Genomic DNA, 55907 nt, shown 5'->3' with positions numbered 1-55907 from the left:
GGGCAGGTCCTTGGTGAAACGGTGGCAGACGGTGACGGTGCAGCCGGCCAGCAGCAGCTCCATGGCCATCGGTCGGCCGACGATGTTGGATGCGCCGACGATCACCGCGTTCATGCCGTACAGATCCTGTCCGGTGCTGTGCAGCAGGGTCATGATGCCTTTCGGGGTGCACGGACGCAGCAGCGGGATGCGCTGGGCCAGGCGGCCGATGTTGTAGGGGTGGAAACCGTCCACGTCCTTGTCCGGGCGGATGCGCTCGAGCAGCAGCGAGGCGTCCAGATGCTCCGGCAGCGGCAGTTGCAGGAGAATGCCGTCGACTGCCGGGTCGTCGTTGAGCCGGTCGATCAGATCGGCCAGGGCTTGCTGCGTGGTATCGCTGGGCAGGTCGAACGCCTGGGAAATGAAGCCGACCTCTTCACAGTCCTTGCGCTTGTGCGAGACATAGACTTGGGAGGCCGGGTCGCTGCCGACCAGGATCACCGCCAGGCCTGGCGTGCGCAGGCCCTGCTGGCGGCGCTCGGCGACACGTTGGGCGATCTGCTGGCGCAGGTTGGCGGCGATCGCCTTGCCATCGATAAGGTGTGCAGTCATAGACGCGTGATTAACCATCGAGAAGGGAACATATATAAGAAGGGCACATTCTCGCACGACATGGCCCAAGGGCAAAGGCGGGTGGTCGGGCAAATCCCCTAACCCCTTCAATAATTTAAATTTTTTTGCGAAAGGTGTTGACGCCCCTCAGGGTCGCCTATAAGATTCGCCGCACTTGTCGGGCACTGCCTGGCACGGGTTGGCAAAGTCGAGCAGGGCAAGTGGTTCGCTTGTTCGGTTTGGCTGGAAGCTTAAGCGCCCGTAGCTCAGCTGGATAGAGCATCCGCCTTCTAAGCGGATGGTCGCAGGTTCGAGTCCTGCCGGGTGCGCCATTTAGGCTCGGGCAAGTAAGCAGTAACGCGTTATGGTGGGCGTAGCTCAGTTGGTAGAGCGCCGGATTGTGATTCCGGTTGTCGTGGGTTCGATTCCCATCGTCCACCCCAGATTTTTCAGGGGCGCCTCGATTGAATGATCCGGCGCCCTTGTTCTAAGCGTTTCATGCGGACGTGGTGAAATTGGTAGACACACTGGATTTAGGTTCCAGCGGCGCAAGCTGTAAGAGTTCGAGTCTCTTCGTCCGCACCATGTTTCTGTAAGGCTGTACCGCAACACTGCATTATGGTGGGCGTAGCTCAGTTGGTAGAGCGCCGGATTGTGATTCCGGTTGTCGTGGGTTCGATTCCCATCGTCCACCCCATATTTTCAGAAGGCGCCCGGATCGAATGATCGGGCGCCTTTTTTGTTTCTGCCATCCGGTGCCTGTGGCTACTGGTGGTCAGGCGATAAAAGCTGTTAGATTTCAGCCGGTTGAATGCCTGGCTGAACAGACTGGCAGAGGAGTAGCGCAAATGATTGCAAAAGAGGCGCGCCAGGCCCTGGCGCTGCAGCGTTTTGCCGAGGCAAATCCGCAGTTGCTCGAAGAAATCCGTGAGCTGGATGCCCGTGAGCAGGCCCAGCAGATCGAATGGGCGTTCGAGGATGCAGCCCAGGAGCAGGGCGTCCAGCCTTGGGAGTACGCGTTGCAGTTGATCGCCGAGTCGCCGGAGCAGTTGCAGGCCATGCGCCTGGAAGTGCACCGCGAGGTGGCCGAGGCGTTGGGCCTGGCTTGGGAAGAATACTGCCAGTTCAACGAGATCGAGCCGCAATAAAACTGGCGATCGCCCAGGCTGTTGTTTGTTTGACAAGGTTTTACAACTGCGCGGCATTCGAGGTGGCGCGCGGTCGTTATATGAATAGGCTCGACGCCCCGTCGTGCGGGCCTTCCAGGGAAATCGACCGGTGTGTTTCGCCGACAATCCGGGTGGGGTGACTTCTGGTGCGCGAGTCACTAGAATGTTTGCCCTTGATTCTGGAGTCGGGTTATCGCCGGCTAACGTCTGTGCAACGAGGAATATCCATGCAAGTTTCTGTTGAAAACACTTCCGCTCTCGAGCGCCGCATGACCATCGCCGTTCCGGCCGAGCGCGTCGAGAACGAAGTCAACAAGCGTCTGCAGCAGACTGCCAAGCGCGCCAAGATCGCGGGCTTCCGCCCGGGCAAGGTGCCAATGAGCGTGATCCGCCAGCGTTTCGAGGCCGATGCCCGTCAGGAAGCCTTCGGTGACCTGGTCCAGGCTTCCTTCTACGAAGCCATCGTCGAGCAGAAGCTGAACCCGGCCGGCGCTCCTGCCGTCGAGCCAAAATCGTTCGAAAAAGGCAAGGACCTCGAGTTCGTCGCCATCTTCGAAGTCTTCCCTGAGTTCACCGTTGCCGGTTTCGACTCGATCGCTGTCGAGCGCCTGAGCGCCGAAGTGGCTGACGCCGACCTGGACAACATGCTGGAAGTCCTGCGCAAGCAGAACACCCGCTTCGAGGCTGTCGAGCGCGCCGCGCAGAACGACGACCAGGTCAACATCGACTTCGTCGGCAAGATCGACGGTGAAGCCTTCGCCGGTGGTTCGGCCAAGGGCACCCAGCTGGTACTGGGCTCCGGCCGCATGATCCCGGGCTTCGAAGAAGGTCTGGTTGGCGCCAAGGCTGGCGAAGAGCGCGTGGTCAACGTGACCTTCCCAGAGGACTACCAGAACCTGGACCTGGCAGGCAAGGCCGCCGAGTTCACCATTACCGTCAACAGCGTTTCGGCTCCTGTGCTGCCAGAACTGAACGAAGCCTTCTTCGCCCAGTTCGGCATCAAGGAATCGACCCTGGAAGGCTTCCGCGCCGAAGTTCGCAAGAACATGGAGCGTGAACTGCGCCAGGCCATCAAGACCAAGGTCAAGAACCAGGTCATGGACGGTCTGCTGGCCGCCAACCCGGTCGACGTGCCGAAAGCCCTGCTGGAAAACGAAGTCAACCGTCTGCGCGTGCAGGCCGTTCAGCAGTTCGGTGGCAACATCAAGCCTGAGCAGCTGCCAGCCGAGATGTTCGAAGAGCAGGCCAAGCGCCGCGTGGTCCTGGGCCTGATCGTTGCCGAAGTGGTCAAGCAGTTCGACCTGAAGCCGGACGAAACCAAGGTTCGCGAAGTCATCGAAGAGATGGCCTCGGCCTACCAGGAGCCTGAGCAGGTCATCGCCTGGTACTACAAGAACGACCAGCAACTGAACGAAGTGCGTTCGGTTGTACTGGAAGAACAAGTTGTAGATACTGTCCTGCAGAAAGCGACTGTGACCGACAAATCGGTCTCGTACGAAGAAGCTGTGAAGCCAGCCCAGGCAGCTGCCGACGCTGAGTAACAGGCTACTCTCGTAGGAAACCCCCACAAGCCAGCCTTCGCGCTGGCTTGTGCGTATTCAAGCCATGACTATTTGGGAGTGAGTGCAGGACATGTCCCGCAATTCTTATATTCAGCAGAGCTCTGACATCCAGGCCGCGGGCGGCCTGGTCCCGATGGTTATCGAGCAGTCCGCCCGTGGCGAACGCGCCTACGACATCTATTCGCGCCTCCTGAAGGAGCGCGTGATCTTCCTGGTCGGCCCTGTAGAGGACTACATGGCCAACCTGGTAGTGGCGCAACTGCTGTTCCTTGAGGCGGAAAACCCGGACAAGGATATCCATCTTTACATCAACTCCCCAGGCGGCTCCGTGACAGCTGGCATGTCGATCTACGACACCATGCAGTTCATCAAGCCGGACGTCTCGACCATCTGTATCGGCCAGGCCTGCAGCATGGGCGCCTTCCTGCTCGCGGCTGGTGCCGCCGGCAAGCGCCACTGCCTGCCCAACTCGCGGGTGATGATTCACCAGCCGCTGGGCGGCTTCCAGGGCCAGGCGACCGATATCGAGATCCACGCCCAGGAAATCCTCAACATCAAGGCGCGCCTGAACGAGCTGCTGGCCCATCACACCGGCCAGCCGCTGGAAACCATCAAGCGCGACACCGAGCGTGACAACTTCATGAGCGCTGCGCGCGCGGCCGAGTACGGCCTGATCGACTCGGTCTACGACAAGCGGCAACTGGCATCCTGAAGCAATGCGCCAGAGCGGGTGGGTGCAGATTGCGCCTACCCGCGGACTTGAAAAAGCCAGCGATTGCCTTCATCTTGTGTTTCAAGCCTACCGGATTGGATCGATCGAATGACTGACACCCGTAACGGCGAGGACAACGGCAAATTGCTCTATTGCTCCTTCTGCGGCAAAAGCCAGCACGAAGTGCGCAAGTTGATTGCCGGCCCCTCGGTATTTATCTGCGACGAGTGCGTCGACCTGTGCAACGACATCATCCGTGAGGAGGTGCAGGAAGCCCAGGCCGAGAGCAACGCGCACAAGCTACCCTCGCCGAAAGAAATCAGCGGTATCCTGGACCAGTACGTCATTGGTCAGGAACGCGCGAAAAAGGTGCTGGCGGTAGCGGTGTACAACCACTACAAGCGCCTGAACCAGCGTGACAAGAAGGGCGACGAAGTCGAACTGGGCAAGAGCAACATCCTGCTGATCGGGCCGACCGGCTCGGGCAAGACGCTGCTGGCCGAGACACTCGCGCGCCTGCTGAACGTACCGTTCACCATTGCCGACGCCACCACCCTGACCGAAGCCGGTTATGTCGGTGAGGACGTCGAGAACATCATTCAGAAACTGCTGCAGAAGTGCGACTACGACGTGGAAAAGGCCCAGATGGGCATTGTCTACATCGACGAGATCGACAAGATCTCGCGCAAGTCGGACAACCCGTCCATCACCCGTGACGTCTCGGGCGAGGGCGTGCAGCAGGCGCTGTTGAAGCTGATCGAGGGCACCGTTGCCTCGGTGCCGCCGCAAGGCGGTCGCAAGCACCCGCAACAGGAGTTCCTGCAGGTTGATACCCGCAACATCCTGTTCATCTGCGGTGGCGCGTTCTCTGGCCTGGAAAAGGTCATCCAGAACCGCTCCACCAAGGGCGGCATCGGCTTCAGTGCCGAAGTGCGCAGCAAGGAAGAGGGCAAGAAGGTCGGCGAGTCGCTGCGTGAGGTCGAGCCGGACGATCTGGTCAAGTTCGGCCTGATTCCGGAGTTCGTCGGCCGTCTGCCGGTTCTGGCGACGCTGGACGAGCTGGATGAGGCTGCGCTGATGCAGATCCTTACCGAGCCGAAGAACGCGCTGACCAAGCAATACGCCAAGCTGTTCGAGATGGAAAGCGTCGACCTCGAGTTCCGCAGCGATGCGCTCAAGGCCGTTGCCCGCAAGGCGCTGGAGCGCAAGACCGGCGCCCGTGGCCTGCGTTCGATCCTCGAGGGCGTGCTGCTCGACACCATGTACGAGATTCCTTCGCAGAAGGATGTCAGCAAGGTGGTGATCGACGAAAGCGTTATCGAAGGCTCTTCGCAGCCGCTGCTGATCTACGAGAACAGCGAGCCGCAAGCCAAGGCCGCTCCCGACGCCTGATCGGGAACGGGGTAGCAACAGGAAGGGGCCTTTTTGGCCCCTTTTTGCATTTCATGGCCTGGGCGCTTGTAATTTCCCAGGGCTGCCCCCACATTAGCCCCAAGCACCATTTCCAACGGTTTCCGGCCACATGGCCGCTGTAGAGGCGAAATCATGAAGACCACCCTCGACTTGCCTCTTTTGCCATTGCGCGACGTAGTCGTCTATCCGCACATGGTCATCCCACTGTTCGTGGGGCGTGAGAAGTCCATCGAGGCCCTCGAGGCCGCGATGACGGGCGAGAAGCAGATCCTCCTGCTGGCCCAGAAGAATCCTGCCGACGACGATCCGGGTGAAGACGCCCTGTATCGCGTGGGCACTGTCGCCACCGTGCTGCAACTGCTCAAGCTGCCCGATGGCACCGTCAAGGTGCTGGTCGAGGGTGAGCAGCGTGGTGCTGTCGAGCGCTTCAATGAAGTCGATGGCCATATCCGCGCCGAAGTCAGCCTGATCGACGAAGTCGAGACCGCCGAGCGCGAGTCCGAGGTCTTCGTGCGCACCCTGCTGTCTCAGTTCGAGCAATACGTGCAACTGGGCAAGAAAGTCCCGGCCGAAGTGTTGTCCTCGCTCAACAGCATCGAGGAGCCTGGGCGCCTGGTCGATACCATGGCCGCGCACATGGCGTTGAAGATCGAGCAGAAGCAGGAAATCCTCGAGATCGTCGACCTGCAGGCGCGTGTCGAACACGTGCTGGCGCTGCTCGATGCCGAGATCGACCTGCTGCAGGTCGAGAAACGCATTCGCGGTCGCGTGAAGAAGCAGATGGAGCGCAGCCAGCGCGAGTACTACCTGAATGAGCAGATGAAGGCCATTCAGAAGGAGCTTGGCGATGGCGACGAAGGCCACAACGAAGTCGAGGAGCTGAAGAAGCGCATCGACGCCGCAGGCTTGCCCAAGGACGCCCTGGCCAAGGCCCAGGCCGAGCTGAACAAGCTCAAGCAGATGTCGCCGATGTCGGCTGAAGCTACCGTGGTGCGCTCGTACCTCGACTGGCTGGTGCAGGTGCCATGGAAAGCCCAGAGCAAGGTGCGCCTGGACCTGACCAAGGCCGAGGAGATCCTCGACGCGGACCACTACGGTCTGGAAGAGGTCAAGGAACGCATCCTCGAGTACCTCGCCGTGCAGAAGCGGGTGAAGAAGATCCGTGGCCCGGTGCTGTGCCTGGTCGGGCCACCTGGCGTGGGCAAGACCTCGCTGGCCGAGTCGATCGCCGCCGCCACCAATCGCAAGTTCGTGCGCATGGCGTTGGGCGGCGTGCGTGACGAGGCCGAGATCCGTGGCCACCGTCGTACCTACATCGGCTCGATGCCCGGTCGTCTGATTCAGAAAATGACCAAGGTCGGTGTACGCAACCCGCTGTTCCTGCTCGACGAGATCGACAAGATGGGCAGCGACATGCGCGGTGACCCGGCCTCGGCGTTGCTGGAGGTGCTCGACCCCGAGCAGAACCACAACTTCAACGATCACTACCTGGAGGTCGACTACGACCTCTCGGACGTGATGTTCCTGTGCACCTCGAACTCGATGAACATCCCGCCGGCGCTGCTTGATCGCATGGAAGTCATCCGCCTGCCGGGCTACACCGAGGACGAAAAGATCAACATCGCGGTCAAGTACCTGGTGCCCAAGCAGGTCAAGGCCAACGGTTTGAAGAAGGATGAGCTGGAGGTCGACGTTTCGGCCATTCGCGACATCATTCGCTACTACACCCGCGAGGCCGGCGTGCGTGGCCTGGAGCGCCAGATCGCCAAGGTCTGCCGCAAAGTGGTCAAGGAGCACACCGGTGCCAAGCAGGTGAAGGTCAAGGTAACCGGCGAGCAGCTCGAGCAGTTGCTGGGCGTGCGCAAGTTCCGCTACGGCCTGGCCGAGCAGCAGGATCAAATCGGCCAGGTCACGGGCCTGGCCTGGACTCAGGTGGGTGGTGAGCTGCTGACCATCGAGGCGGTGGTTATTCCCGGCAAGGGGCAATTGATCAAGACCGGTTCGCTCGGCGACGTCATGGTCGAGTCGATCACCGCCGCGCAGACGGTGGTGCGCAGCCGCGCTCAAAGCCTGGGGATCGCTGCAGACTTCCACGAGAAGCGCGACGTTCACATCCACATGCCCGAAGGTGCCACGCCCAAGGATGGCCCTAGCGCCGGTATCGGCATGTGCACTGCGCTGGTGTCGGCCCTGACCCAGATCCCGGTTCGCGCCGATGTGGCGATGACCGGTGAGATCACCTTGCGTGGCCAGGTCCTGGCCATTGGCGGGCTCAAGGAAAAACTCCTGGCGGCACACCGTGGCGGGATCAAGACGGTGATCATTCCGGAAGAGAATGTTCGCGACTTGAAGGAGATTCCGGAAAACATCAAACAGGATCTTCAGATCAAACCGGTCAAATGGATTGACGAAGTCCTCCAAATTGCGCTGCAATACGCCCCGGAGCCCTTGCCAGATGTGGCTCCGGAGATTGTCGCGAAAGATGAGAAGCGCGACGGCGATGCTAAGGAAAGAATCAGCACGCACTAGTACGTATTTCGCTGGGGGGCTTTGGTTGACAGCATTTTCGGCCCCTTGCTATAAAGCGGCACGCCAGTGTCAACAGGCCACCCAGCGCTCGTTTCATAAGCTTTTCATTACATACTTAGAAACAAACTCAATAGAGAAATAAGGGGACTTAGAGTGAACAAGTCGGAACTGATTGACGCTATCGCCGCATCCGCTGACATCCCGAAAGCTGTAGCCGGCCGTGCGCTGGACGCAGTGATCGAATCCGTTCAAGGCGCCCTGAAAGCCGGTGACGATGTTGTCCTGGTTGGCTTCGGCACCTTCTCGGTCAAGGAGCGCGCTGAGCGCACCGGCCGTAACCCGCAAACCGGCAAGGCGATCAAGATCGCTGCCGCCAAGGTTCCTGGCTTCAAAGCTGGCAAGGGCCTGAAAGACGCCGTCAACTAAGTCGTCTTTCAGCCGGCCCGGGCGTCGCCAGGGCCGACCGCGTGACGGCGGGTCGCAAACGTTCCCGCTGGCACGCTCGCTTCGAAAAGGCGCATCCACTGGATGCGCCTTTCTTCTATCAGGATTCTACCCACGCTCCGCGGTTGTCGACGCAGTGGTACAGCCGTTTCTGGGGGACGCATGCTGCAGAATATCAGGGACAATTCACAAGGTTGGATTGCCAAGACCATCATCGGCCTCATCGTCGTACTGATGGCGTTGACCGGTTTCGAGGCCATTTTCCAGGCCGCCAGCCATAGCCAGGACGCCGCCAAGGTGAACGGCCAGACCATCAGCCAGAACGAGCTGAGCCAGGCCGTGGACATGCAGCGCCGCCAGCTGATGCAACAGTTGGGCAAGGATTTCGACCCTGCGCTGCTGGACGAGAAGATGCTGCGCGAAGCCGCGCTCAAGGGGCTGATCGATCGCAAGCTGCTGTTGCAGGGTGCCGAAGATGCCAAGTTCGCTTTTTCCGAGGCCGCGCTGGATCAGCTGATCCTGCAGACGCCTGAATTCCAGGTCGATGGCAAGTTCAGCGCCGAGCGCTTTGATTCGGTCATCCGCCAGATGGGCTATGGCCGCATGCAGTTCCGCGAGATGCTCGCCCAGGAAATGCTCATCGGCCAACTGCGCACCGGCCTTGCCGGCAGCAGCTTCGTCACCGACAAGCAGGTCGAGGCCTTCGCCCGCCTCGAGAAGCAGACCCGTGATTTCGCTTCGCAGACCTTCAAGGCCGATCCGGCTGCGGTCAAGGTGAGCGATGACGAGGTCAAGGCGCACTACGACCAGCACGCCAAGGAATTCATGACCCCGGATCAAGTGGTCATCGATTACCTCGAGCTGAAGAAGTCGGCCTTCTTCGATCAGGTCAAGGTCGACGAGGGCGAGCTCAAGGCCCTTGTACGAGAAGGAAATCGCCAATCTGGGCGAGCAGCGCCATGCCGCGCACATTCTGATCGAGGTCAACGACAAGACCGACGATGCCAAGGCCAAGGCCCGCATCGAAGAGATCCAGCAGCGCCTGGGCAATGGCGAGGACTTCGCCAAACTGGCCAAGGAATTCTCCCAGGATCCAGGCTCGGCCAGCACCGGTGGTGACCTCGGCTTCGCCGGCCCTGGTGTGTACGACCCGGCCTTCGAGGACGCGCTGTACAAGCTGAACAAGGACCAGGTATCGGTACCCGTGCGCACAGAGTTCGGCTACCACCTGATCAAGCTGCTGGGCGTGCAGGCGCCGGACGTACCGAGCTTCGCCAGCCTGAAGGACAAACTGACCCACGAGCTGAAGACCCAGCAGGTGGAGCAGCGCTTCGTCGAGGCCACCAAGCAGCTCGAAGACACCGCCTTCGAAGCTTCCGACCTGGCCCAGCCGGCCCAGGACCTGGGCCTGAAGGTACACACCTCTGCCGCCTTCGGTCGCGAGGGTGGTGAAGGCATCACTGCCAACCGTGCGGTGATCCAGGCCGCGTTCAGCGAGCAGGTGCTCGAAGAGGGCGCCAACAGCAACGCCATCGAACTCGACCCGGAAACCGTGGTGGTTGTGCGCGTCAAGGAGCACCGCAAGCCCGAGCAGCTGCCGTTGGAGGCCGTGGCCAAGAACATCAACGAGCACCTGGCCAAGGAGAAGGCGATTGCCGAACTCAAGGCCAAGGCCGACAAACTGATCGCCGGCCTGCGGGATGGCTCGGTCAAGGCCGAAGGTCAGGGCTGGAAGCTCCATGAAGCGGTCACCCGTGGCCAGGATGGCATCGACCCGGCCGAGCTGCAGGCGGTGTTCCGCCTCGGCAAGCCAGCGGCCAAGGACAAGCCAGTCTACGGCAGCGTGGTGCTGGGCGATGGCAGCCTGGTGGTCCTGCAACTGAAGGGCGTCAACGAAGGTGCTGCCGCCACCGATGACGAGAAGGCGCAGATCCGTCGCTATCTCGCATCGCGTGCCGGTTCGCAGGACTTCGCGGCCTATCGCAAGCTGCTTGAAGGCAGTGCCGACATCACCCGCTACTGAGTCGTGTGCTGATCGCGAAACAGGCCGCTTATGCGGCCTGTTTCGTTTCTGGCTTTGGTTCATCGCGGGGCAAGCCCGCTCCTGCATGACGACCTGCGGCAGGTGTGCACGGACTTGTTTCAGGGGCGCCGGATTCCCTCATGGTTGTCCAGCGTGTCCCGGGCGATCTCCCGCCCCAGGGCGATCAGCTCCGGCGCCTTGTAGAACTCGAAGAACCGGCACACCCGCTTGGGTACGTTGATCAGTACATCCGGCGGATACCCGGCGATCTTGTACTGCGCCAACGACGTCTGCATCACTTCGAAACTCTGGTTGATCAGGTCCAGCAAGGACGCGGGGCCGACGTTGTCGACGATGAACGAGCCAGTGGCCGACTTGGGCGCGCCTTCGCTCTGTGGCGCCGCCGCCGGCTGCTGGCCCTGCGGTTCGGCGCTCTCGCCCAGCCAGGGGTTGGATGAGGCCAGCCCTTCGGCGACGATCTCCTGCTCCAGGCGGATCAGCTGTTCGGCCGGCTTGCGCCGGAACGGCAGGCGCGACCCCAGCGAGCTGATCAAGGCGTCGAAACGCATCTTGAACGCCGCCGGGCGCTCGATCACCGGCAACTGATACTGCTTCTGGTTGGTGGCGTTGAGGTTGACGGCGATGATCAGGTCGCAGTGGCTGGACACCACCGGGACGATCGGCAACGGATTGAGAATACCGCCATCGACCAGCATGCGATTACCTTGCACCACCGGGGTGAACAGGCTGGGAATGGCCGCCGAGGCGCGCATGGCCTGGTGCAAGCAGCCCTCCTGGAACCATATTTCCTGCTGGTTGGTCAGGTCGGTGGCGACCGCTGTGTAGGGAATGCGCAATTGCTCGATGTTGATTTCACCGACGATCTTGCGGATCTGCCCGAACACCTTGTCGCCACGAATGGCGCCCAGGCGAAAGCTGACATCGACCAGGCGCAGCACGTCGAGGTAGTCCAGGCTCTCGATCCAGCTGCGGTACTCGTCGAGCTTGCCGGCGGCGTAGATGCCGCCGATCACCGCGCCCATGGAGCAACCGGCGATGCACGCGATCTCGTAGCCGCGGCGTTCGATCTCCTCGATCACACCGATGTGCGCGTACCCTCGGGCCCCGCCGGAGCCCAGCACCAACGCCACGCGTTTGCCCATGATTTTTCCCCCCGTGCCTGTGCAACCATGGTCCAACAATGCACCCATGCCGCCTGTGCTTCAATGTAGTCCGTGCTGGACTACGCTGAGCAGGGCACTTTTTGTTTGCTTTGCCGTCGAACGGCCACTTCAGTTTCCACCCTCGAGGTATTACCGATGAAAGCCTGGATCACCCTTCCTCTGATTGCCCTGGCCTTGGCCGGCTGCGCGGGCAAGACGGCCTACCGTGACAGTTGCGCGACCCAGCTCGATGCCGCCTGGAAGGAACTTGACCTGGCCAAGGCCGAAGGCTTTGCCGGCACCGTGAGCTATTCCAAGGCGTTGTCGCTGCTGACCGGTGCCAAGACCCAGCAGCAGTTCGAAGGCTTTGAAGGTTGTACCCACAAGGCCGAGAAAGCGCGTTTCTACATTCGTGAGTCCCGCGCCGGGCGTTGAGTGAGGAGCGTCACATGCCGAGCATGATCGACCATGTGGTTTCCAGGGTCCTGGCCCTGCAGGTGGGAATGCTGGCCTGTCGCGAGCGCCTCGCCGCCGATACCGACAGCGAGGCGCTGCACGACCTGCGCACCACCCTACGGCGGCTGCGCAGTTTGTTGCGGCCTTTGCGTGGCTTGCCGGGTGTCGAGCAGTTGGAGGAAGCGGCGGGGGCACTGGGCACGCTCACCACACCGTTGCGTGACCGTGAAGTGCTGGCCGCGCAACTGGTCGGGCGCGGTCATGTGCAGGCCGGCGAGCGCCGCCAGGAGGGGAGGGCACGGACCTTTGCCGGCGTCGCGTCCAGTGCCCAGCTTACTCGGGTGCTGGCAATCCTCGACGCCTTTCCGCTGTTTTTGCGTGCTGCCGACCGCGAAGGCTTGACGCAAGGCATGCGCAGGCGCATCGACAAGCGCCTCGAGAAGCAATGGCGCAAGCTGGCCAGGGCGCTGGACGACCCGGCCCATGATCGGCATCGTCTGCGCCTGCTGATCAAGCGCGTTCGCTATGGGGACGAGGCCTACCCCCAACTCGAGCATGCCGGCAAGGGGCTGCAGCGGCTGTTGAAAAAGGCGCAAGGCGATCTTGGCGACTGGCATGACCGCGTGCAGTGGTTGCTGCAGGTACATGAGCACAGCGACCTGGCGGGCTGCAAGGTGGCCTGGGAGCATGAGCTGCATGCTGCCGAGGGGCGCTCGGATCTGACCCTCGAGGCATTGCAAAAAGCCCTGGCGCGCCGTTAGTCCCGGCAAATGACCGAAATGCGGGCTGTGGCTGGCGTGATCGCTGGTTACTATCGGTTCTTTTCGCGCAGGAGCCCTGGCACATGAACTTCACAGAATTGCTGACAGCCGCACGCGCTCACCCCGAGGCGGTCAGCGTGCCGGCTGGCTGGGCCCAGGGCCGCGCGGTGTTCGGCGGCCTGATGGCGGCGATGGTGCACGAAGCGATGCGCCAGAAGCTCGGCGACAACCGCCCGGTGCGTTCGCTGGCCATCACCTTCGTCGGCCCGGCGGCGCCGGATGTGCCGATCAGCCTGGAGGTTGAGGTGCTGCGCGAGGGCAAGGCGGTCAGCACCTTGCTGGGACGCGCCGTGCAGGATGGCCAGGTGGTGACCCTGGTGCAGGGCAGTTTCGGTGCCGGTCGTCCTTCCGTGGTGGCGGTCGACGCGCCAGCCGCGATGCCGATGAAGCCGCTGCAGGAGGCGGCACCGGAGCTGCCCTTCATCAAGGGCATTACACCGGAATTCATGCAGCACGTGGCGTTTCGCTGGGCGGTGGGCGGCCTGCCGTTCAGTGGCAATGACTCACGGCATATGGGCGGTTGGGTACGCCTGCGTGATGTCGCCGAGGAGCCGGTCGGGGTGGCGCACCTGCTGGCGCTGGTCGATGCCTGGCCGCCCAGCCTGCTGCCATATCTCAAGCAGCCCGCCGCCGGTAGCACGCTGACCTGGACCATCGAGTTCGTGCAGCCAACGCCGCGGCTGTCGACCCTCGACTGGTGCCGCTATGTGGTCGAGACCGAGTATGCCCGTGATGGTTATGGGCATGCGGCCGCTGCGTTGTGGACGGCCGAAGGGGAGTTGCTGGCGTCGAGCCGGCAGACGGTGACCGTGTTCGCCTGAGCCATCTTCATCAAGTCAATCGCGGGGCAAGCCCGCTCCCACGGCGCTCAATGGCGCTTGTGGGAGCGGGCTTGCCCCGCGATGTTTTCGGTCAGTGGCGATGCTTGTGCCGCTCGCGCCAGGCCCGCCACCAGGCGCCGCTAAGCACGAAGCGCGGGAAGGTGATGAACTGCTCGGTGAGCAGCCGCTGCAGGGCATCCTGGCGATTGGCGAAAGGCTCGGGCTGCTCGGCTTCCAGGCGATGCCCATGGCGTTGCAGGCCCAACCCGGCGACCAACGCAATGACGCCCACGGCGATCTGCGACAGGTCCAGCGCGAACAGCCCCGACAGCACCAGCAGCGCGCCCAGGATGAACAGCGGCACTGCGATCAGATGCAGCACCAGGTTGGTGGGGTGGCGGTGATTGTGGTGGTAGCCGCGCCATTGCCAGGCGGGCAGGTTGGGCAGTCGTTTGCTCATGGACGGATCCTCAGGGGTCTGTCCAAAGCTTAGTGCGGCCCCCGCAGGGGGGCCAATCGAGGCTGGCTATGGTGACCATAGCCAGTGCTGGTCAAAGCTTGAGCTGGCCGATGGCCTTGTTCAGTTCGCCGGCGAGGGTCGCCAGTTCGCTGCTGGTGGTGGCCGAGCCCACGGTCTGCTGCACGGTCTCTTCGGTCACGTCGCGGATGCTGACGACGGCGCGGTTCATTTCCTCGGCCACTTGGCTCTGCTGCTCGGCGGCCACGGCGATCTGGGTGTTGCTTTCGCGCATCTGTGCCACCGCGCTGGTGATCTCGGCCAGGGCCTCGCCGGCTTCGCGCGCCTGCTTGACGCAATCGTCGGCCTTATACGAGCTTTCCTGCATGAAATCCACCGCGTCGCGGGTGCCGGCCTGCAGGTCGGCGACCATGCTGGTGATCTCGTCGGTGGAGGTCTGCACGCGCTTGGCCAGGTTGCGCACCTCGTCGGCGACCACGGCGAAGCCCCGGCCCAGGTCGCCGGCCCGGGCGGCCTCGATGGCGGCGTTGAGGGCAAGCAGGTTGGTCTGTTCGGCGATGCTGTGGATGACCCCCACCACGCCATTGATCTTCTGGCTGTCGTCGGCCAGCTGGCGGATCATTTCGGCGGTCTGCTGCACGCCACTGGACAGCCCGGCAATCGAATCCTGCACGCGGCTGACCACGGCCTGGCCGCTGCCGGCCAGGGTGTCGGCGGTCTGCGACAGGTCGCGGGTGGCGCCGGCGTGCTGGGCGATATGGTGCACCGTGGCGGTCATCTCGTTGATTGCGGTGGCCGCCTGGTCGGTCTCGCTCTGCTGGCCGATCATGCCGTGGCGCACCTCGTCCATGCTGCCGGCCAGGCGCGCGGCCCCCGAATCCAGCTGCGCGGCGGTGCGCGCGACGGTGCTGACCACGCGGTGGTAAGTGGTCTGCATGGCGTTGAAGGCACCGGCCATCTGCCCGACCTCGTCGCCGCAGGCCAGCGGCACCCGGGCCGAGAGGTCGCCAGTCTTCTCCACATGCAGCATCACATCCTTGAGGGTGTTGAGCTGGCTGAGCAGGAAGCGGATCAGCAACTGCGAGGCGCACAGCATCGCCAGCATCAGGATCAGCACGCACACGGCATAGTTGCTGAAGCGGTCGAAATAGACCTGACGCAGGCTAGGGGACTGGGCAAGCACGGCGATGTGCTGCTCGTCCCGGCGCAATACCTGGGCGCCGCGCAGCGGGTTGTCGCCGAGGATCCAGGCCCCGGGCAGATCGACCCAGCCTTGGGCATCGCGCAGGGCTTCGAGTGGTTCGCCGGCAAATTGCGGCGTCTGGCCGTTGCGCCAGGTGATCAGGTTGGCCTGCGTGGGCAGTGCCTGTCCGGCGGGCCAGGCTGCCAGCAGTTCGGCCTGGGCCTGCGCTTGCGCCCGGGCGCCGCTGGCGCGGGCTTGTTGCTCCAGGTGCACCGCGTAGAGCACCAGCATCAGCGTGGTGACGAAGGCCACTGCGTTGACGGCCCAGAACTTGTATTTGAGGGAAACGTTGCTAAGCCAGGCACCCATGGTAGGTCTTCTCTGAGTTGGCGGAAACATTATTGGCAAGGTGCCATCATTGTGCCCGCCAAGGCCAGAAGCCTCGTTGATATGCGTCAAGAAACCTCAGGCAGGCCGAAGAACGCGCGGGCGCAGGTGCTGGTATGGGCGGCGGTGTGCTCCACCGTTTCGCCGCGGTGCAGTGCCACCTCGCGCAGCACTTCGGGAAGGAACGCAGGCTCGTTGCGACCGTTCTTCGGCTTGGGCCTGAGGCTTCGGGGCAGCAGGTAGGGCGCGTCGCTTTCCAGCATCAGGCGGCCTTGCGGGATGCTGCCGACCAGTGGGTGCAGGTGGGTGCCGCGACGCTCGTCGCAGATCCAGCCGGTGATGCCGATATGCAGGTCCATGTCGAGGTAGGCGAACAGTGCCTGGCGTTCACCGGTGAAGCAGTGCACCACCGCCGCGCTCAGGTGGTCGCGGTAGCCTTTGAGGATCGCCAGCAGGCGTTCGCTGGCCTCGCGCTCGTGGAGGAACACCGGCAGGCGCAGCTCGACCGCCAGCGCCAGCTGCGCCTCCAGGGCCTTTTCCTGGGCGGGGCGTGGGGAGAAGTCGCGGTTGAAGTCCAGGCCGCATTCGCCCACGGCCACGACCCGTGGCTGAGCGAGCAGTTCGCGCAGCTGGCGTTCGCTGTCGGCGCTCCAGTGGCTGGCATCGTGGGGGTGCACGCCGGCAGTACCGAACAGACGCTGGCCGGGCTCGTCCAGGCGCTGGCACAGTTCCAGCGCCTCGGCGCTGACATCCAGGCTGGTGCCGGTGAGGACCATCTGTGCCACGCCGGCTTCCACGGCACGCTCGACGATAGCGGCCTGCTGGTCGCGGAAACTGCTGTTGGTCAGGTTGACGCCGATATCGATCAGTTGCATGGTGCTACCTCTTGCCGCGGGGCGGCCAGCATAGCAAAAACCCAGATATCGCGAAAAAGCCAAGAACTTCAAACGTTTGCCGTGGTCTGTTGCGGTCATTTATCACGGATCGATCACAGCGCATGGTGCCTGCCAACCGCCCTCGGACCCTTACCGCCATGGTGCGAACCTTTTTCACCAGCCTGTTGCTGTCCGGGTTGCTGGCCGCCGGGCCGGTCGCTGCCGGCGAGGCGGGGCCGCAGCAGCATGTGCCTGCCAGCCAGGCCCGTGACCTGACGCAGATCCGCTCGAGCAAGGTGCTGCGGGTGTTGGTCAACCAGAGCCGCAACAGCTCCGGCGAGGTAAAGGGTGAACCGGTCGGGATCGAGTACTACCGCCTGCGTGCCCTGGAGCATGCCCTCAATGCCCCGGTCGCCGACGGCCAGGAAATCACCCTGAAGATCATCCCCCGCGCCAAGGAACAGTTGCTTGGTGCGCTGCAGCGCGGCGAGGGCGATCTTGCCGCGCCCGGTGAACTGCTCGACCCCGGCGTGGTGCGCGGCGTCGATGCCAGCGCGCCAGTGCTCGACCAGGTTCCCTTGCAACTGGTCGGGCGCAAGGGCGAGCGCGGCTACAACCGTGCCGAACAGCTGTCCGGGCGCACCATCGCCCTGACCACCGCCAGTGCCGCAGGGCCGGCGATCGAGGCGATCAACCAGCAGTTGGCGCTGCGCAAGCGGGCACCGATCAAGGTGGAGTGGGTCGACCCGACGCTGGCGGTGGAGGATGTGCTGGAGATGGTCCAGGCGGGCATCTACCCGCTGACCGTGGTGGAGCGTCCCATCGCCCAGCGCTGGGCGCGGGTGATGCCGCGCCTGCGGGTCGACAGCAAGCTGCAGCTGGCTCCGCCCCAGGCCATGCGCTGGTATCTGCGCAAGGATGCGCCGATGTTGCGTGCGGCGGTGGACCGCTTCCTGGCCACCTACCGTGCGCCCGACAACCAGGACGCGGCGTTCGAGCGCATCTACCGGCGCCAGTACCGGGTGCATAACCCCTTGGCTCGCCAGGACCGCCAACGCTTGGCCGCGTTGCGCCCGGTGCTGCAGAAACATGGCGGCGACCAGCAGTTCGACTGGCTCAACCTGGCCGCCCTGGCGTTCAAGGAGTCCACCCTCGATCCCAAGGCGCGTGGCACCGGCGGTGCCCACGGGCTGATGCAGATCACGCCGTCGGCGGCCCAGCGGGTAGGCGTGAGCAACACCGCCACGGTGGATGGCAATGTCCAGGCCAGTGCCCGCTACCTGGCGCTGATCCGCCGCAAGTTCTTCGCCAGCCCCCAGCTCAACGAGCGCGAGCGCATGGCGTTCATCCTGGCCGCCTACAACCTCGGGCCGGAGCGGGTCCAGGCCATGCGCGCCGAAGCCCGGCGACGGGGACTCAATGGCAACCAGTGGTTCTTCCAGACCGAGCGTATCGCCATGGAGCAGGTGGGCATGGGGCCGGTGAGTTTCGTCAACAGCGTCAACAAGTACTACCTCGCGTTCAACCGCGAGCGTGCCTCCCTGGAGCGGGTGGCCAAGCGCTGATCAAATCAAATTATTCGATATTAATTGCGCGTTTTTTGCGATTTTATTATTCGATGACTTGATTATGATGGCACCCATCCAACACACACCCGCTCAAACAAGGAAGCGCCTCATGAACAACTCCCTGAAAGCCCTTTTCAACACCCGCGCCGGCTACGGCCTGAGCGTCGTGCGCATCCTGGTCGGTGTCATCTTCATGGCCCACGGCGCGCAGAAACTCTTCGGCCTGTTCGGTGGCTACGGCCTGGAAGGCACCGGCCAGTGGATGGAAAGCATCGGCCTGGCTCCGGGCTACCTCATGGCGCTGCTGTCCGGTAGCGCCGAGTTCTTTGGCGGCCTGGCGCTGGTGGTCGGCCTTTTGGCCCGCCCGGCTGCGCTGGCGCTAAGCGTGACCCTGGTAGTGGCGATCTTCTCGGTGCATATCGGCAACGGGTTGTTCATGTCCAACAACGGTTATGAGTTCGCCCTGGCGCTGCTGGCCGGCACCGTGGCGGTGCTGATCGAAGGCGCGGGCCGCCTGTCGCTGGACCATGTGATCGCACGCTGAAATAAAGCTGCAAGCTTCAAGCCTCAAGCTGCAAGTGGTCAAAGCGATCAACTTGCAGCTTGTAACTTGCGGCGTGTCCCTCTAGCATACCGATTGCGCCGATTTAAACAGCTACTTGCGGGGCGCAGGAGAGGCCCCGGTGGGTCATCCGAAATACCGCTAAAGCGCTGGTTCGGTGACGCCTCCCACCGCTGCCCAGCGGGATCAGCGAGGCGGAGAGAGACTCCATGAGTTGCCCACGTACCAGTGTCTGTTTGACCCCCCTGGCCAAGAACCAGGCTTCCCGTACCCCGCGCATCCTGCTCGGCGGCCAGCATCAACCCACGCTTTTGCGCAATCTCGATGGCTTCTCCCGGCGCAAGGGCCAGGCTTGTGCCTTCCTCATCCAGTTCTCCGACAGCTGTGACCAGCTCGATCAGTATGGCAACGACCGCTTCGACCTGGCCGTGATCCAGGCCCCCGCGGCGCAGGATGCCGACGAGGTCATCGGCCAGCTCACCCGCATCGCCCGCCAGGGCCTGATCACCCGCCGTTGAGCGGCGTGTCGCGGCCAGTCGTTAAGCTCGGTCTCTCGGTGGGCGCCTTGCGCCTGCTGCGGATGCGCTGGCCTCCTCATAGGGGGTGAACAAGTCCATCAGACGCGCCCAGGCATCCGATTGGCCTTTGCCATACAGGCAGGTGAGGTAGTCGATCATCAGCCGGCCTGCAGGCTCTTTTGGCAAGTCCTGCAGCTCGCTGTCATTCCTTGAAGTAATGCCCCGCCTGACAAGCTCCGCCATCAGGGCCGAGCCATAGTCGTCTACCTGACGAGGCATCAATACTGCGATTTCCCGCGGTGGAATTCCCACTTCGATCCACTGGCGAAATTTGTCAGCCCGCACCATCGCTTCTTGTGAAGTGTGCTGGAAATGAACCGCTAGGGTCTGTATGAAAAGTCTTGAGACGAAGGTCAGGCAAGGCGAAAACAGCCGAGGAACGGTCGGAGTCGCGCCCGACTTTACGGGTTGTAAATGAGCATTCCGAGGCTGTTTTCAACGCAGCATCACCGAGTATCAAGGCTTTTCATACAGAGCCTAAGACCACAAATCCCTTTCTAGCCAGGCAGTTCTTGAGCCTATAACAACTGACAGTCGCTTCCGGTAAATCAAGCGCTCGACTCACCTCTGTTTTCGACATGTCGCTGGCCTTCAGCTCCAGCACGGCGCGAACTAGATCAGAGCTGCTGGGTTTGTCCCGCGTGCGCTTGATTAGCCCTTCACCCAGCTTCCCAGTGATTTCTCAGGCCTTGAAAGCCTCCACTACCGGAAAAAGATGACAGCTGAACCAGCCTTAAACTTTTCCCATTCCTAATCGTTTATTTCAAAAGCGTCATGCGGACATAAGAGGTAGTCATGGACGATTTAGTTTACTACAAACACGGCAAGCCGGTTGCCATTATTGCGCCCTCCGTACTGTTTTCCCGGATCGTGTCCCGGGAAGTGGTGTAACTGAACCAGCCGAAGGCGCCCTGCGGGCGAAAGAGGATGGTCATCGTGGTTCTTGGCTAACGTTGAGTTTGCGGACTTAACCTTCACCAGAGAAACCACGATGACCAAGCCCACTATCGCATTGACCGAGTTGGTTGAGAAAGGGGCAGATGCTGATCTGCTCAAGCAAATGATCCAGTTCGTTGCCCAGCGCATGATGGAGTTCGATGTCGAAGGCCTGTGCGGTGCCGGCTTCGATGTCAAAAGCCCAGACCGGACAAACAGCCGCAATGGCTACCGTGACCGCCTGTGGCAAACCCGTGCCGGCGACGTCGACCTGAAGATCCCCAAGTTGCGCCAAGGCAGCTACTTTCCGGGCTTCCTCGAACCTCGACGCACCGCCGAGAAGGCCATGGCGGCGGTCATTCAGGAGGCCTACATTCAAGGCGTTTCAACGCGTTCAGTAGATGAGCTGGTGAAGGCCATGGGCATGACCGGCATTTCCAAAAGCCAGGTGTCACGGCTGGCAGGCGAGATTGATGAACGCGTTCATGCGTTTCTTGATCGGCCACTTGAAGGTGACTGGCCCTACCTCTGGATCGATGCCACCTACGTCAAGGTGCGGGAGGCCGGGCGCATCGTCTCGGTCGCCGTAATAATCGCCGTGGCCGTGAACACTGACGGTGGCCGCGAAGTCCTGGGCATGCGGGTTGGGCCATCGGAGGCCGAGCCGTTCTGGACAGACTTCCTGCGCAGCCTCATGCGACGTGGCTTACGGGGCGTGAAGCTGGTCATCTCCGACGCCCACGAAGGCCTGAAAGCAGCTGTGTCCAAGGTCTTCAATGCGACCTGGCAGCGCTGTCGCGTGCACTTCATGCGCAACGCCATGGCCCATGTCGGCAAGGGCCAGCGCACCATGGTAGCGGCGCTGCTGCGCACGGTCTTCGCCCAGGACAGCCGTGCCGAATGCCATCAGCAATGGCGTTTGGTCGCTGATCAACTGCGCGAAAAATACCCCAAGATCGCGACACTCATGGACGGCTGCGAGGATGAAGTGCTGGCTCACATGGCGTTTCCAAAAGCGCACCGACAGCAGTTACACAGCACCAACCCGCTTGAACGGCTTAACGCTGAAATCAAACGCCGCACCGATGTCGTGGGGATTTTTCCCAACGATCCGGCCATCACACGGCTGGTAGGCGCGATGCTGCTGGAGCAGAACGACGAGTGGTGCCTGCAAAGACGCTACATGCAGTTGGAGGCCTTCGAAGCGGTCAGCGATAATCCACAGGCCAAGCTGTCGGCCGTGATCAACTAAACGGCAAACTCAGTGGCCAGAGCCATGATGAGTTACACCACTTCCTGGGACACAATCTTTTCCCGGGAATCCGATGAGACCATTATAAATGGCCCTAAAGGAATTTCGAGCTTCAGAAGTGGAGACGAACAATCGCTGGAGCAGGCCCTGAAGGAATGTGGAGCTTTAATCCAGGGTGCGCACGATGAAATTGAACAAGTGAAGCAGCTTCTTCAAGATCCTGTAACCAGCAGAACGACGAGCTACTTCTTGAGTGTTGCACGCCAGTGTGCAGATGTAATAGCCGACATGGAGATACTGAAAAACTCCAAAATTATAATTGCTGGTTGTGGAGGAATCGGAAGTTCAGTGGCGATGCTGTTAGCAGGTGCGGGTATACGAAATCTAATACTAACCGATCATGACGTGGTAGAAAAGAGTAACTTGAATCGCCAGCTCTTTTGGACGCTTGCAGATGTAGGAAGCTATAAAGTGGACGTACTCAAGAAGGCGCTGACTGCAAGGTTTGAAAATCTGAGCGTAGTAACTCACGTGAAACCCTGCTCACTTGAGTTGCTGAGGGAACTTATTTCAGATGTTCAAGGCGCCGTTATAACTGCTGACGACCCTCCTACTCTCGCGAGAGATGGTGTTTTTATCGCAGAGGAGTTCGATATACCCGTTGTGTCTGGTGGATATCTTCATTGCTTCAGTACATCGCTCCTATTTAATCCAAGCGATGCGAAAAACCTTGCGCCCAGCGTCAGGCGTGACGTATCGGCACCACTCACAAGGTTGCCAAGCGGCATAATGCCGAGCTACGGCCCAGTAAATTTCAGTCTTGCGTCGATGCTAAGCAGCAATTTGATTTCTGCACTGGCAACACACACATTCAAAGGATTTGAATCCAGAATAGAGCGCTGGGATAGCTCTAGAATGATCCTGTAAGCTTGTAAGCTTGTAAGCTTGTAAGCTTGTAAGCTTGTAAGCTTGTAAGCTTGTAAGCTTGTAAGCTTGTAAGGTTGACTATCCATCCGGCGTTTAGGGAGTTGCAAGTAAGCGAAGTGAGTTAACATTTTAAGCTGTCTGTATAGGAGAGGTAGAATTATTGCGCGACTTTAAAAAGATGCTTGACAAAAGAGCTATAAGTCGCAACTATAATCAGGAACGATAATCGTTCTCACGGAAAACAAAGGAATGTAACATGGATAAGAAATTGCTCGGTATCGCTTCAGTTATCTTGGCAAGTTCGCCTGTCGTACAGGCTACTGCTTTGCCACCGGCACCGGTTGAGACTGAGGCGCAGCTTCAAGTCAATGCAGCGGGCCAACCAGTCGCACCCTTTACTAAACATGAACAACTCAAGGAGTCTCTTGCCAGCGTCTGCACACTTCCGAGTGCTCACCAGCATTCGATGTGCAATTAGAGCTCGTCTAAAGCTGTAGGTCTTTAAGCGGATCTGCACCAGCTTGACTCTAAATAGATGCGAAGCTTGTCTTCGCATCTATCTCTAATTATGCTTTCTCGGAAGGTTATCTCGTGAACACCAAACGCGTAGACTTCAGTTCTATGACCTATCCTGATCTTGTAGCATTCATGCAGCAAGAGAATACACCTCCTGGTGCAAGTCATGCGCTCGACTATTTGATCGAGGCGTCGACTGTTACCTCTGGCTCTTATCTTCTAGATTTAGCTTGCTCTACAGGATTTAGTTCAAGGTATTGTTATGAGCAGGTAGGAAGCCGGGCCGTAGGTATTGATACAAGTAGTGCTGCAGTCAGCGTTGCTAATGAAAAAACAAACGAACTAAATGCGGCCGATAAATTACAATACTTAGTGGCCGATGCTTGCGCATTGCCATTCGAAAATGAGTCATTCACTCATGTACTAGGTGGTTGTAACTTTGGTTTCATCCAAGATCGCCAGCGCGCATTGTCAGAATGCCATCGAGTTCTAAAGCATGCTGGAATCTTGTGCATCTCAAACTTTTTTTTCAGGTTGACGCCCCCGGAATTTATACTAAATGCGGTCGAGAAAGCACTAGGCTGGCGTCCAGAACCCTCTTGGACATACGATTATTGGAAGGAGTTTTTTACGGAGCATGGATTTACACTCGGCTCCGAATTTACGTACGAACTGTTTGCTGAAAGTGAGGGTGCACTGGCAATGCGTGTAAGGCGTTATTTATGTCAAGAAAATCCTGGAACTAGAGCTATGGCGACGGATCAACAAGAAGCTTTATATAGTCACTTTTTTGAAATTCGAAAAAGCTTGAACGCTCAGAAAGATTTTCAAGGAGTGGCTTTCCAGACATGGCACAAATAGCTCCCCCGGAAAAATTCATGGAGACTGTCCGGAATCATATCTTAGAGGAGGCCAGCCCTGATCGGCCTTTTTTCATTTTTGATCTTGAAAGTGCCCGAGCGAAAGCGGAAAGCTTTATGCGTTCTGCAAAAAAGCACTTTGATGGGGTCGTGCTCGCGGCTTCGTTGAAATCGTGTAATTTAGGGGCGTTTTGTCAAATGCTCAAAGATAACCATTACTGGGTGGAGGCCTGTTCAATAGAGGAAATCAATTTAGCGTTACAAGCAGGCTTTGAAAGCAGTCAAATAATTTTTGATGGCCCGCTTAAGCTCGATGACGAACTGTTGTTCGCTGTTAAGCACGAGGTGCTGGTGCAGGTTGATAGCATTAGTGAAGTCGAGAGGCTAGGGTCTATATGTTCGAGCATCAGAAAGAAATGCCAGATCATAATTCGCTTATCGCATCTTTATCGAGACACTGGATATTCCCGCTTCGGCTGTACATCAAATGAGTTTGAAGAAATTCTCTTGCCCTGCCTTCGCAGGTACGAGTGCATAGAGCATGTCGGATTTCATCTTAATGCTGGGTCAAATCTGCCGGCGACGACAGCCATAACTGACACGCTGGCGCTATGGGCTTCTTTCCTAGTCAAACATATGCCGGAGCGAGGAATACTAGACTTGGGAAGCGGTTTTCCAGCAGACTCATTCTCAAAAGATATCAACATCAAAACACCCTCTGCTGACTTTTTTTTTAAAGAAATCGCTCAAAAAGCTCAAGCATTGTTTGGGCAAGTAAATCAGCATTGGCGTTACATCTTTGAGCCGGGTAGATGCCTCAGTGAGGATTATGGCTATCTCTGCGGTAGGGTTTTTAGTACTAAGTGGCGTAATGGTATAGAGCTTCTCCAAACAAACGTAGCTTCAAACTGGGTTCCCTCAATCCATCAGTGGGCTCATTCGATCGTACCCGTATCAAATTTTCCAGAAGCACCGACGCGTCACGCTCAGTACTTAGTGGGTTTTAATTGCTTCGAAGCGGATTACATTACAGCTCTCGGGGAAACGTTTTCTCTCAAGGAAAATGATCATTTCCTTATAAAAGGGTGTGGAGCGTATGACCTTCAAACTATGACTCAGTGGGTCAGGTGTAAGCCTGTGGTTTATAAGTACGACGACAGACGTCTTGGTTTATGTCGGTCGCCATCCAAGCCTAATTGTCTGGTGCTTGACGACATTTATTGCGTATCCGAAGACATTAAAATTACAGAAACTCTGTCTTTGGTCAACGCTAAGCCTTCATACGCTAAGGACTTGTTCGAGCTCATAACAAAAAATAAAAAAAACTTTGAAAGGTATATGCACTGGCCTAGAAGCACAAGGTGTTCGAAAGACGTAGAGGAGTTTTTAATTTCATGCTCAAAGGAACATCAAGAAGATATCTCCAAAACGTATATACTTTGTGAGTCAGGTAAGCCCTGCGGTGTTCTGTCTTTTAATTCGATGGATCTCGTGAATAAAACCGCTTATTTAGGTTACTGGTTGGATGTTGATATGCAAGGGAAGGGCGTTCTATCAGCTGCGGTAAAAAAACTGATTGAAATTTATGTGGAAAAAAGCCAGATATGCCGCTTCGTTATCAAGGCTGCCGTAAAAAATGGAAAAAGCAATGCGCTGGCATTGCGCTGTGGTTTCAGTTATGAGGGCACACTTAAAAAAGCAGAGCGTATAGGGGATGAGTTTCTTGATCAAAATATATATGCGTTGGTTCTATAACCGCTTGACGCAGAGTTGTTAGCAACACTGCTGAAACACGGCCTGTCGAGCAAAGAGGCTTTGATGCCCTGATAGATCTTAAGCGATCAAGCGGTGGTCGGGCCAACAGCGTGTGACCAGAGCCTTGGGGCGCAAAGCTGGGGGCGGCTCAGTGTGGTCGATTAGCCATCGTCTCTCTGCTTCATCTATTGGAGCGAAGATTTCTCAGGCGCCATAACCATTTTCCAAGCGCCTGATCTGCTCGATGGCGTCCTGGACGGGCAGATCATTGGGGGGCGCGGGTCAGCAAGGACACCCTCTTTGAGCAGGCGGATATCGCTACCCTCCATAGGGTGCTCAGCGAGCGCTCCAGAAACATCGTGGGGCGTGCTGAGCTGCAGCGAATGAAGCCCCATGCGTGGTTGATCAATACCGCCCGCAGTGGTTGGTTGATCAGCAAGCGTTGTTGAGCGCGCTTCAGGCGGGCCAAATTGCCTTCGAGGATCGATCTTTGCTGACAACCGATCCTGTCCGACCTGTTTGTAGGCGCTGGCTCCCCCGTGGTGCAAGCAAGGCTGCCGAATCCTGGTGGAAGGGGCTACCCGTGGGCAGGCTGTTCGTAGGAAATGCTAGCGATGAACCAAGTCGCTTCGCCCGTCGGAGTCTGCACCACGACCTCGTCCCCTTCCTCTTTCTTCAGTAGGGCGCGGGCCATGGGGGAATCAATCGAGATGTAGTCCTTCCGACCGTAGATCTCATCGTACCCGACGATTCGGAATCGCTTGCTCTCACCATCTTCATTGTCGATCTCAACCCAGGCGCCAAAGAAGACTTTGCCCTCTTGCTCGGGGGCATAGTTGACAACCCGGATGTCCTCCAACCGCTTCCGGAGGTATCTGATCCGACGATCAATCTCTCGAAGAAGCTTTTTGTTGTATTGGTAATCCGCGTTCTCACTCCGATCCCCTAGAGAGGCGGCCCAGGTAACCTTCTGAGTGATTTCGGGACGGTAGGTGTGCCAGAGGTGGTCTAGTTCAGCCTTCAGAGCAGCGTGCCCTTCTCTGGTGATGATGTTGGTCGGCAACCTCTACTCCTGATACAGATACGGTGGCACCTGGATCAATGGGGACGGAGCCGCCAGGAGATGTCCTTAGGCAATCGCCGCCGAGATGATGATCCAAGTCAAATCCAAGCGAGACTACCACGCCTTGGATTGCTGTTTGAACAGCTTCCGATAGGGCAGTACTTAGGGCCTATGCCTAGGACTTTCCGGGTGGCTTCTGAGGCGCCGCTTCTTGAGTGACGCAGCGGCTTTGCTATGAGACCGGTTGTTTGGGGCGAACGGAGCTGCTGAATGGGTGTTCGTCTGTTGCTGCAAAGGTGGGCTTAACAGTTCTCCCTCCGTGATCTCTCTGGTGCACCAGAATATGCGGGCAGGGTGAAGCCGCCTCAGGCTGCTTGGATGGATTCGGCAGGTGCGGGGTACGTCCAGTGTGGAAGTGCTGCTTGGTTGGATCGCTAATGCTGTTCTGGGGTTGGGGTGATAATACCAGCACAACAAGAAGCTGCTGCGCGAGATCGACCGCCGCGTGCGTTACCTGCGCAAGCGCCTGGAAGACGTCGTGGTGGTCGAGTACTCGTTGCGCTTTCGCATCGTCGGCTATGACGAGATCCACGGGCGCAACGACTATATCTCCATCGACTCGCCCATGGCCCGGGCGTTGCTCAAGAAGGAGGAGGGCGACGAGGTGGTGGTGCACACCCCCCCGGGTGAGGCAACCTGGTACGTCAACCGCATCAGCTACCCGGGTAGCGATGCCCGATAGACCTCTACCAGCACTTGTGCCGCTGCTGCGATCTGCTCATCGGTGAGCGCTGCATAACCGATCAGCACGCCGGCGGGCCAGGTGTGTTTGCGGCAGAACAGACCGATCGGCTGCAACACCAGCCCGCATTGCCGGGCCCGCTCGCAGAACGCCTGCTCACTGACGCCGTTGGGCAACCAGAGGACGAAGTGCAGGCCGGATTGCTCGCCGCTGACGGTCATGCCTGGCTCTGCCGCGAGGCGCTTGAGCAGCAGGTCCCGGCGGCGTTGGTAGGTCTGCCTTGCGATGCGCAGGTGCCGTTCATAGTGACCGCGCAGCAGATACTGGCGCACCGTCCGCTGGGCGATGATCCCCGGCGTCTGCCCCGTTGCCGCCAGCCAGTCGATGAACCGTGCGCGCAAGGTTCGCGGTACGACCGCGAAGCCCAGCCTCAGCCCACTGAACAATGTCTTGTTGAAGCTGCCGCAGAACAGCACCCGGTCATGCTGGTCGAGCGCCTTGATCGCCGGCAGTGGCGCGCAGGCATAGTTGTATTCGCTGTCGTAATCATCCTCGACGATGTAGGCATCTCGGGTCTGTGCCCAGTCCAGCAGCGCCTGGCGTCGCTGGACGCTCATGCAGATGCCCAGCGGAGCCTGGTGCGCGGGGGTGGTGTGCACCGCGCGGACGTGGTCGTGCGTGGCCAGTTGTTCGACGTCCAGGCCTGCCTGGTCCACGGCGACGCAGATCACCCGTCTGCCGGTCTGTTCGAACATGCGTGCGGCCCAGGAGTAGCCCGGATCCTCCAGGGCGATGGCGTCGTCCTGTTCCAGCCACTGGCTGATGAAGTGCAGGGTGTGGCGAATGCCCTGGGTCACGACGATAGCCTCGACGTCGCACTCGATGCCCCGATAGAGACGGATGTGCGCCGCTATAGCCTTGCGCAGCAACATGTCACCTGCGTGCGGAACGCTCTCGGTGATTGTCGCAAGGGCATCGGCGGCCAGTTGCAGATGACGCTGTTCAAGCAGCGTCGGGTCTGCCAGCCGGGCGACGAAGGGCACGCCCGTCTGCAACCGGGCTTCTGGCAGGGCGGCAGGGCTGACGCAGGGCGCGGGCTCACGGGGGCAAGCGAGCGTGGCCAGGGGCTGTTCGTTGGCCGCGATCAGCGCGTCGGGACGCAGCGGTGCGACCACTGAGCCCGCGCCTTGTCGGCGCAGGATGCAACCTTCCAGGGCGAGTTGTTCGAAAACCAGCTCGACGGTGCCCCGCGCCACTCCCCACCGCTGGGCGAGGGTACGGGTGGAGGGCAGGCGTGTGCCGGGCGTCAGATGGCCACAGGCGAGCAGATCTTGCAGGAAGGCATAGAGCAGTTGGTGCTTGCGGGCCGAAGGTTTGGCGCACAGCTCGAACGGCAGGGCAAGGTCAAGGGCAAGCGGTTGTTTGCCTCTGGCCATAAGTGGTCCACATGCAGGAAGGCTTAATGGACCTTCATGGTAGCCAGCGCAATCCCTAAGCTCAATCCACGTAACAACTTGTTGCGGTGCGCAAAGAAGCGCACCCGATTCCATTGTGCGCCCAGGCGTAGACGGAACCGGTATTCATTCTTTGCAAGGAGTCAACGAGTCATGACGGTTCTGCAGTGGTTGCCCATGTTGCTGGCCCCGCACTACGAACAGGTGATGCGGGCATGAGTGCGCCGAGCGCGAGTCCCTGGTTGACCCTGGCGCTGTTGAGCGCCGTGGTGGTGCCGCAGGTGGGGCTGGGCGTGATGGTGCCGGCATCGGCGCGGTTGGCTCAGGACCTTCATGTGGGGATGGCGAGCGTGCAGAACACGCTTGTGGTGTATATGGTCGGCTACGCCGTATCGGTGATCATGGCCGGGCTGCTTTCCGATCGGTTCGGCCCCAGGGCCGTGCAGTTGGGCGGTCTGGCGCTGTCGGTGGTCGGCGCCTTGCTGGCGGCCAGCGCCGAGGGCTTCACTCTGTTCATCCTCGGCCGTTTGCTGCAATCGCTGGGCGGCTGCGTCAGTACCGTGACCACACGCCTGGTCGTCAGGGAGGTGTACCCCGAAGCGCAACGTCTGCCGGTTCTGAGCACCCTGGCCTCGGCCACTGCCGTCACGCCTTGCGTGGTGCCATTGCTGGCCGGTGCTGTGCTGCCTGAGCTGGGGTGGCGCGGGGTGCTGGTGTGTGCCGGCGCATTCAACCTGCTGGTGTTGCTGGTGTTCGTCGGACTTACCCGGCCCACGGCAGGCGGCGGGCAGCCGATCGGCTCGGTTGGCGCCATCTGGCGCGTGTACCGGCGCAATATGGGCAACCCTGGCTATCGGCGCAATGCGGCCTGCATCAGCCTGGTGTGGATGAGCTACTTCGCCCTGCTGTCGTCGTCGTCCCATGCCTTCCAGCAGGTGCTGGGTTTCAGTGAGCTGGAGTATGGCGCGCTGATCGGCGCCTGTGCCTGTGGCTATGTGGCGGGCAGCACCATCGCGCGGCGCCTGAGCCAGACCCACGACCTGGACGCGCTGCTGGCGCTCGCCGCGATGATCGGCTTGGGAGGTTGCATAAGCCTGTCCCTGGGGCTGCTGTTGGTGGGCCCGGGTACACTGTTGTTCCTGCTGCCGATGATCGCGCTGCTGGTCTGTACCGGTATGGTCATTCCGATCACGCAGGCAGGGTTGTTGCGTTGCGTCAGCCAGGACGTCGGCATGTCGTCGGGGCAGTTCTTCTTTCTGCAGATGATGGCCGGCGCCCTGTACTCACTGTTCCTCAGTTGCATCCCGCCGCTGGACCTGAACCATCTGGCGATCGCCGTCGCTGCCCCGATAGTACTCATGGCGGGGGTGGTGGGCCGGCTGCGCCTGCGCGGCCGCCTACAGGCCAGCCAGCCCTGAACCCTGGCCTGCGCAGGGCTCAACCCTCGCGCAGCACGGTCAGCGGGCTGCTGTTCAGTGCCCGCCGGGTGCCATAGCCACCGGCGGCGCCGATCAGCAGCGCGCCCAGCAGCGGCAGCAGGAGCAGCGCTGGGTGCGGCGCCCAGGCCAGGTCGAAGGCATGGCGGTACAGGCCGAAGGTGATCAGCTCGCAGCCGAGTGCCGCGAGCAGGCCGCTGGCGGCGCCGAGCAGGCCGAACTCGATGCGTCGTGCCTTTACCAGCAGCGGGCGTGCTGCTCCCAGGGCCCGCAGCAGGGCACCTTGGCGGATGCGTTCGTCGAGGGTCGCCTGCAGGCCGGCAAACAGTACCGCCAGCCCCGCAGCCAGCACGAACAACAGCACGTACTCCACCGCCAGGGTGACTTGGGCGAGGATGCTGCGCAGCTGGGCGAGCAGCGCATCGACCTGCAGCACGGTCACCGCCGGGAACGCCCGGGACAGCGCGACGATTTCCTGGTCGTGGCCCGGCGCCAGGTAGAAGCTGGTGAGGTAGGTGGTGGGCAGGCCTTGCAAGGTGCCCGGCTGGAAGATCATGTAGAAGTTTGGCTGGAAGCTGTCCCAATGCACGCTGCGCAGGCTGCTGACCCGGGCCTGGCGTTGCTGGCCGCCGATGTCGAAGGTCAGCAGGTCGCCCAGTTGCAGGTGCAGGCTCTGCGCCAGCTCCGCCTCCACGGAAACCCCGGGGGCTTCATCGTTGGCGGGTGTCTGCTGCCACCATTGGCCGGCGCTCAGGGCATTGCCCTGGGGCAGCTCGGCGGCCCAGGTCAGGCTGAGGTCACGCTGGATGGCGCGCTCGCCAGTGGATTCCTTGCTGACCAGCTGGCGCACCGGCTGCTCGTTGATATGGGTCAGGCGGCCGGGAATCACCGGGTACAGCGGCGCGGCGGTGGCGTTGATCTGGGCCAGGCGCTCGGCGAACGGCTGGCGCTCATCGGGCAGGATGTTCAGGGCGAAATGATTCGGCGCGTCCTTGGGCAACTGCGCCTGCCAGGTGTCGAGCAGTTCCGCCCGCAGCAGGGCGACCAGGCCCATTGCCAGGAGGATCAGGCCGAAGGCCAGGGCCTGGCCGGCGGCGGCCAGCGGGTGACGCAGCAACTGCCCGAGCCCCAACCGCCAGGCCAGCGGCGCGCCGGCCAGCAGCCGGCGCAGGCTGCGCAGGCCGAGCAACAGTAACCCCCCCAGCAGCAAGGCGGCGATCAGCCCGCCGCCGAGCAGGGCGAAGGTCAGCAGCAAGTCCAGGCTCAGGCGCCACATGATCAGGCCCAGGGCGAGCAGTGCGGCGCCGTACACCAACCAGCTGCTCGGTGGCAGTGGCAATAGGTCGCGGCGCAGGACCCGTAGCGGCGGCACGCGACCCAGGGCTGCCAGGGGCGGCAAGGCGAAGCCGGCCAGGGCTACCAATCCGGTGCCGATGCCGGCCAGCGCCGGGGTGAGGCCACCGGGCGGCACCTGGCTGGGTAGCAGCCCTTCGAGCAGGCGGAACAACCCCAGCTGGGCGATCCAGCCGAGCAGTGCGCCGATGACTGCAGCGGCGACACCGAGCATTGCCAGTTGCAGGCTGTAAAGGCCAAGGGCCTGGTGCCGGGACAGGCCCAGGCAGCGCAGCAGGGCACTGGCATCCAGGCGCCGCGCGGCGTAGCGGCTGGCCGACAAGGCCACGGCGACGCCGGCCAGCAGCACCGCCACCAGGCTCGCCATGTTCAGGTAACGCTCGGCCTTGCCCAGTGCGCCGCCGATCTGCCGGTTACCGTCGCGAGTGTCGAGCAGGCGCTGGTTGGCGGCCAGGCTTTTTTCCGCCGCCTGCCGGTACGTTTGCAAGGCGTCGATATCACCGCGCCACAGGTCGCGGTAGCTGACCCGGCTGCCCGGCTGGATGACGCCGGTGGCGTCCAGGTCGGCGAGGTTCATCAGCACCCGAGGGGTCAGGCTGTAGAAGTTGCCGGCGCGGTCGGGCTCGTAGGTCAGCACGCGGCTCATGCGCAGGGTCTTCATGCCGACGTCGATGCTGTCGCCGATGGCCAGGCCGAGCGCCGCGAGCAGGCGCGGTTCGACCCAGGCCTCTCCCGGCGCCGGGCCGCCACCGGGCGTCTCTGCGGTATAGGGCGCCGGGGCGCTGCGCAATTGGCCGCGCAGCGGGTAGGCGGAGTCGGCCGCCTTGATGCTGGAAAGCTGGATGCCGCTGTCGCCGCTAACCACGCTGGTGAACTCCACCACCCGCGCATGACGCAGGCCCAGCGCGGTGCCGCTGGCGATCTGCTGCGCGGCGGGTGGGGCACTGCCCTGCAGGACCAGGTCGGCGCCGAGGAACTCGCTGGCGCGCAACTGCATGGCGCCGTTCAGGCGAGCGCCGAAGTAGCCGATGGCGGTGCTGGCCGCCACCGCAACCAGCAGGGCGAAGAACAGCACGCGGACTTCGCTGGCGCGCGCGTCACGCAGCAACTGGCGCAGCGCAAGGGTGCACAGGCGTGGGAACGATAGGCGGGTCATCAGGGCTCCAGGGGCGTCACCAGGCGTCCGGCATCCAGGCGGATCAGGCGGCGGCAGCGCTTGGCCAGGCGTTCGTCGTGGGTTACCAGCACCAGTGTCGTGCCGCGCTCCTGGTTCAGTTCGAACAAAAGGTCGCTGATGCGCTCGCCGGTGTGGCTGTCGAGGTTGCCGGTGGGCTCGTCGGCGAACAGCACGGCCGGTTGCGCGGCGAAGGCGCGGGCGATCGCCACCCGCTGCTGCTCGCCGCCGGAGAGCTGGCGCGGCGTGTGGCTCAGGCGTTTGCCCAGGCCGACCCGCTCGAGCAGATCGCGAGCGTGCTCGCGGGCATCGCGGCGACCGTCGAGCTCCAGCGGCAGCATGACGTTCTCCAGGGCGTTGAGGCTGTCGAGCAGTTGGAACGACTGGAACACGAAGCCGACGTGCTCGGCGCGCACCCGGGCGCGCTGGTCCTCGTCGAGGGGGCCGAGGTCGTGTCCGGCCAGTATCACCTTGCCGGCACTCGGCCGGTCGAGCCCGGCGAGCAGGCCCAACAGCGTGGACTTGCCGGAACCGGAGGCACCGACGATGGCCAGGCTGTCGCCTTGGGCGAGGTCGAGGGAGAGCGCGTGGAGGATGGTCAGGTCGCCTTCCGCGCTGGGGACCACTTTGCTAAGGTTCTGCGCAACGAGAATGCTGGGGCTCATGGAGAATCCGATGCGAGTGTGGTGGTTGAGTGCCGGTCTGGCCCTGTGTTGCCTGGCCCAGGGCGCGGCAGCGGGAACATTGCTGGTCGTGGGCGATAGTATCAGCGCCGGTTTTGGCCTGGATACCCGTCAGGGTTGGGTCAACCTGCTGCAACAACACCTGCGCAAGGAGGGTTTTGACGACCAGGTGGTCAATGCCTCCATCAGCGGCGACACCAGCGCGGGCGGCCAGGCGCGGCTGTCGGCGCTGCTTGCAGCGCACAAGCCGGACCTGGTGGTGCTGGAGTTAGGTGGCAACGATGGCCTGCGCGGGCAGCCACCGCAGCAATTGCAACAGAATCTTGCGGCAATGATCGACCAGTCCCGCGATGCGGGGGCCAAGGTCGTGCTGCTGGGCATGCGCCTGCCCCCCAACTACGGTGTGCGCTACACCACGGCGTTCGCCCAGGTCTACGAGCAACTGGCCACGGAGAAAAAGGTGCCGCTGGTGCCGTTTTTCCTGGAAGGCGTGGGCGGGGTGCCGGAGCTGATGCAGGCCGATGGCATCCACCCTGCAGCCGCCGCCCAGCAGCGCTTGCTGGAAAATGCCTGGCCGGCGATAAAACCCTTGCTGTGATGCTTTTATCGGGGGCCGCTTTCGGCTAATGTTGCGCCCCCCGTTTCGAGTGCCCCCGATGCCGCGCCCTGCCTGGTCCCTGTACGCCTACCAACTGATCGAGCCCGACGAGCAGCTCGACCTGTTTGCCTGCCAGGAAGTGCGCATCCACCTCGCCGCCCGCCAGCTCGAGCTCGGCGTGCCTGTCGACCGCACCTTGTGCGGTGGCCTGCTGCCCGCGCAGCCGCGCTGGTCGAGTGTCGAGCGGGCCATCTACCGTGACGAGCGCCTGTGTGAGTTGTGCAAGGCAATCCTCGATGCCCAGCGGCGTGGCATGCGCCCGGTGTGGCCGGAACTCTGAGTGCCTTTCATCATCTGAAATGCTTGCGCCTCCCGCTTGTTTCGGCGCGGGTGTACAATCGATTCCCTTGACTGACCTTTCGAAGGATTTCCCGGATGTTGCCGCGCTTTCCCGCCGTCACCCGTAGCCTGACCCTGGCCGCCTTGCTGGCGACAGGCCCCGCTGTTGCGCTGGAACTGCCGTTGCCACCCCCCGGTGAGGACGTCGTCGGTCAGGTCCACACCATCCAGGCCAAGTACGAAGACACTTTCGCCGATATCGGCACCGCCAACGACCTTGGCTACCTGGAGATGATCGCCGCCAACCCCGGCGTCGACCCATGGCTGCCGGGCGCCGGTACCGAGATCATCCTGCCGACCCGCTACATCCTGCCGCCAGGGCCGCGCGAAGGCATTGTCATCAACCTGGCCGAGTACCGCCTCTACTACTACCCGAAAGGGCAGAACGTGGTGCATACCTTCCCGCTGGGTATTGGTCGCGAGGGTTGGGGGTCGCCGATCGCGAACACCAAGATCACCGCCAAGACAGCTAATCCGACCTGGACCCCGCCGGCCTCGATCCGTGCCGAGCACGCCGCCGATGGCGACATCCTGCCGACCGTGGTGCCGGCCGGGCCGGACAACCCGCTGGGGCCGTTCAAGTTCACCCTTGGGGTGCCGGGCTACCTGATCCATGGCTCGAACAAGAAGTTCGGTATCGGCATGCGCACCAGTCACGGTTGCTTCCGCATGCTCAACAACAATGTGCTGACGCTGTCGAAGATGGTCCCGGTGGGCACCCCGGTACGTATCATCAACGAGCCGTACAAGTTCGGTATCAGTGCTGGCAAAGTCTATCTGGAAGCCCACACGCCGCTGGACGATCAAGGCAATCCGTCGGTGGTCGACAAGCACACCGCCGTCATCAACGCGCTGCTCAAGCGTGAAGACCTGGCCAACAACTTGCGCATGAATTGGGACATGGTTCGCGATGTGGTCGCCGCCGAAGATGGCATGCCGGTCGAGATCGCCGTGCCTACCAATGGTGCAAGCGCGCCGATGGTGTCGAGCATTCCACCGGAATTGCAGTAAGCGATTACCCGCCGTTAACTAGCGGGGCACTTAGGGGGCGCCTTGCGGCCCATCGCGGGGCAAGCCCGCTCCTACAGGTAGGCGTGCGCTGCGCTGTAGGAGTGGGCCTGCCCCGCGATGGGACGCAAAGCGGCCCCTGTTGTTTGGCCTTGCAGCAACAGGCTTTCTTCGAGGCAATAAAAAAGCCGACCCACAAGTGGGTCGGCTCCATAACAATCCGTGAGGATTATTACTTGCGGCTGGCTTTGTCCAGCATACGCAGAGCGCGCTCGTTGGCTTCGTCAGCGGTCTGCTGAGCCTTCTGAGCAGCTGCCAGAGCGTCGTCAGCTTTGCGGTAGGCTTCGTCTGCACGAGCCTGGGCGCGAGCTGCTGCGTCTTCGGTAGCAGTCAGGCGAGCTTCGGTTTCTTTGGATACGCTGCTGCAACCGGTAGCCAGAACTGCGGCCAGAGCCAGAGCAGAGAATTTCAGAACGTTGTTCATCGTGTTCCCCTTCAAGGACTTTCTATTAAATAGCCATCTCTCGGAAAAGAGAAACTGGCCGGCGTACATAGTACCCATTACTTGTAGTAAGTAAACTGACTGAGCGCAAGAACTGCAAAAAAAATGCTGCCGAGGGCTCTGGCGACAGGGTTTGTAAACAAAGTGTGAAAACCATGGGCAGCGTTCGCAAGCGATTGTAGTACAGGAACTTTTTTGTTGAACTAAGGGTGACTTTAACTGTCTGTCAGCGTCTTAGCCCTACAACATCCGGATGCTGTTGCCAGGCGGTGCAGGCGTTGCTGTCAGCATTTTCATTCAGGGCAGCTTGAGCATTCTTGCTGGCGCCGCCTACTATTTGAGGGTGCCATCGACGCAGAACGATCCAAATCGTGCTGCTGTCCAAGGGGCACAGGTGGCGTGGAGGTTCCTCCGCCGGATAAACCACATCGGTAAGGTATGGGTCTGCCGACAAGACCTGCGAGGAGTAGTGATGAGCGAAACGCTGACCATCCACCATGACCAGGCCGGTCATCAGTTCGAGACCACCGTGGACGGTCACCGGGCGTACCTGACGTACATGGACCTGGGCAAGCAGACGCTGGACATCTATCGCACCTTCGTTCCCAACGCCCTGCGCGGGCGCGGGATTGCCGCCGCGCTGACCGAAAAGGCCCTGGAGTACGCCGAGCAGATGGGCTATACGGTCATCCCGTCGTGCTCTTATGTGGAGCGCTACATGGAGCGCCAGCAGCGTCATTCGAGCAAGGCCTGACCTGGCAGCACGCACACATGAAAACGCCGGGCATTGCCCGGCGTTTTCGTTTGCGCGATTTCTCAGCCGCGCTGACGCTTGGGCAGCACATCCTTGAGCTTGGCGTGCATGCTGCGCAGGGTCTTCTCGGTGGCGGCCCAGTCGATGCAGGCGTCGGTGACCGACACGCCATACTGCAGCTCGTCGAGGTTCTTCGGAATGGCCTGGCAGCCCCAGTTCAGGTGGCTCTCGACCATCAGGCCGATGATCGACTGGTTGCCTTCGAGGATCTGGTTGGCCACGTTCTCCATGACCAGTGGCTGCAGGGCCGGATCCTTGTTGGAGTTGGCGTGGCTGCAGTCGACCATGATGTTCGGCTTGATCTTCGCCTTGGCCAGGTCCTGTTCGCACAGGGCGACACTCACCGAGTCATAGTTGGGCTTGCCGTTGCCGCCGCGCAGCACCACGTGGCCGTAGGCGTTGCCCTTGGTGGTGACGATGGATACGCCACCTTCCTGGTTGATGCCCAGGAAGCGGTGCGGCTTGGACACCGACTGCAGGGCGTTGATCGCCACGGTCAGGCCGCCATCGGTACCGTTCTTGAAGCCGACCGCCGAGGACAGGCCGGAGGCCATCTCGCGGTGGGTCTGGGATTCGGTGGTGCGGGCGCCGATGGCCGACCAGCTGATCAGGTCCTGCAGGTACTGCGGGGAGATCGGGTCGAGCGCTTCGGTGGCGGTGGGCAGGCCCTTCTCGGCCAGGTCCAGCAGCAACTGGCGGCCGATGTGCAGGCCGTCCTGGATCTTGAACGAGTCATCCAGGTACGGGTCGTTGATCAGGCCTTTCCAGCCGACGGTGGTGCGTGGCTTCTCGAAGTACACGCGCATGACCAGGTACAGGGTGTCGGAAACTTCCTCGGCCAATACCTTCAGGCGCTCGGCGTACTCGTGGGCGGCCTTGATGTCGTGGATCGAGCACGGGCCGACCACCACGAACAGGCGATGGTCCTTGCCGTCGAGGATATTGCGCACCACTTCACGGCCGGCAGTCACGGTCTGCAGGGCCTTGGCGCTGAGGGGGATTTCCTTCTTGAGCTGATCAGGGGTGATCAAGGTCTCGTTGGAGGCAACGTTAAGGTCATCGATCGGTAAATCAGCCATCGTGTTACTCGTCAGGTCACGGGTGCCGGCCGCCAGCAATCCCCGTGCGGCCCAGCAGCAGATTGTTCGCAGCGGGGAGGCCGAACCTTAGCGCGTTAGCGGGGGCGCGACAATGGGCTGGGCCCCGTCGATACGGGGTTTTTGCCCGCCAAGCGGCATTTGGGCGCGAGCTTGCGGCCTGGCGGGACGATTTCACCGTGGCAGCAACACCTGCGTATAGTGCTGACCCATAACAATGACTCTTGACCAGGAGCACGGCATGGCGTCCCTCGACCCTCAGGTTGGCAATCCCCGTATCGGCATCATTGGCAGCGGCGCAATCGGTGGCTTCTATGGCCTGATGCTCGCCCGCGCCGGCTTCGACGTGCACTTTCTGTTGCGCAGTGAATACCAGGCCGTGCATGAACAGGGGCTGCAGCTCGACAGCGCCGTGCATGGTCAGGTGCGCATGCCCGTGCAGGCCTACGCCTCTGCCGCCGACATGCCGCCTTGCGACTGGCTGCTGGTGGGGGCCAAGGCCACCAGCAATGCCGAGCTGGCGCCCTTGATCGTGCAAGCCGCAGCGCCGCAGGCCAGAGTGGTCTTGCTGCAGAATGGCCTTGGGGTCGAGGAGCAACTGCGCCCGGCCTTGCGTCCGGACATGCACCTGCTGGGTGGGCTGTGCTTCATCTGTGTCAACCGCGAGCGCCCCGGGGTGATTCGTCACCAGTCGTTGGGCGCGGTGAACCTGGGCTATCACAGTGGCCCTGCACAGGGTGACGCAGCGGTAGTGGTGGAGGAGGGCGCGGCCCTGTTCCGGGCCGCGGGCATCGACTCCCAGGCCATGGCCGACCTCGACCAGGCGCGTTGGCAGAAGCTGGTGTGGAATGTGCCCTACAACGGCCTTTCGGTGCTGCTGCAGGCCAGCACCACACCCCTGATGGGCGATGCCGACAGCCGTGCGCTGATCCAGGCTCTGATGGCGGAAGTGGTGGCCGGCGCCAGGGCCTGTGGCCTTGAGTTGCCGCAAGGCTATGCCGAACACCTGTTCCGGGTTACCGAAAAGATGCCGGACTATTGGCCAAGCATGTATCACGACCATGCCTTGCAGCGGCCGCTGGAGCTGCAGGCGATCTACGCCGAGCCCTTGGCCCGCGCACGCGCGGCGGGGTGCGAGTTGCCGCGCATGGAGGCGTTGTACCAGGCACTGGCGTTTCTCGACCGGCGTAACCGGCAGGCCTGAAAGCCGCAGCGGCTGTGCGCCGGACGGCCAGGCGACGGCCCATGGCGCTGCTAAGCTCAAGCTTGCTCTGCCGAAGCGGCAGTCGAGGAGGTCGAATGATCCGTTCCATGCTGTTCGCTACAGACCTCGGTGTTTACGCGCCCTTCGTCATGCAGCACGCCTTGGCCCTGGCGCGGACCTTCAACGCGGAGCTGTATGTGATCCATGCCGTGGAGCCCATGGGCCAGTTCGCCGAATCCTTGCTGCAGAGCTACCTCGATGAGCAGACTCTCGATGCATTGCACAGTGAGGGCGTGACTACGGTCATGGCCAATATCGAGCAGCGGGTGCTGGAAAACTTTCGCGAGGAACTGGGCGAGGTCGCCGATCTGGCGCTGATCCGTGCGGTACGGGTGCGTCAAGGCGACCCGGCGCAGGTGATCCTTGAACAGGCCCAGCGCCTGGCGGTCGACTTGCTGATCTTTGGCAGCCACAGCGCAGGGGCCGGGGTGGACGTGCCGATCGGTCGCACGGCGGTGCGGTTGCTGCAGCTGTCGCCGGTGCCGGTGTACATGGTGCCGTTGGCCCAGCATCTTGGGCGTAGGAAAGTGTGAGTGTGGCGGTAGGTTTTTTCCTGCGAACGTAACAAAATAGTTCTAGATTTATTTCTCTAGCCACTAATATAGTTATAACTCGTTGCTGCCGGCGCGCCGGTGACCTACCGCCTTTGAGGGATATCTATGAAGCTTCAGCAACTGCGCTACATCTGGGAAGTGGCGCACCATGACCTCAACGTTTCCGCGACGGCGCAGAGCCTCTATACCTCCCAGCCCGGGATCAGCAAGCAGATCCGCCTGCTCGAGGATGAGCTGGGCGTCGAAGTCTTCGCCCGCAGCGGCAAGCACCTGACCCGTGTCACCCCGGCGGGCGAGCGCATCATCAATACTGCCGGCGAGATCCTGCGCAAGGTCGAGAGCATCAAGCAGATCGCCCAGGAATTCTCCAACGAGAAAAAGGGCACCCTGTCGATCGCCACCACCCACACCCAGGCGCGCTATGCGCTGCCGCCGGTGATCAGCAATTTCATCAAGCAATACCCGGAAGTCGCCCTGCACATGCACCAGGGCTCGCCCATGCAGATCGCCGAGATGGCGGCTGACGGCACCGTCGATTTTGCCATCGCCACCGAGGCGCTGGAGCTGTTCGGCGACCTGATCATGATGCCGTGCTACAAGTGGAACCGTTGCGTGGTAGTGCCTCAGGGGCACCCGCTGACCAAGCTGCCTAAGCTGACCCTGGAGGCGGTGGCTGAGTACCCGATCGTTACCTATGTATTCGGCTTCACTGGTCGCTCCAAGCTCGACGAGGCGTTCAACCACCGTGGCCTGACACCGAAGGTGGTGTTCACCGCGGCCGACGCCGACGTGATCAAGACGTATGTGCGCCTGGGCCTGGGCGTGGGTATCGTGGCCAAGATGGCGGTGGACCCGAAGCTCGACAGCGACCTGGTGTGCCTGGATGCCAGCGAACTGTTCGAAGCCAGCATCACCAAGATCGGTTTCCGTCGCGGCACCTTCCTGCGTGGTTTCATGTGCGACTTCATCGAGAAGTTCGCCCCGCACCTGACCCGTGAGGTGATGGCCAAGGCGATCCAGTGCCATAACAAGCAGGAGCTCGAAGAGCTGTTCGAGGGTGTCGAGTTGCCGGTGCACTGACCTGAAATAACTGGGGCCGCTTTGCGGCCCCAGTCGTTCATGCCTTGCTGATCAGGTTGCCGGCGTGCAGCCCGCATTCCTTCTGGGTCGACTCCTCCCACCACCAACGTCCTTCGCGCTCATGCTGGTTCGGCAGCACCGGGCGGGTGCACGGCTCGCAACCAATGCTGATGAAGCCGCGCTCATGCAGGCTGTTGTAGGGCAGCTCGAGCATGCGGATGTAGCCCCAGACTTCCTCGCTGGTCATCTGCGCCAGGGGGTTGAACTTGTACAGGGGGTGTTCGGGGGTGGAGAAAGCGCTATCGATCTCCAGGGCAGCCACTTGGCTGCGGGTGCCCGGGCTCTGGTCGCGGCGCTGGCCGGTGGCCCAGGCGCTGACGGTGGCCAGCTTGCGGCGCAGCGGCTCGATCTTGCGGATGCCGCAGCACTCGCCGTGGCCGTCCTTGTAGAAGCTGAACAGGCCCTTTTCCTTGACGAACGGGTCGAGCTTGGCGCGGTCCGGGCTGAGGATTTCGATCGGCAGGTTGTACTGCTCGCGCACCTGGTCGATGAAGCGGTAGGTTTCCGGGTGCAGGCGACCGGTATCGAGGCTGAACACCTTGACCTGCTTGTTCAGCTTCCAGGCCATGTCCACCAGCACCACATCCTCGGCACCGCTGAAGGAGATCCACAGGTCGTCGCCGAAGTGTTCGAAGGCGAGCTTGAGGATCTCCTGCGGGGACTTGCTGGCGTAGGTCGCGGCCAGGGCGGCGACGTCGAAGGGTTGGCTCATCAGGCGGTTTCCATCGGGTGAGTGGCGCTGTGCGCTCGTAGTGGTCAGATGGTAACAAAAAATGGCGGGGCAGACGCCTGGCGATCGCGGGGCAAGCCCGCTCCAACGGAGTTCTACAAGGCTTGCAGCGTTTCCATCAGCACGCGCACCTTGGCGATCGACTCTTCGTATTCGGCCTGCCAATCCGAATCGGCCACCACCGCGCCACCGCCCCAGCAACTGACCTGGCCGTCCTTGACCAGCAGGCTGCGGATGGCGATCGAGCTGTCCATCTCGCCGCGCACGTCGAGGTACAGCAGCGAGCCGCAGTACAGCGCCCGGCGCGTCGGCTCCAGCTCGTCGATGATCTGCATGGCGCGGATCTTCGGGGCGCCGGTGATCGAGCCGCCGGGGAAGCTGCCAGCGATCAGGTCCAGGGCGTCCTTGCCGGCGGCCAGCTGGCCGACCACGCTGCTGACCAGGTGATGGACGTTGGGGTAGCTCTCCAGGCTGAACAGTTCCGGGACCTTCACCGAGCCGGTCTGGCAGGTGCGACCGATATCGTTGCGCAGCAGGTCGACGATCATCAGGTTTTCCGAGCGGTCCTTGGCGCTGGCCAGCAATTCGGCGGCGTTGCGGGCGTCCTCGCGCGGGTCGGCGGAGCGCGGCCGAGTGCCCTTGATCGGGCGGGTCTCGACCTCGCCCTGGCTGACACGGATGAAGCGCTCGGGTGAGAAGCTCAGCAGCGCCGTGCCTTCATCCAGCTGCTGGTAGCCGGAGAAAGGCGTTGGGCAGGCGGCGCGCAGGGCCTGGTAGGCGTGCCACGGGTCGCCCTGGCATGGGGCGCGGAAGCGTTGGGTAAGGTTGATCTGATAGCAGTCGCCGGCCTGGATGTAGCGCTGGACCTGGTCGAACGCTGCCCGGTACTGCGCGGCGTGAAGATCGCCGGTCATCGGCGCGAGCAACTGAAAGTCAGTCGATTCGGCCGAGGGGCTGGCTTCGAAGATCGCGATCAGGCGCTGCCGTTCGGCTTGGGGCAGGCTGGGGTGGAGCACCAGTTGGCTGCTGCCCAGTCGATGGTCGGTCACCAATGCCCACGCATACAGCCCGAGCTGCGCATCAGGCAGCTTGAGGTCGTCGGCCGCCAAGGCGGGCAGATGCTCCAGGCGCCGGCCGAAATCGTAGCTCAGGTAGCCGATCAAGCCGCCGGCGAAGGGCAGTTCGATGCCGTCGGGCAGCTGGGCTTCCCCCAGGTCCACCAATGCCTGGCGCAGGCGTTGCAGATAAGCCTGGCCGTTTTCATCGGTGCGTGCCTGCAGCTGTTGCAGGGGCCAGGCGCTGAGCAGGTCGTAGCGACCCCGTTCGGCGCTTGGACGGGCGCTGTCGAGCAGGATCGCGCCGGGCGCGCGGCGCAGGCGTTCGAAGTAGAAGGCGGGGTCGGGCTGGTAGGGCAGGGGGTGCAGCGTACAGGTCGGCATCAGAGTGGACGGCGATGAAAAAGCGAGGAGGGCGATTGTAGACCTGTGGGGGGGATGCGCCTAGCGCTGGCAGCGACATTTAGATGTTGCGCAAAGACAGGGGTCGTGGGAGCGGGCTTGCCCCGCGATAGCGCAGGCTGCCTTTATGCCAATCGCGGGGCAAGCCCGCTCCTACGAGGTTTCAGCCTGGATGAACGTGCCCGAACAGGCCTTGCGAGACCTTCACGCGCTGCTCGGCATCCTCGCTGCGACCTTCCTTGGCCAGCATCTCCAGGTGCGCCTCGATGGCGTGGGTGCGTTGCGTGAGCCCGCAGTCGTTGGCGATCTGGATGTTCAGGCCGGGGCGGGCGTTGAGTTCGAGGATCAGCGGGCCCTTGTCCTGGTCCAGCACCATGTCCACGCCGATATAGCCCAGGCCGCACAGCTCGTAGCAGCTGGCCGCAAGCTTCATGAAACCGTCCCAGTTCGGCAGTTGCACGCCGTCCACTGCGTTGGTGGTGTCGGGGTGCTTGCTGATGATCTTGTTCAGCCAGGTGCCGCGCAGTGTCAGGCCGGTGGCCAGGTCCACACCGACGCCGATGGCGCCCTGGTGCAGGTTGGCCTTGCCGCCGGACTGGCGGGTCGGCAGACGCAGCATGGCCATCACCGGATAGCCCATCAGCACGATGATGCGGATGTCGGGCACCCCCTCGTAGCTGATGCTCTTGAAGATCTGGTCCGGGGTGACCCGGTACTCGATCAGCGCCCGGTCGCGGTGCCCGCCCAGCGAATACAGGCCGGTAAGGATGCTGGAGATCTGGTGCTCGATCTCCTCATGGCTGATGATCTTGCCCGAGACCGTGCGGTAGCGGTCCTCGAAGCGGTCGGCGATCACCAGGATGCCGTCACCGCCGGCGCCCTGGGCCGGCTTGATGACGAAGTCGCTGCGCCCGCCGATGATCTCGTCGAGCTTCTCGATCTGCTTCTCGGTCTCGATGATGCCGTACATCTCCGGGACATGGATCCCGGCCGCCAAGGCGCGCTCCTTGGTGATGATCTTGTCGTCGACGATCGGGTACAGGTGGCGCTTGTTGTACTTCAACACGTAGTCCGCGTTGCGCCGGTTGATACCCATGATGCCCCGGGCCTCCAGGGCTTTCCAGGTCTTGATCAGGCCGAACATCAGGCGTCAGCCTTCTTCAGGAATGCCTTGAAGCGCACGAGCTCGGTCAGGCGGTAGCCGCGGTAGCGACCCATCGCCAGCATGAAGCCCACCAGGATCAGCAGCACCGCCGGGAAGGTGAAGACGAAGTACACGGCTTCCGGCACGGTCATCAGCAGGTGCGCGATGGAGGCGGCGAACAGGGTGCCGACGGCCACTTTCATGGCATGGCCGCCGCCACGTTCTTCCCAGGTGATCGACAGGCGTTCGATGGTCATGGTCAGGATCACCATAGGGAACAGCGCTACCGACAGCCCGCGCTCCAGGCCCAGCTTGTGGCTGAACAGGCTGATGGCGGCGATCAGCACCACGACGAAGGTCAGCACCACCGACAGGCGCGGCAGCATCTGCAGCTTGAGGTGTTCCAGGTACGAGCGCAGCGACAGGCCCAGGGCGGTGATCACCGTGAACAGGATGATGCCGAAGCCCAGTTGCGTCTCGCGGAAGGCCAGGGCGATCAGTACCGGGGTGAAGGTGCCCAGGGTCTGGATGCCGATCAGGTTGCGCAGCACCAGGATCACCAGCACGCCGATCGGGATCATCACCATGATCATGAAGGTCTGCTGGGTCTGTAGCGGCAGGCCGTACAGCGAGTACTCGAGGAAGTCGGCGTCGGTGTTCTCGTCGGTCAGCTTGGCCAGGCGGATGGCGTTCATCTCGCTGTTGTTCATGCTGAAGGTGACGGTGGCCTTCTTGCCGCCATCGACGGTGATCAGGTTGTCGTCGCCGGTCCACCACAGCAGGCGGTCGCTGGGCAGGCCCTGTTCGCCGGTCTCCGGGTTGAAGTACAGCCAGTCGTTGCCGTTGAAGCTGCGCAGCCACAGCTCAGGGCTCTGCGGGGTGTCGGCCACCAGGCGGATGGTGTGGACCTTCTCCAGCGGAACGTGGGCGATGGACAGCAGCAGGTCGATGACCTGGGCTTTCTTCAGCGGCGAGTTGTCGCCGGCCAGCAGCAGCTTGGCGTTGTCGTCGTTGGCGTTGTTGACCCGCTTGATGGTCTCGCTGACGAAGGTCTCGACGTCAGCCGAATGCTGGCGAATTGGTGCCATCAGTGCCTCGGCGGCAATCTTCTCCGGGCCTTCGACGGCCAGGCTGTCGCGGAAGGTCGGGCCTTTGATCTTGGCCTTCTCGTTGCTGTAGCGCTTGGTCAGCACCAGGCGGTAGTAGAGGGTCTGGTTGCCGCTGGCGCGACGGGCCGACCAGGTCACCTTGCGGTTGCCGTCGGCGCGGTTGACGCTGACCCCGTAGTTGTTGGAGATGAAGCTCTCGTTGAGGCTCACGTAGTCACGGTTCAGCGGGGGCACGAACATCTGCACCTTGACCGGGTCCTTGGCGCTGGCAACGAACTCGACCTTGGCGTCGATGTTCCACAGGTCATCGGTCTCGTCCTCGGTCACCGGGATGCCGAGGGCGAAGATCTGGTAGGCCGTGATCGCGATGCCCAGCACCACCAGGATGGTGATCAGGACTTTCAGGTGGAGGGTAAGAGAGCGCATCGGAATTACTCTGCTTTGGTAGCTTCGGTGGCACAGGCAGGTTTGCCGGCCGCGTATTTAAGGCTTGGGTCGACCAGCGCACCGAAGTGCTTGAGGGCCTCGGAGCCGATCAGCAGCGGGAACTGGAAGGCGCTGCGGTCGGTGAGGTTGACCTCGATGGTGCGTCGCGTCTGGCCCATGCAGATGTCGAGTTCGATGACCGGGCGGGCAGTGTAGGCCTTGCCCGAATCGGCGTCATAGTCCCCGGCGCGGCGCTTGATCTTGCTGACGCGGGCCAGAGGGCGTTCGATGGGGTGCTTGTGCGCGGCGTCGATGGCCAGGTAGAAGCGCACCCAGCTCTCGCCGTTGCGCTTGAAGCGCTTGATGTCGCGGGCGCTGAGCGAGGCGGTCTTGGCGCCAGTGTCGAGCTTGGCTGCCACTTCCAGGTCAAGGTCGCCCAGGCGGGCGTATTCATTGAGACCGTACACGGTCTTTTCGGCCGCGGGCGCGAGTGCCGGCAGCAGGGTCAGGCAGAGCAGCAATGAAGCGGGTTTGAGTCTCATAATCCTGGCGCGGTGCTGTGCAAAGTTCAGGGCAAGGCGACTGGCCAAGCGTCCTCATTGATCTGTCATGGGCATGAAATGATGACAGACACACTATCCATGCTCCCGAAGGAGCGCGGCATTCTATCACGCCGGTGCCTTGACGCCAGCGCGCCCGCGATCTGACCGCGGGTGGGCTTGGTTAGTTCGTTATTAGACGATTGTCGACAATGTTCTTTTTGTCTTTGACTGTAGCTCTCTGTTTAGCTAGTTTTGCCGTCATTGATTTTAAAGGTGTCGACAATCATGCTGGATGCATCCCAGGCCGTGGCACTGCCGCAGGACGAGACCGAGACCCTCTCGGAGCATGTCTTCCGGCGTATCCAGGCCGCCATCGTCAAGGGCGAGATCGCCCCCGGCAGCAAGATTTCCGAGCCTGAGCTTGCGCGTACCTACGGCATCAGCCGTGGCCCGCTGCGCGAAGCCATCCACCGCCTCGAAGGCCAGCGCCTGCTGGTGCGCGTGCCCCATGTCGGCGCACGGGTGGTGTCGCTGAGCCACGCCGAGCTGATCGAGCTGTACGAAATCCGCGAATCGCTCGAAGGCATGGCCTGCCGCCTGGCCGCCGAGCGCATGAGCCAGGCCGCCATCGACGAGCTGCGCCATGTGCTCGATACCCATGAGCGCGATGCCGCGTTCCAGGCCGGGCAGGGCTATTACCAGCAGGAAGGCGACTACGACTTCCACTACCGGATCATCCAGGGCAGCGGCAACCAGACCTTGTACAAGATGCTCTGCGGCGAGCTGTACCAGCTGGTGCGCATGTACCGCATCCAGTTCTCCTCCACGCCCAACCGCCCGCGCCAGGCCTTCGCCGAGCACCACCGTATCCTCGATGCCATCGAAGCCCGCGACGGTGAGCTTGCAGAACTCCTGATGCGCCGCCACATCGGCGCGTCCAAACGCAATATCGAGCGCCACTACCAGGGTGCCGACAACAATAGCCCACGAGGTGAGTCATGACAGTGAAGAGCACGCCCGGCCAGCGTTTCCGTGACGCGGTCGCCGCCGAACATCCGCTGCAGGTGGTCGGGACCATCAACGCCAACCACGCCCTGCTGGCCAAGCGCGCCGGCTTCAAGGCCATCTACCTCTCCGGTGGTGGTGTCGCCGCCGGCTCCCTGGGGCTGCCGGACCTGGGCATCAGTGGCCTGGACGACGTGCTTACCGACGTGCGGCGCATCACCGATGTGTGCGACCTGCCGTTGCTGGTGGATGTCGACACCGGCTTTGGCGCTTCGGCCTTCAACGTCGCCCGCACTGTCAAGTCGATGAGCAAGTTCGGCGCCGCCGCCATCCATATCGAGGACCAGGTCGGCGCCAAGCGCTGCGGTCACCGCCCGAACAAGGAGATCGTCTCGCAGCAGGAGATGGTCGACCGCATCAAGGCGGCCGTGGATGCACGCAGCGACGATAGCTTCGTGATCATGGCCCGTACCGACGCCCTGGCGGTGGAAGGCCTGAACGCCGCGCTGGATCGCGCCGCCGCCTGCATCGAGGCCGGCGCCGACATGATCTTCCCCGAGGCGATCACCGAGTTGCACATGTACAAGACCTTCGCCGACCGGGTGAAGGCGCCGATCCTGGCAAATATCACCGAGTTCGGCGCCACGCCGCTGTACACCACCGAGGAATTGGCGTCGGTCGACGTGTCGCTGGTGCTCTACCCGCTGTCGGCCTTCCGCGCCATGAACAAGGCGGCAGAGAACGTCTACACCGCGCTGCGCCGCGACGGCACGCAGAAGAACGTGATCGACACCATGCAGACCCGCATGGAGCTCTACGATGCCATCGGCTATCACGCCTTCGAGCAGAGCCTCGATGCGTTGTTCGCCCAGAAAAAAGGTTGAGGCCGTGAGGGCCTCATCGCTGGCAAGCCAGCTCCCACAGGATTGCGCAAGCCTGCTTTTTGTGGGAGCCGGCTTGCCGGCGATAGGCCGGTACAGCCACCCGGATTAGCCAGAAAGACTTCGATAACAAATTCAAGAAAGGAGAAACACCATGGCCGAAGCAAAAGTACTCAGTGGCGCGGGCCTGCGTGGCCAGGTGGCCGGCCAGACCGCGCTGTCGACCGTCGGCCAGGCCGGTGCCGGCCTGACCTACCGCGGCTATGACGTGCGCGACCTGGCCGCAGGCGCCGAGTTCGAGGAAGTGGCCTACCTGCTGCTCTACGGCGAGCTGCCGAGCAAGGCCGAGCTGGCCGATTACAAGCACAAGCTCAAGGGCCTGCGCGACCTGCCACAAGCCTTGAAGGAAGTGCTCGAGCGCATTCCGCGCGATGCCCACCCGATGGACGTGATGCGCACCGGCTGCTCGGTGCTCGGCACTCTGGAGCCGGAGCTGACCTTCGACGCCCAGCGCGACAAGACCGACCGCCTGCTGGCGTTGTTCCCGGCGGTGATGTGCTACTGGTACCGCTACACCCACCACGGCGTGCGTATCGACTGCAGCAGCGACGAAGACACCCTCGGCGGCCACTTCCTGCACCTGCTGCACGGCAAGAAGCCGAGCGAGCTGCACGTCAAGGTGATGAACGTCTCGCTGATCCTCTACGCCGAGCACGAATTCAACGCCTCGACCTTCACCGCCCGGGTCTGTGCCTCGACCCTGTCCGACCTGTACTCCTGCGTCACCGCCGCCATCGGCTCGCTGCGCGGCCCGCTGCACGGTGGCGCCAACGAAGCCGCCATGGAGCTGATCGAGCGCTTCCAGAGCCCGCAGGAAGCCACTGCCGAGCTGCTGCGCATGCTCGAACGCAAGGACAAGATCATGGGCTTCGGTCATGCCATCTACAAAGAGTCCGACCCGCGCAACGAAGTGATCAAGGGCTGGGCGAAGCAGTTGGCCGACGAGGTGGGCGACAAGGTCCTGTACCCGGTCTCCGAAGCCATCGACAAGACCATGTGGGAGCAGAAGCGCCTGTTCCCCAATGCCGACTTCTACCATGCTTCGGCGTACCACTTCATGGGCATCCCGACCAAGCTGTTCACCCCGATCTTCGTCTGCTCGCGCCTGACCGGCTGGGCCGCGCACGTGTTCGAGCAGCGCGCCAACAACCGCATCATCCGCCCGAGTGCCGAGTACACCGGCGTCGAGCAGCGCGAGTTCGTGCCGATCGAGCAGCGCTGAGGCAACGACCGCTGGGGCTGCCATGCAGCCCTTTCGCCGGCAAGCCGGCTCCCACAATGTCCATGCGTTGCTGTGGGAGCCGGCTTGCCGGCGATGGGGTGCGCAGCGCCCCCAAGGCCTGACCTGCAAACCGAATACCGTGAGCCCGATAACGATATGAACACCGCATTCCGCAAGAACCTGCCAGGCACCGCCCTGGACTACTTCGACGCCCGTGCCGCGGTCGAGGCGATCAAGCCTGGCGCTTACGACGGCTTGCCCTATACCTCCCGCGTACTGGCCGAAAACCTGGTGCGCCGCTGCGATCCGGCCACCCTCGATGCATCGCTCGAGCAACTGATCGAGCGCAAGCGCGACCTCGACTTCCCCTGGTTCCCGGCCCGCGTGGTGTGCCACGACATCCTTGGCCAGACCGCCCTGGTCGACCTCGCCGGGCTGCGCGACGCCATCGCTGAAAAAGGCGGCGACCCGGCCGCGGTCAATCCGGTGGTGCCGGTGCAACTGATCGTCGACCATTCGCTTGCCGTGGAATGCGGGGGCTTCGACCCGCAGGCGTTCGACAAGAACCGCGCCATCGAAGACCGCCGCAATGAGGACCGTTTCCACTTCATCAACTGGACCAAGCAGGCGTTCAAGAACGTCGATGTGATCCAGCCGGGCAACGGCATCATGCACCAGATCAACCTGGAGAAGATGTCGCCAGTGATCCACAACGACCGCGGCGTGGCCTACCCCGACACCTGCGTCGGCACCGACAGCCACACCCCGCATGTCGACGCCCTGGGCGTGATCGCCATCGGTGTCGGTGGCCTGGAGGCCGAAAACGTCATGCTCGGCCGCGCCTCGTGGATGCGCCTGCCGGAGATCGTCGGCGTCGAGCTGACCGGGCGCCTGGCGCCGAACATCACCGCTACCGACCTGGTACTGGCCTTGACCGAGTTCCTGCGCAAGCAGAAGGTGGTCGGCGCCTACCTCGAATTCCACGGTGCTGGCGCCAGCGCGCTGACCCTGGGCGACCGTGCCACCATCTCCAACATGGCCCCGGAGTACGGCGCCACCGCGGCGATGTTCGCCATCGACCAGCAGACCATCGACTACCTCAGGCTGACCGGCCGCGATGACCAGCAGGTGCAGTTGGTGGAAACCTACGCCAAGGTCGCCGGCCTGTGGGCCGACAGCCTGGCCAAGGCCGAGTATGAGCGCACCCTGAGCTTCGACCTGTCGAGCGTGGTGCGTAACATGGCAGGCCCGTCCAACCCGCATGCCCGCGTGGCCACCAGCGACCTGGCAGCCAAGGGCATTGCTGGACAATGGCAAGAGGTGCCGGGGCAGATGCCGGATGGCGCGGTGATCATTGCCGCCATCACCAGCTGCACCAACACCAGCAACCCGCGCAACGTGATCGCCGCTGGCCTTATCGCACGCAACGCCAACAAGCTTGGCCTGGTGCGCAAACCGTGGGTCAAGTCGTCGCTCGCGCCGGGCTCCAAGGCGGTGCAGCTGTACCTGAAGGAAGCCGGCCTGGAGCAGGAGCTGGAGCAACTGGGCTTCGGCATCGTCGCCTTCGCCTGCACCACCTGCAACGGCATGTCCGGCGCGCTGGACCCGTTGATCCAGCAGGAGATCATCGATCGCGACCTGTACGCCACCGCCGTGCTGTCGGGCAACCGCAACTTCGACGGGCGTATCCACCCCTACGCCAAGCAGGCGTTCCTCGCGTCGCCGCCGCTGGTGGTGGCCTACGCCATCGCCGGTACCATCCGTTTCGACATCGAGAAGGACGTGCTGGGCGTGGTCGACGGCAAGGAAATCCGCCTCAAGGACATCTGGCCGAGCGACGAGGAAATCGACGCCGTGGTGCGCGCCTCGGTCAAGCCCGAGCAGTTCCGCCAGGTGTACATCCCGATGTTCGCCATCGAGGAAGACAAGGGGCCGAAGGTCGCGCCGCTGTACGACTGGCGTCCGATGAGCACCTACATCCGGCGCCCGCCATACTGGGAAGGCGCCCTGGCCGGTGAGCGTACCCTGCGCGGCATGCGCCCGCTGGCGGTGCTGCCGGACAACATCACCACCGACCACCTGTCGCCGTCCAACGCCATCCTGCTGGATAGCGCCGCCGGTGAATACCTGGCGAAGATGGGCCTGCCGGAGGAAGACTTCAACTCCTACGCCACCCACCGTGGCGACCACCTGACCGCGCAGCGCGCCACCTTCGCCAACCCCAAGCTGTACAACGAGATGGTGCGCAACGACGACGGTAGCGTGAAGCAGGGTTCGCTGGCGCGCATCGAGCCGGAAGGCAAGGTGACCCGCATGTGGGAGGCCATCGAGACCTATATGCAGCGCAAGCAGCCGCTGATTATCGTTGCTGGTGCCGACTACGGCCAGGGTTCGTCCCGTGACTGGGCGGCCAAGGGCGTGCGTCTGGCGGGCGTCGAGGCGATTGTCGCCGAGGGCTTCGAGCGCATCCACCGTACCAACCTGGTGGGCATGGGCGTGCTGCCGCTGGAGTTCAAGGCGGGTACCGACCGCAAGACCTTGGGCCTGGACGGCAGCGAAACCTACGACGTGCTGGGCGAGCGCAAGCCGCGCGCGACGCTGACCCTGGTGGTCACGCGGCGCAACGGCGAGCGCGTCGAGGTGCCGGTGACCTGCCGCCTGGATACCGCCGAAGAGGTGTCGATCTATGAGGCGGGTGGGGTGTTGCAGCGCTTTGCCCAGGACTTCCTGGAAGGCACGGCCTGAATAAGCGGGGCCGCTGAGCGGCCCTTTCGCCGGCAAGCCGGCTCCCACAGTAGGTGCGGCATGCTCATGTGGGAGCCGGCTTGTCGTGACGACGAACCGCGGCGAATGGGCTGCGCAGCAGCCCCAGTCTTTGCGTCGCAATGAAAAGATCAGGAAACACTGCAATGGCACATGCACCACAGGTAAAAATCCCCGCCACCTACATCCGTGGCGGTACCAGCAAAGGCGTGTTCTTCCGGCTGCAAGACTTGCCCGAGCGCGCGCAGGTCCCGGGCCCAGCTCGCGACGCCCTGCTGCTGCGGGTGATCGGCAGCCCCGACCCGTACGGCAAGCAGATCGACGGCATGGGTGGCGCCACCTCCAGCACCAGCAAGACGGTGATCCTGTCTAAAAGCATCAAGCCCGACCACGACGTCGACTACCTGTTCGGCCAGGTCTCGATCGACAAGGCCTTCGTCGACTGGAGCGGCAACTGCGGCAACCTGTCCGCGGCGGTCGGCTCGTTCGCCATCAGTGGCGGTCTGGTCGATGCAAGCCGCATTCCACGCAACGGCATCGCTACCGTGCGGATCTGGCAGGCCAATATCGGCAAGACCATCATCGCCCATGTACCGGTCACCGAAGGCGAGGTGCAGGAAACCGGCGATTTCGAGCTCGACGGCGTGACCTTCCCGGCCGCCGAGGTGCAGCTGGAGTTCCTCGACCCGGCCGCCGACGAGGAGGGCGGAGGCGGGGCGATGTTCCCCACCGGCAACCTGGTCGACGACCTCGAGGTGCCGGGCGTCGGTACCTTCAAGGCGACCCTGATCAATGCCGGTATCCCGACCATCTTCGTCAATGCCGCTGATATCGGCTATACCGGCAGCGAGTTGCAGGACGCCATCAACGGCGATGCCGCCGCGTTGCAGCGTTTCGAGACCATCCGTGCCCATGGCGCCGTGCGCATGGGGCTGATCGAACATATCGACCAGGCCGCCGGGCGCCAGCACACGCCGAAAGTGGCGTTCGTCGCGACGCCGAGCACCTACACTGCCTCCAGTGGCAAAGCCGTGCCTGCCGAGGAGATCGACTTGCTGGTGCGGGCGCTGTCGATGGGCAAGCTGCACCACGCGATGATGGGCACCGCGGCGGTGGCCATCGGTACCGCCGCGGCGATTCCCGGGACGCTGGTCAACCTGGCTGCCGGTGGCGGGGAACGTAGCGCGGTGCGTTTCGGCCATCCGTCCGGGACACTGCGGGTCGGGGCCGAGGCGCGTCAGGTGGACGGGCAATGGACCGTGACCAAGGCAATCATGAGCCGAAGCGCTCGGGTGCTGATGGAGGGCTGGGTGCGCGTGCCCGGTGATAGTTTCTAAGGCATCAGTAGTGCTCGGCATTCGTTGAGCGGGGCCGCTTTGCGGCCCCTGTTATCAAGGAGCCACGAATGAGCGCAAACGTAGACCTCAACACCCGTCCCGACTACGACCAGGTCCTGCAGACCCTCGCCGACTATGTGCTCGGCTACCGCGTCGAGTCCTCCGAGGCGCTGAACACCGCCCGCCACTGCCTGATGGACACCCTGGGCTGCGGCCTTTTGGCCCTGCGCTTCCCCGAATGCACCAAGCATCTTGGCCCGTTGGTCGAAGGCACGATTGTCCCCCACGGCGCCCGCGTGCCAGGCACCAGCTACCGCCTCGATCCGGTCAAGGCGGCCTGGGACATCGGCTGCATCGTCCGCTGGCTGGACTACAACGACACCTGGCTGGCGGCGGAGTGGGGCCATCCTTCGGACAACCTTGGCGGCATCCTGGCGGTCACCGATCACCTGTCGCAAAAACGCGTGGCCAATGGCGAGGCGCCCCTGGCCATGCGCGAGGTGCTCGATGCCATGGTCATGGCCCACGAGATCCAGGGCGTGCTGGCGCTGGAGAACTCCTTCAACCGGGTTGGCCTGGACCATGTGCTGTTGGTCAAGGTCGCCTCGACAGCAGTGTGTGCCAAGCTCATGGGCGCCAGCCGCGAACAATTGCTGTCGGCACTCTCTCACGCCTTCGTCGATGGCCAGGCCCTGCGCACCTACCGTCATGCGCCCAACGCCGGCTCGCGCAAGTCGTGGGCGGCGGGGGATGCCTCCAGTCGTGGCGTGCGCCTGGCCGATATCGCGCTGCGCGGCGAGATGGGTGTGCCCGGTGCGCTGACCGCCAGGCAGTGGGGGTTCTACGACGTGTCGTTCAGCCACACCAACAAGGACCTGGCGCTCAAGCCCGAGGCGCAGCGGGAACTGCGCCTGCCGCAGCCGCTGGGCAGCTATGTGATGGAAAACGTGCTGTTCAAGATCAGCTTCCCCGCCGAATTTCATGCCCAGACGGCCTGCGAAGCTGCGGTGATCCTGCACCCGCAGGTGCGCAACCGCCTGCACGAGATAGACCGCATCGTCATCACCACCCACGAATCGGCGATTCGCATCATTTCCAAGGAAGGGCCGCTGGCCAATGCCGCGGACCGCGACCACTGCCTGCAATACATGACGGCGGTGCCGTTGATATTCGGTGACCTGGTGGCCGAGCACTACGAAGATGCCTTCCATGCCGCGCACCCGAGCATCGACCGCCTGCGCGAGAAGATGGTGATCGTCGAGGAACCGCGCTTCAGCCGCGAGTACCTGGAGGCCGACAAGCGTTCCATTGCCAATGGCGTGCAGGTGTTCTTCAAGGATGGCAGTCACACGCCGCAGGTGGTGGTGGAGTACCCGATCGGGCATCGACGCCGGCGGAAGGAGGGGATGCCGTTGCTGGAGGCGAAGTTCAGGGAGAACCTGGCGACGCGCTACGTGCGCCAGCGCTGTGAGGAAATCGTGGCGTTGTGCAAGGACCAGGCGAGGCTGGAGGCCATGCCCGTGCACAGGTTTGTCGATCTGTTCGTGATGTGATGTTCGCGATGAGGGCGGCGGCACCAACGAAAAAGCCCCGGTATCGCTACCGGGGCCTCTTCTTACCACTTGTAACTTACCACTTGCAGCTGCTTACGCCTGAACCACCGGGATCTTGGCGTTGGCCGCGGCTTCGCGGAACTCGGCGATCTGGTCGAAGCTCAGGTAGCGGTAGACGTCGGCAGCCATGCTGTCGATGTCCTTGGCGTACTGCATGTACTCTTCAACGGTCGGTAGCTTGCCGATGATCGAAGCGACAGCAGCCAGCTCGGCCGAGGCCAGGTACACGTTGGTGGCGTCGCCCAGACGGTTCGGGAAGTTACGGGTCGAGGTGGAGACCACGGTCGAACCGGTCTGTACACGTGCCTGGTTACCCATGCACAGCGAGCAGCCTGGCATTTCCATGCGCGCGCCGGCCTTGCCGTAGATGCCGTAGTAGCCTTCTTCGGTCAGCTGGTGAGCGTCCATCTTGGTTGGCGGGGCCAGCCACAGACGGGTCGGGATACCGCCCTTGACCTTGTCCAGCAGCTTGCCGGCGGCGCGGAAGTGACCAATGTTGGTCATGCACGAACCGATGAACACTTCGTCGATCTTCTCGCCCTGTACCGAGGACAGCAGGCGGGCGTCGTCCGGGTCGTTCGGCGCGCAGAGCACAGGCTCCTTGACGTCGGCCAGGTCGATTTCGATGATTTCGGCGTATTCGGCATCGGCGTCGGCCGACAGCAGCTCAGGCTTGGCCAGCCAGGCTTCCATGGCCTGGGCGCGGCGCTCCAGGGTGCGGGCATCGCCGTAGCCTTCGCCGATCATCCAGCGCAG

General features: G+C 62.2%; 48 protein-coding genes, 4 tRNA genes and 3 pseudogenes (2 of these 55 only partly in view). 38 read left to right on the top strand and 17 right to left on the bottom strand.

The features are described 5' to 3' along the window. A protein-coding gene (gene folD / locus ACZ9C1_RS09630) for a bifunctional methylenetetrahydrofolate dehydrogenase/methenyltetrahydrofolate cyclohydrolase FolD (RefSeq protein ID WP_023629744.1) crosses the window boundary here: on the bottom strand, positions 1-591 show its 5' portion. 264 nt of this gene lie to the left of the window's left edge; 591 of the gene's 855 nt are visible here — the first part of the coding sequence; the start codon lies at positions 589-591; its stop codon lies beyond the left edge, outside the window. Between the two features lie 255 nt (positions 592-846). Here folD and ACZ9C1_RS09625 point away from each other — a divergent pair. The 11 genes and pseudogenes from ACZ9C1_RS09625 (at position 847) to ACZ9C1_RS09575 (ending at position 10443) form a co-directional block, all read left to right on the top strand. Continuing rightward, positions 847-923, top strand: a tRNA-Arg gene (locus ACZ9C1_RS09625). A 35-nt stretch (positions 924-958) separates the two neighbouring features. After that, a tRNA-His gene (locus ACZ9C1_RS09620) sits at positions 959-1034 on the top strand. A gap of 57 nt (positions 1035-1091) precedes the next feature. Next, positions 1092-1176: transfer RNA gene (locus tag ACZ9C1_RS09615), tRNA-Leu, on the top strand. A gap of 36 nt (positions 1177-1212) precedes the next feature. Next, positions 1213-1288, top strand: a tRNA-His gene (locus ACZ9C1_RS09610). A 151-nt stretch (positions 1289-1439) separates the two neighbouring features. Continuing rightward, the gene (locus ACZ9C1_RS09605) at positions 1440-1739 is read left to right on the top strand and encodes a DUF6388 family protein (protein ID WP_046854887.1); all 300 of its coding nucleotides are present in this window, start codon (positions 1440-1442) and stop codon (positions 1737-1739) included. A gap of 248 nt (positions 1740-1987) precedes the next feature. Further along, positions 1988-3301 carry a trigger factor gene (gene tig / locus ACZ9C1_RS09600; RefSeq protein ID WP_277504990.1) on the top strand — a complete coding sequence of 438 codons (1314 nt, stop codon included), beginning with the start codon at positions 1988-1990 and terminating at the stop codon, positions 3299-3301. A 91-nt stretch (positions 3302-3392) separates the two neighbouring features. After that, positions 3393-4034, top strand: a complete 642-nt coding sequence (gene clpP / locus ACZ9C1_RS09595) for an ATP-dependent Clp endopeptidase proteolytic subunit ClpP (protein ID WP_023629742.1) — start codon at positions 3393-3395, stop codon at positions 4032-4034. Positions 4035-4142: 108 nt separating this feature from the next. Beyond that, complete coding sequence (clpX, locus tag ACZ9C1_RS09590) at positions 4143-5426, top strand: ATP-dependent Clp protease ATP-binding subunit ClpX (RefSeq protein WP_031314790.1); 1284 nt, start codon at positions 4143-4145, stop codon at positions 5424-5426. 153 nt (positions 5427-5579) lie between these two features. Continuing rightward, positions 5580-7976 (top strand): endopeptidase La, encoded by a 2397-nt coding sequence (gene lon, locus ACZ9C1_RS09585; protein ID WP_102683237.1) that lies wholly within the window; start codon positions 5580-5582, stop codon positions 7974-7976. 153 nt (positions 7977-8129) lie between these two features. Then, the gene (locus ACZ9C1_RS09580) at positions 8130-8402 is read left to right on the top strand and encodes an HU family DNA-binding protein (RefSeq protein ID WP_023629739.1); all 273 of its coding nucleotides are present in this window, start codon (positions 8130-8132) and stop codon (positions 8400-8402) included. Between the two features lie 180 nt (positions 8403-8582). Then, positions 8583-10443 (top strand): annotated as a pseudogene (locus ACZ9C1_RS09575) (SurA N-terminal domain-containing protein). Positions 10444-10562: 119 nt separating this feature from the next. Here the strand turns inward: ACZ9C1_RS09575 and ACZ9C1_RS09570 are convergent. Further along, on the bottom strand, positions 10563-11606 hold the full coding sequence (locus tag ACZ9C1_RS09570; protein WP_102683239.1) for a patatin-like phospholipase family protein: 1044 nt from the start codon (positions 11604-11606) through the stop codon (positions 10563-10565). Positions 11607-11762: 156 nt separating this feature from the next. Between ACZ9C1_RS09570 and ACZ9C1_RS09565 the strand changes: the two genes are divergently transcribed. From ACZ9C1_RS09565 to ACZ9C1_RS09555, 3 genes are all read left to right on the top strand, one after another. Beyond that, the gene (locus ACZ9C1_RS09565; protein WP_102683240.1) at positions 11763-12041 is read left to right on the top strand and encodes a hypothetical protein; all 279 of its coding nucleotides are present in this window, start codon (positions 11763-11765) and stop codon (positions 12039-12041) included. Between the two features lie 14 nt (positions 12042-12055). Beyond that, positions 12056-12823, top strand: a complete 768-nt coding sequence (locus tag ACZ9C1_RS09560) for a CHAD domain-containing protein (protein WP_277504985.1) — start codon at positions 12056-12058, stop codon at positions 12821-12823. An 83-nt stretch (positions 12824-12906) separates the two neighbouring features. Continuing rightward, positions 12907-13704, top strand: coding sequence for an acyl-CoA thioesterase (locus tag ACZ9C1_RS09555; RefSeq protein WP_476253914.1), 798 nt, complete (start codon positions 12907-12909; stop codon positions 13702-13704). Positions 13705-13795: 91 nt separating this feature from the next. Here ACZ9C1_RS09555 and ACZ9C1_RS09550 read toward each other — a convergent pair whose 3' ends face one another. From ACZ9C1_RS09550 to ACZ9C1_RS09540, 3 genes are all read right to left on the bottom strand, one after another. After that, positions 13796-14164, bottom strand: a complete 369-nt coding sequence (locus ACZ9C1_RS09550; protein ID WP_110700949.1) for an Mpo1-like protein — start codon at positions 14162-14164, stop codon at positions 13796-13798. 91 nt (positions 14165-14255) lie between these two features. Next, positions 14256-15734: a methyl-accepting chemotaxis protein gene (locus ACZ9C1_RS09545; protein ID WP_476253913.1), complete on the bottom strand. Its 1479-nt coding sequence runs from the start codon at positions 15732-15734 to the stop codon at positions 14256-14258. Positions 15735-15820: 86 nt separating this feature from the next. Next, the gene (locus tag ACZ9C1_RS09540; protein WP_102683245.1) at positions 15821-16627 is read right to left on the bottom strand and encodes a TatD family hydrolase; all 807 of its coding nucleotides are present in this window, start codon (positions 16625-16627) and stop codon (positions 15821-15823) included. Between the two features lie 158 nt (positions 16628-16785). Between ACZ9C1_RS09540 and ACZ9C1_RS09535 the strand changes: the two genes are divergently transcribed. The 9 genes and pseudogenes from ACZ9C1_RS09535 to ACZ9C1_RS09495 form a co-directional block, all read left to right on the top strand. Further along, the gene (locus ACZ9C1_RS09535; RefSeq protein WP_476253912.1) at positions 16786-18192 is read left to right on the top strand and encodes an MltF family protein; all 1407 of its coding nucleotides are present in this window, start codon (positions 16786-16788) and stop codon (positions 18190-18192) included. Between the two features lie 112 nt (positions 18193-18304). Continuing rightward, positions 18305-18739, top strand: a complete 435-nt coding sequence (locus ACZ9C1_RS09530; RefSeq protein WP_102683246.1) for a DoxX family protein — start codon at positions 18305-18307, stop codon at positions 18737-18739. A gap of 227 nt (positions 18740-18966) precedes the next feature. Next, entirely contained in the window at positions 18967-19275 is a 309-nt protein-coding gene (locus tag ACZ9C1_RS09525) for a hypothetical protein (RefSeq protein WP_046854898.1), read from the top strand. Positions 19276-20326: 1051 nt separating this feature from the next. After that, a complete protein-coding gene (locus tag ACZ9C1_RS09520) occupies positions 20327-21523 on the top strand; it encodes an IS256 family transposase (RefSeq protein ID WP_016391483.1) in 1197 nt (398 codons plus the stop codon). A 27-nt stretch (positions 21524-21550) separates the two neighbouring features. Further along, on the top strand, positions 21551-22450 hold the full coding sequence (locus tag ACZ9C1_RS09515; RefSeq protein WP_476253911.1) for a ThiF family adenylyltransferase: 900 nt from the start codon (positions 21551-21553) through the stop codon (positions 22448-22450). Positions 22451-22706: 256 nt separating this feature from the next. Then, a complete protein-coding gene (locus ACZ9C1_RS09510; RefSeq protein ID WP_277504980.1) occupies positions 22707-22928 on the top strand; it encodes a hypothetical protein in 222 nt (73 codons plus the stop codon). A gap of 113 nt (positions 22929-23041) precedes the next feature. Then, the gene (locus ACZ9C1_RS09505) at positions 23042-23827 is read left to right on the top strand and encodes a class I SAM-dependent methyltransferase (RefSeq protein ID WP_476253910.1); all 786 of its coding nucleotides are present in this window, start codon (positions 23042-23044) and stop codon (positions 23825-23827) included. After that, entirely contained in the window at positions 23815-25581 is a 1767-nt protein-coding gene (locus ACZ9C1_RS09500) for a GNAT family N-acetyltransferase (RefSeq protein WP_476253909.1), read from the top strand. Before ACZ9C1_RS09505 ends, ACZ9C1_RS09500 begins: the two co-directional genes overlap by 13 nt. A 287-nt stretch (positions 25582-25868) precedes the next feature. Then, positions 25869-26030, top strand: a pseudogene (locus ACZ9C1_RS09495) (NAD(P)-dependent oxidoreductase); the annotation flags it as partial. A gap of 128 nt (positions 26031-26158) precedes the next feature. Here the strand turns inward: ACZ9C1_RS09495 and greB are convergent. Further along, complete coding sequence (greB, locus tag ACZ9C1_RS09490; RefSeq protein ID WP_139669909.1) at positions 26159-26644, bottom strand: transcription elongation factor GreB; 486 nt, start codon at positions 26642-26644, stop codon at positions 26159-26161. A gap of 463 nt (positions 26645-27107) precedes the next feature. Between greB and ACZ9C1_RS09485 the strand changes: the two are divergent. After that, positions 27108-27386 (top strand): annotated as a pseudogene (locus ACZ9C1_RS09485) (GreA/GreB family elongation factor); the annotation flags it as partial. Here the strand turns inward: ACZ9C1_RS09485 and pdxR are convergent. Beyond that, complete coding sequence (pdxR, locus tag ACZ9C1_RS09480) at positions 27362-28822, bottom strand: MocR-like pyridoxine biosynthesis transcription factor PdxR (protein ID WP_457378695.1); 1461 nt, start codon at positions 28820-28822, stop codon at positions 27362-27364. The pseudogene ACZ9C1_RS09485 and the gene pdxR sit on opposite strands and share 25 nt — an antisense overlap. A gap of 233 nt (positions 28823-29055) precedes the next feature. Here pdxR and ACZ9C1_RS09475 point away from each other — a divergent pair, with 233 nt between their 5' ends. Continuing rightward, a complete protein-coding gene (locus ACZ9C1_RS09475; RefSeq protein WP_457378696.1) occupies positions 29056-30258 on the top strand; it encodes an MFS transporter in 1203 nt (400 codons plus the stop codon). Between the two features lie 19 nt (positions 30259-30277). On the opposite strand, the gene ACZ9C1_RS09470 is transcribed toward ACZ9C1_RS09475, so the two are convergent. Both ACZ9C1_RS09470 and ACZ9C1_RS09465 read right to left on the bottom strand, forming a co-directional pair. Continuing rightward, entirely contained in the window at positions 30278-32785 is a 2508-nt protein-coding gene (locus ACZ9C1_RS09470; RefSeq protein ID WP_476253908.1) for an ABC transporter permease, read from the bottom strand. After that, positions 32785-33468: an ABC transporter ATP-binding protein gene (locus tag ACZ9C1_RS09465; protein WP_110700931.1), complete on the bottom strand. Its 684-nt coding sequence runs from the start codon at positions 33466-33468 to the stop codon at positions 32785-32787. Before ACZ9C1_RS09465 ends, ACZ9C1_RS09470 begins: the two co-directional genes overlap by 1 nt. A 10-nt stretch (positions 33469-33478) precedes the next feature. Here ACZ9C1_RS09465 and ACZ9C1_RS09460 point away from each other — a divergent pair, with 10 nt between their 5' ends. From ACZ9C1_RS09460 to ACZ9C1_RS09450, 3 genes are all read left to right on the top strand, one after another. Beyond that, the gene (locus ACZ9C1_RS09460; RefSeq protein ID WP_476253907.1) at positions 33479-34084 is read left to right on the top strand and encodes an arylesterase; all 606 of its coding nucleotides are present in this window, start codon (positions 33479-33481) and stop codon (positions 34082-34084) included. Positions 34085-34142: 58 nt separating this feature from the next. Beyond that, entirely contained in the window at positions 34143-34424 is a 282-nt protein-coding gene (locus tag ACZ9C1_RS09455) for a hypothetical protein (RefSeq protein ID WP_102683256.1), read from the top strand. 95 nt (positions 34425-34519) lie between these two features. Continuing rightward, entirely contained in the window at positions 34520-35494 is a 975-nt protein-coding gene (locus ACZ9C1_RS09450; RefSeq protein WP_476253906.1) for a L,D-transpeptidase family protein, read from the top strand. 229 nt (positions 35495-35723) lie between these two features. On the opposite strand, the gene oprI is transcribed toward ACZ9C1_RS09450, so the two are convergent. Further along, the gene (gene oprI, locus ACZ9C1_RS09445; protein ID WP_003259780.1) at positions 35724-35975 is read right to left on the bottom strand and encodes an outer membrane lipoprotei OprI; all 252 of its coding nucleotides are present in this window, start codon (positions 35973-35975) and stop codon (positions 35724-35726) included. 490 nt (positions 35976-36465) lie between these two features. On the opposite strand from oprI, the gene ACZ9C1_RS09440 reads away from it, so the two are divergent. Beyond that, positions 36466-36747, top strand: coding sequence for a GNAT family N-acetyltransferase (locus ACZ9C1_RS09440; RefSeq protein ID WP_031315036.1), 282 nt, complete (start codon positions 36466-36468; stop codon positions 36745-36747). Positions 36748-36809: 62 nt separating this feature from the next. Here the strand turns inward: ACZ9C1_RS09440 and ACZ9C1_RS09435 are convergent, their stop codons facing one another. After that, positions 36810-37886 (bottom strand): 3-deoxy-7-phosphoheptulonate synthase, encoded by a 1077-nt coding sequence (locus ACZ9C1_RS09435; RefSeq protein WP_011533136.1) that lies wholly within the window; start codon positions 37884-37886, stop codon positions 36810-36812. A gap of 259 nt (positions 37887-38145) precedes the next feature. Here ACZ9C1_RS09435 and ACZ9C1_RS09430 point away from each other — a divergent pair, with 259 nt between their 5' ends. From ACZ9C1_RS09430 to cysB, 3 genes are all read left to right on the top strand, one after another. Then, positions 38146-39108, top strand: a complete 963-nt coding sequence (locus ACZ9C1_RS09430) for a putative 2-dehydropantoate 2-reductase (RefSeq protein ID WP_198753924.1) — start codon at positions 38146-38148, stop codon at positions 39106-39108. Between the two features lie 95 nt (positions 39109-39203). Beyond that, the gene (locus tag ACZ9C1_RS09425; RefSeq protein WP_046854907.1) at positions 39204-39701 is read left to right on the top strand and encodes a universal stress protein; all 498 of its coding nucleotides are present in this window, start codon (positions 39204-39206) and stop codon (positions 39699-39701) included. Between the two features lie 126 nt (positions 39702-39827). Then, the gene (gene cysB, locus ACZ9C1_RS09420; RefSeq protein ID WP_011533140.1) at positions 39828-40802 is read left to right on the top strand and encodes an HTH-type transcriptional regulator CysB; all 975 of its coding nucleotides are present in this window, start codon (positions 39828-39830) and stop codon (positions 40800-40802) included. Between the two features lie 37 nt (positions 40803-40839). Here cysB and ACZ9C1_RS09415 read toward each other — a convergent pair whose 3' ends face one another. From ACZ9C1_RS09415 to rloA, 5 genes are all read right to left on the bottom strand, one after another. Continuing rightward, positions 40840-41574, bottom strand: coding sequence for a phosphoadenylyl-sulfate reductase (locus ACZ9C1_RS09415; protein ID WP_102683259.1), 735 nt, complete (start codon positions 41572-41574; stop codon positions 40840-40842). Between the two features lie 113 nt (positions 41575-41687). Continuing rightward, entirely contained in the window at positions 41688-43031 is a 1344-nt protein-coding gene (gene pabB / locus ACZ9C1_RS09410) for an aminodeoxychorismate synthase component I (RefSeq protein WP_102683260.1), read from the bottom strand. Between the two features lie 181 nt (positions 43032-43212). Continuing rightward, positions 43213-44193 (bottom strand): alpha-L-glutamate ligase-like protein, encoded by a 981-nt coding sequence (locus ACZ9C1_RS09405; protein ID WP_102683261.1) that lies wholly within the window; start codon positions 44191-44193, stop codon positions 43213-43215. Then, a complete protein-coding gene (gene rloB / locus ACZ9C1_RS09400) occupies positions 44193-45728 on the bottom strand; it encodes an osmotic stress tolerance membrane protein RloB (RefSeq protein ID WP_198753926.1) in 1536 nt (511 codons plus the stop codon). Before rloB ends, ACZ9C1_RS09405 begins: the two co-directional genes overlap by 1 nt. A 5-nt stretch (positions 45729-45733) precedes the next feature. Beyond that, a complete protein-coding gene (gene rloA / locus ACZ9C1_RS09395; RefSeq protein ID WP_102683263.1) occupies positions 45734-46270 on the bottom strand; it encodes a retropepsin-like aspartic peptidase RloA in 537 nt (178 codons plus the stop codon). Between the two features lie 285 nt (positions 46271-46555). Between rloA and ACZ9C1_RS09390 the strand changes: the two genes are divergently transcribed. The 6 genes from ACZ9C1_RS09390 (at position 46556) to prpD (ending at position 55091) form a co-directional block, all read left to right on the top strand. Further along, positions 46556-47272 (top strand): GntR family transcriptional regulator, encoded by a 717-nt coding sequence (locus ACZ9C1_RS09390; protein ID WP_102683264.1) that lies wholly within the window; start codon positions 46556-46558, stop codon positions 47270-47272. After that, positions 47269-48159: a methylisocitrate lyase gene (prpB, locus tag ACZ9C1_RS09385; protein ID WP_038706441.1), complete on the top strand. Its 891-nt coding sequence runs from the start codon at positions 47269-47271 to the stop codon at positions 48157-48159. Before ACZ9C1_RS09390 ends, prpB begins: the two co-directional genes overlap by 4 nt. A gap of 151 nt (positions 48160-48310) precedes the next feature. Further along, positions 48311-49438 carry a bifunctional 2-methylcitrate synthase/citrate synthase gene (gene prpC, locus ACZ9C1_RS09380; protein WP_102683265.1) on the top strand — a complete coding sequence of 376 codons (1128 nt, stop codon included), beginning with the start codon at positions 48311-48313 and terminating at the stop codon, positions 49436-49438. A gap of 156 nt (positions 49439-49594) precedes the next feature. Continuing rightward, positions 49595-52183: a Fe/S-dependent 2-methylisocitrate dehydratase AcnD gene (gene acnD / locus ACZ9C1_RS09375; protein WP_277504970.1), complete on the top strand. Its 2589-nt coding sequence runs from the start codon at positions 49595-49597 to the stop codon at positions 52181-52183. A 164-nt stretch (positions 52184-52347) separates the two neighbouring features. Next, entirely contained in the window at positions 52348-53538 is a 1191-nt protein-coding gene (gene prpF, locus ACZ9C1_RS09370) for a 2-methylaconitate cis-trans isomerase PrpF (protein WP_277504969.1), read from the top strand. 68 nt (positions 53539-53606) lie between these two features. Next, positions 53607-55091, top strand: coding sequence for a 2-methylcitrate dehydratase (gene prpD / locus ACZ9C1_RS09365; RefSeq protein WP_476253905.1), 1485 nt, complete (start codon positions 53607-53609; stop codon positions 55089-55091). A gap of 93 nt (positions 55092-55184) precedes the next feature. Here the strand turns inward: prpD and acnB are convergent, their stop codons facing one another. Further along, positions 55185-55907 carry the 3' end of a bifunctional aconitate hydratase 2/2-methylisocitrate dehydratase gene (gene acnB, locus ACZ9C1_RS09360; protein WP_110700910.1) on the bottom strand. The gene runs 1887 nt beyond the window's last position, so 723 of the gene's 2610 nt are visible here — the last part of the coding sequence; its start codon lies off the right edge, out of view; the stop codon is at positions 55185-55187.

Source organism: Pseudomonas sp. TE21435 (genome assembly GCF_056279265.1).
The sequence above is the reverse complement of the archived record's forward strand: the minus strand, read 5'-3'. Positions and strand labels throughout refer to the sequence as shown.

Excerpts from the sequence above, each read along its gene's own strand:
- ACZ9C1_RS09605 (WP_046854887.1), top strand. The coding sequence starts at position 1,440 with ATGATTGCAAAAGAGGCGCGCCAGGCCCTGGCGCTGCAGCGTTTTGCC.
- tig (WP_277504990.1), top strand. The coding sequence starts at position 1,988 with ATGCAAGTTTCTGTTGAAAACACTTCCGCTCTCGAGCGCCGCATGACC.
- clpP (WP_023629742.1), top strand. The coding sequence starts at position 3,393 with ATGTCCCGCAATTCTTATATTCAGCAGAGCTCTGACATCCAGGCCGCG.
- clpX (WP_031314790.1), top strand. The coding sequence starts at position 4,143 with ATGACTGACACCCGTAACGGCGAGGACAACGGCAAATTGCTCTATTGC.
- lon (WP_102683237.1), top strand. The coding sequence starts at position 5,580 with ATGAAGACCACCCTCGACTTGCCTCTTTTGCCATTGCGCGACGTAGTC.
- ACZ9C1_RS09570 (WP_102683239.1), bottom strand. The coding sequence starts at position 11,606 with ATGGGCAAACGCGTGGCGTTGGTGCTGGGCTCCGGCGGGGCCCGAGGG.
- ACZ9C1_RS09565 (WP_102683240.1), top strand. The coding sequence starts at position 11,763 with ATGAAAGCCTGGATCACCCTTCCTCTGATTGCCCTGGCCTTGGCCGGC.
- ACZ9C1_RS09560 (WP_277504985.1), top strand. The coding sequence starts at position 12,056 with ATGCCGAGCATGATCGACCATGTGGTTTCCAGGGTCCTGGCCCTGCAG.
- ACZ9C1_RS09555 (WP_476253914.1), top strand. The coding sequence starts at position 12,907 with ATGAACTTCACAGAATTGCTGACAGCCGCACGCGCTCACCCCGAGGCG.
- ACZ9C1_RS09550 (WP_110700949.1), bottom strand. The coding sequence starts at position 14,164 with ATGAGCAAACGACTGCCCAACCTGCCCGCCTGGCAATGGCGCGGCTAC.
- ACZ9C1_RS09545 (WP_476253913.1), bottom strand. The coding sequence starts at position 15,734 with ATGGGTGCCTGGCTTAGCAACGTTTCCCTCAAATACAAGTTCTGGGCC.
- ACZ9C1_RS09540 (WP_102683245.1), bottom strand. The coding sequence starts at position 16,627 with ATGCAACTGATCGATATCGGCGTCAACCTGACCAACAGCAGTTTCCGC.
- ACZ9C1_RS09535 (WP_476253912.1), top strand. The coding sequence starts at position 16,786 with ATGGTGCGAACCTTTTTCACCAGCCTGTTGCTGTCCGGGTTGCTGGCC.
- ACZ9C1_RS09530 (WP_102683246.1), top strand. The coding sequence starts at position 18,305 with ATGAACAACTCCCTGAAAGCCCTTTTCAACACCCGCGCCGGCTACGGC.
- ACZ9C1_RS09525 (WP_046854898.1), top strand. The coding sequence starts at position 18,967 with ATGAGTTGCCCACGTACCAGTGTCTGTTTGACCCCCCTGGCCAAGAAC.
- ACZ9C1_RS09520 (WP_016391483.1), top strand. The coding sequence starts at position 20,327 with ATGACCAAGCCCACTATCGCATTGACCGAGTTGGTTGAGAAAGGGGCA.
- ACZ9C1_RS09515 (WP_476253911.1), top strand. The coding sequence starts at position 21,551 with ATGAGTTACACCACTTCCTGGGACACAATCTTTTCCCGGGAATCCGAT.
- ACZ9C1_RS09510 (WP_277504980.1), top strand. The coding sequence starts at position 22,707 with ATGGATAAGAAATTGCTCGGTATCGCTTCAGTTATCTTGGCAAGTTCG.
- ACZ9C1_RS09500 (WP_476253909.1), top strand. The coding sequence starts at position 23,815 with ATGGCACAAATAGCTCCCCCGGAAAAATTCATGGAGACTGTCCGGAAT.
- pdxR (WP_457378695.1), bottom strand. The coding sequence starts at position 28,822 with ATGGCCAGAGGCAAACAACCGCTTGCCCTTGACCTTGCCCTGCCGTTC.
- ACZ9C1_RS09475 (WP_457378696.1), top strand. The coding sequence starts at position 29,056 with ATGAGTGCGCCGAGCGCGAGTCCCTGGTTGACCCTGGCGCTGTTGAGC.
- ACZ9C1_RS09470 (WP_476253908.1), bottom strand. The coding sequence starts at position 32,785 with ATGACCCGCCTATCGTTCCCACGCCTGTGCACCCTTGCGCTGCGCCAG.
- ACZ9C1_RS09465 (WP_110700931.1), bottom strand. The coding sequence starts at position 33,468 with ATGAGCCCCAGCATTCTCGTTGCGCAGAACCTTAGCAAAGTGGTCCCC.
- ACZ9C1_RS09460 (WP_476253907.1), top strand. The coding sequence starts at position 33,479 with ATGCGAGTGTGGTGGTTGAGTGCCGGTCTGGCCCTGTGTTGCCTGGCC.
- ACZ9C1_RS09455 (WP_102683256.1), top strand. The coding sequence starts at position 34,143 with ATGCCGCGCCCTGCCTGGTCCCTGTACGCCTACCAACTGATCGAGCCC.
- ACZ9C1_RS09450 (WP_476253906.1), top strand. The coding sequence starts at position 34,520 with ATGTTGCCGCGCTTTCCCGCCGTCACCCGTAGCCTGACCCTGGCCGCC.
- oprI (WP_003259780.1), bottom strand. The coding sequence starts at position 35,975 with ATGAACAACGTTCTGAAATTCTCTGCTCTGGCTCTGGCCGCAGTTCTG.
- ACZ9C1_RS09440 (WP_031315036.1), top strand. The coding sequence starts at position 36,466 with ATGAGCGAAACGCTGACCATCCACCATGACCAGGCCGGTCATCAGTTC.
- ACZ9C1_RS09435 (WP_011533136.1), bottom strand. The coding sequence starts at position 37,886 with ATGGCTGATTTACCGATCGATGACCTTAACGTTGCCTCCAACGAGACC.
- ACZ9C1_RS09430 (WP_198753924.1), top strand. The coding sequence starts at position 38,146 with ATGGCGTCCCTCGACCCTCAGGTTGGCAATCCCCGTATCGGCATCATT.
- ACZ9C1_RS09425 (WP_046854907.1), top strand. The coding sequence starts at position 39,204 with ATGATCCGTTCCATGCTGTTCGCTACAGACCTCGGTGTTTACGCGCCC.
- cysB (WP_011533140.1), top strand. The coding sequence starts at position 39,828 with ATGAAGCTTCAGCAACTGCGCTACATCTGGGAAGTGGCGCACCATGAC.
- ACZ9C1_RS09415 (WP_102683259.1), bottom strand. The coding sequence starts at position 41,574 with ATGAGCCAACCCTTCGACGTCGCCGCCCTGGCCGCGACCTACGCCAGC.
- pabB (WP_102683260.1), bottom strand. The coding sequence starts at position 43,031 with ATGCCGACCTGTACGCTGCACCCCCTGCCCTACCAGCCCGACCCCGCC.
- ACZ9C1_RS09405 (WP_102683261.1), bottom strand. The coding sequence starts at position 44,193 with ATGTTCGGCCTGATCAAGACCTGGAAAGCCCTGGAGGCCCGGGGCATC.
- rloB (WP_198753926.1), bottom strand. The coding sequence starts at position 45,728 with ATGCGCTCTCTTACCCTCCACCTGAAAGTCCTGATCACCATCCTGGTG.
- rloA (WP_102683263.1), bottom strand. The coding sequence starts at position 46,270 with ATGAGACTCAAACCCGCTTCATTGCTGCTCTGCCTGACCCTGCTGCCG.
- ACZ9C1_RS09390 (WP_102683264.1), top strand. The coding sequence starts at position 46,556 with ATGCTGGATGCATCCCAGGCCGTGGCACTGCCGCAGGACGAGACCGAG.
- prpB (WP_038706441.1), top strand. The coding sequence starts at position 47,269 with ATGACAGTGAAGAGCACGCCCGGCCAGCGTTTCCGTGACGCGGTCGCC.
- prpC (WP_102683265.1), top strand. The coding sequence starts at position 48,311 with ATGGCCGAAGCAAAAGTACTCAGTGGCGCGGGCCTGCGTGGCCAGGTG.
- acnD (WP_277504970.1), top strand. The coding sequence starts at position 49,595 with ATGAACACCGCATTCCGCAAGAACCTGCCAGGCACCGCCCTGGACTAC.
- prpF (WP_277504969.1), top strand. The coding sequence starts at position 52,348 with ATGGCACATGCACCACAGGTAAAAATCCCCGCCACCTACATCCGTGGC.
- prpD (WP_476253905.1), top strand. The coding sequence starts at position 53,607 with ATGAGCGCAAACGTAGACCTCAACACCCGTCCCGACTACGACCAGGTC.